Origin of the sequence: Streptomyces acidicola, from assembly GCF_009377235.1 — a bacterium.
GTDB classification, from domain to species: domain Bacteria; phylum Actinomycetota; class Actinomycetes; order Streptomycetales; family Streptomycetaceae; genus Streptomyces; species Streptomyces acidicola.
Map to the genome: position 1 here is coordinate 1 of NZ_VMNX01000023.1, position 57,671 is coordinate 57,671.

A 57,671-nucleotide genomic window follows, 5' to 3' on the forward strand; every position below is an offset into this window, starting at 1 on the left:
CCACAGCCCCCGCCCGTCCGCCCACACGTACCCAACCGATACCGCGACCCCTGTCGAGCCCCGGCCGGTCACGAGATATCTTGATGTCGAGCAATGTTGCAGACGTGGAGCGGAGCACCCGGTGACTGACTCGACCATCATCTACACCCACACTGACGAGGCGCCCGCCCTGGCGACCCATTCCTTCCTGCCGGTGATCCAGGCGTACGCCGCACAGGCCGGGGTCACCGTCGAGACCCGTGACATCTCGCTGGCCGGACGCATCATCGCCGGGTTCCCGGAGTACCTGGAGGAGGGCCAGCGCATCGCGGACGCCCTCGCGGAGCTGGGCGAACTCGCCAAGACCCCCGAGGCGAACATCATCAAGCTGCCGAACATCTCGGCCTCGATCCCGCAGCTGAAGGCCGCGGTCGCCGAGCTCCAGGGCCAGGGCTACGCACTGCCGGACTACCCGGACGACCCGAAGACCGACGAGGAGCGCGAGATCCGCGCCCGCTACGACAAGGTCAAGGGCTCCGCCGTGAACCCGGTCCTGCGCGAGGGCAACTCCGACCGCCGCGCCCCGGCCTCGGTGAAGAACTACGCCAAGACCCACCCGCACCGTATGGGCGCCTGGTCCGCCGAGTCCAAGACCGACGTCGCCACCATGGGCGTCGACGACTTCCGCTCCACGGAGAAGTCCGTGGTGATCTCCGAGGCCGGCACCCTCCGCATCGAGCTCAAGGGCGACGACGGCTCCACCACGGTCCTGCGCGAGTCCGTACCCGTGCTGGCCGGCGAGGTCGTCGACGCCTCCGTGATGCGTGTCGCCTCGCTGCGCGAGTTCCTGACCGCGCAGGTCGCCCGGGCGAAGGCCGACGGCGTGCTGTTCTCCGTGCACCTCAAGGCCACGATGATGAAGGTCTCCGACCCGATCGTCTTCGGTCACGTGGTGCGCGCCTTCTTCCCGAAGACGTTCGCCCAGTACGGTGGGGCGCTCGCCGCGGCCGGCCTGACTCCCAACGACGGCCTCGGCGGCATCTTCAAGGGCCTGGAGTCCCTCCCCGAGGGCGCCGAGATCAAGGCCTCCTTCGACGCCGAGCTCGCCGAGGGCCCGGAGCTCGCGATGGTCGACTCGGACAAGGGCATCACCAACCTGCACGTCCCGTCCGACGTCATCGTCGACGCGTCCATGCCGGCCATGATCCGCACCTCCGGCCACATGTGGGGTCCGGACGGCCAGGAACACGACACCCTCGCGGTCCTGCCGGACAGCAGCTACGCCGGTGTCTACCAGTCCGTGATCGACGACTGCCGTGAGAACGGCGCCTACGACCCGTCCACCATGGGCTCGGTGCCGAACGTCGGCCTGATGGCGCAGAAGGCCGAGGAGTACGGCAGCCACGACAAGACCTTCGAGATCCCCGTCACGGGCACGGTCCGCCTGGTCGACCAGTCCGGCAACGCCGTCATCGAGCAGACCGTCTCCGCCGGTGACATCTTCCGCGCCTGCCAGACCAAGGACGCCCCGATCAAGGACTGGGTGAAGCTGGCCGTCACCCGCGCCCGCGCCACCGGCGACCCGGCGGTGTTCTGGCTGGACAAGACCCGCGCCCACGACGCCAACCTGATCGCCAAGGTCAACCAGTACCTGGCGGAGCACGACACCGAGGGCCTGGAGATCAAGATCCTCTCCCCGGTCGAGGCGACCCAGCTGTCCGTGGAGCGCATCCGCCGCGGTGAGAACACCATCTCCGTCACGGGCAACGTGCTGCGCGACTACCTGACCGACCTGTTCCCGATCCTGGAGCTGGGCACCAGCGCCAAGATGCTGTCGGTCGTCCCGCTGATGGCGGGCGGCGGTCTCTTCGAGACGGGCGCCGGCGGCTCCGCCCCGAAGCACGTCCAGCAGCTGGTCAAGGAGAACTACCTGCGCTGGGACTCGCTGGGCGAGTTCTTCGCCCTGGTGCCGTCCTTCGAGCAGTACGCCAAGCTCACCGGCAACGGCCGCGCCCAGGTCCTCGCCGACACCCTCGACCGCGCCACGGCGACCTTCCTCAACGAGGACAAGTCCCCGACCCGTCGCGTCGGTGGCATCGACAACCGCGGCAGCCACTTCTACCTGTCCCTGTACTGGGCCCAGGAGCTGGCCGGGCAGACCGAGGACGCGGACCTGGCCAAGGCCTTCGCCCCGTTCGCCGAGACGCTCTCCGCGAACGAGCAGAAGATCATCGACGAGCTGATCGCCGCCCAGGGCCGACCGGCCGACATCGGCGGCTACTACCAGCCCGACCCGGCCAAGGCCTCGGCCGTCATGCGCCCGTCGGCGACCTGGAACGAGACGCTGACCTCGCTCGTCTGACCCACACCAGCACCACCAGCACCACCAGCGGGCCGAGAGTCCGCACCCCGCCGCCCCGGCCGGAAGCATTTCCGACCGGGGCGGCTTCTGCGTTGGGTGACCGACTTACGGCAAGCCGAGGAATCGGAACATCAACTCGACCCCGACATAACTCAATCAAATTCAGCAACGTTATTGGACACAACACGTACCGGCAACCACAAGAAACGACGCCATAACACCCCGGTCGCGGCTCACCAGTATCCTGGTCGGGCACAGTTCCGGCACTCCTCGGGCATTCCGGACCCGCACGGCACGGCCGAGGATGTTGCCAATGAGAGACGGGGGATTTTCTGTTGACGGACGTATTCCGAACTTCAAAGGTTTCCAAATTATCTCACGGTCGCGCGAGGAAACCTGTGGGACTCGGGGAACTCGACCGTAAAGTCGGTCGTGGAGCGGCGGCCACCGTATCCACGAGCACCGTCCGGGTGATCGTGTACGACCCCAACTTCCTGACCCTGGCTGGACTCGCCTCACTCTTTCGCAACGAGCCGAGCATCCAGTTGGTGGGGCAGTTCTTCGACCGGCAGGAATGCGTGAGGACCGTCCAGACCTGCACCGCGGACGTCATCACCGTATGCATCGACCACCTCTCGGCACCGGAGACCTCGGCACTCGTCGGCGACCTGATCGCGGCGGCAGCGGATGTCTCTCCGTATGTCGTGGCGATGTCCATGGCCGACACGGGAGCCTCCGCATACGAGGCGCTGCGGGCCGGTGCTCGGGGCGTGATCCTCAAGAACTGCCCCACACGCCGTCTGGTGAACGAGATCATGACCGTCGCGGACGGGGGAACCGCACTGCCGGAGAGCATGATGCAGGCCTTGCTCGACAGCAGCGCACCGAGCGATGCGGCATGGTTCTCCGCCAGGGCGGAAGGACAGACGAGGCTGACCTCCCGTCAGAGGGAGGTACTGGCGCTGGTGGCCCGGGGGTTGTCCAACTCCGAGATCGCCGGTTCTCTGGGCGTGAGCAGGTCCACGGTGAAGAGTCACGTCTCCGCCATGCTGCGCGTCCTGGACCTGCGGGACCGGACACAACTCATCGTCTACGCGCACCGAGTCCTGACATCGATCTGACATCGACTGACGGCGCGCGGGGCGGCCTGGCCGAGGGGCCGACGGGATCACACCGTCGGCCCGTGCCATCCGCCCCTCACCGGTGTCGTGGCCGCTTATGATTCCCGGACCACGACCCGGAGACGGCCGAAGGACACCGATGAATGTCGCGTTGACCGTGCTCGCCCCGGCACTCGGCCTCCTGTTCCTGTCGACCGGCGGCGTCAAGGTGCTGGGAATCCGGCAGTCGTTGGAGGTCCGCGACCAGTTGGGCCTCGTGCCCGCCCTGTGGCCCGTCATCGGTGGTCTGGAACTGGCCGGTGGCAGCGGCCTGATGCTCGGTCTGCTGGCCCCGCCGCTCGGGCTGGCGTCGTCGATCGGCCTTCTGGCGTTGATGATCGGCGCGCTCACCACTCGGCTGAGGGCGCGTGCGCCGTTCCCCACACTGCTCGTCGACGCGGCGGTACTGGTCTCCGTCGCGTCGACGGCAGCGCTGTTCGTGGCGGCCTGACGAGGGGCTCCTCGTCGCTCAGACCGTGGTCGTTTCGGACGCTGTGGCGGCCCGGCCCCGCGCGGCCGGGACTTCGGCGTTCTCTCTGATCCCGTACGTGGCGTAGAAGCGGCGCAACGGGCGCGGCGCCCACCAGTTGGCGTCACCGAGAATCCTCATCGTGGCCGGCACCAGGACCATCCGGACCAGTGTGGCGTCCACGAAGATGGCGACGGTCATTCCGATGCCGATGAGTTTGAGGAAGCTCACGCCTCCGGTGGTGAACGTCGCGACCACCACGATCAGCAGGAGCGCGGCAGCCGTGATGATCCCTCCGGTGCGCTGCATTCCGACCATGACGGACCTGGCGTTGTCACCGCTCACGTCCCACTCCTCCCGCACCCGGGAGAGCAGGAACACCTCGTAGTCGGTGGCCAGCCCGAAGAGCAGCACCAGGATCAGGACGAGATTGCTGGCTTCGACGGGCCGCGCGGTGAACCCCAGGATTCCCGCCAGGTGGCCGTCCTGGAAGCTCCACACCACCGCGCCGAATGCCGCACCGATCGACACCAGATTCATCAGGACGGCCTTGATGGGCATCAGGACCGATCCGAAGGCGAAGAAGAGCATCACCAGCGTCACGCCGACCACCGTGAGCGCCAGCCAGGGCAGCCCGTCGGCGATGGCGTCCATCTGGTCGTTGACCTGGGCGGCCAGGCCGGACACATGCAGTGAGGTGCCCTCGGGTGGTGCGAGTCGGTCAAGTTCCCGGGCCAGTGCGCGGGTTCCGGGCCCCTGTTCCCCGTCCGTTGCCTTCACCTGGAGGAGGGTCCCTCCGCCCTCGGTGGCGATCGGGGTCACCGAGGCCACGTGGTCCATGCGCTTGACGGCACCACTGACAGTTTCCGCCGCGGTACGCCCGCCTCCGTCGACCATCAGCAGGAGCGTCCCGTCGGCGCCGCCGGGGAACTCCGACTTCAGTGTCTCCGCGACCACACGGCTCTCCGTGCCCGCGGGCAGGACCCGCTCGTCCACGGTCTCGAAGGTGGCGTGGAGGAAGGGCGTGGCCGCAACGATCAGCACGGCCAGGACTCCGACCAGCCATGCCGCGGGCCTACGCATGACGGCGGAGCCGACCCTCGCCCACATGCCGAGGCCATCGCCTCCGCTCGTGTCGCCGCTCGTATCCCCGTTCGTGTCCTCGCTCGTGTCCCGGCGGCGGGGTCCGCGGCGGCCCCGAATGCTCAGAGCGTCGATGCGCCTGCCGAGGACGACCAGGACGGCCGGCAGCACCACCAGCGCGCTGACGATCGCCACCCCGATCGCGGCGCCGCCGCCCAGCGCGATGCCGTGCAGGAACGGCAACGGAACGATCAGCAGTCCGGCGAGGGCCAGGAGCACCGTCGCACCGGACACGACCACGGTCCGTCCCGCCGTGGCCATGGTGCGTACGACGGCTGTCCGTTCGTCGGCCCCGGCCGCGAGCTCCTCCCGGAATCTGCTGACGATGAACAGCGAGTAGTCGATGGCCAGACCCAGCCCGATGATGGTGATCACGTTGATGGCGAAGACCGAGATGTCGGTGACGTAGGTCAGTAGCCTGGTGATGGTGAAACCGCCGAGCACCGCGAGCACGCCCACGACGAGCGGCATGGAGGCCGCGACGACACCCCCGAAGATGATCAGCATGAGCACCGTGAGGATCGGTGTCGCGATGATCTCCGCAGTGAGGATTCCCTCTTCGGTCTTCTTGTTGAAGTCCCCGAGCGCCGCCTCCCGGCCGCCGACGAGCGTCGTCGTTCCGGGGACGGGGAGCAGTTCCTCGACCTTCTCGAACTGGTCGGCACGTGTCTCCTCGTCCGTGCCGACCAGGCTGATCACCGCGAAGGTGGAGTGTTCGTCCCGGGAAACGAATGCCGGAGCACGGGTGCCGAAGTAGGACCGTACGTCGGCGACCTCCCTGCGCTCCGCGATGGCGGAGAGCTTGTCCCGCACGGGGTCGGTGAAGGACGCGTCGTCGATCGTGGACCGGTCGGACGTGTAGACCACCACGACGTCGGCGTTCTGCCTGCCGAATTCCTTCTCGATACGCCGTTCCGCCTCGGCGCTCGGACCGTGCTCGGGGTAGAACCCGCCGTCGCTCAGCGAATCGACGACGCGTGTGCCCCAGACTCCTCCGACAGCGAGGACCCCGACGGCCAACGCGATGACCAGCCAGCGTGCTCGGACGACCAGGCCGCCCAGCCGTGCGAACATCAAACCGCACCTTTCACATGGGGACCAAGGCGGTGGGGACGGGAAACGCGGCCCGTCAAGGCCGGCTCAGCAGCGCGTCGAGCTGTCGGTCCTCTCCGGCCAGGCTCTGCTGGACATCCCCGATCTCCCTCGCGTAGTCGGCGATCCGCTCGGAGAGAAAGGCGGCGTCGAGCACCTCGAACTGCCGCTTTGTGTCGCCGGCTTGCTGAACACGGTCATGGAGCTGCCGGCCCGCCCAGAACGCGGTGTACCGGTCGAGTTCGGTACCGGTGCGGTGCTCGGTGTACTCCGTCATGGCGGACAACAGTCCCCAGCAGGCCAGCTCGCCCGTGATGCTGGCAAGAATGTGCTTGTCGCGGAGAGCGGCCCGCAGCCCCCGGTCCGCTGCGGGCAGTCCGGCCACCAGGCGGTCGTAGGTCTTTCCGAGCAGTTCCATGGTCCCCACGGCACGGTATCGGCCGGAAACGAGCTCGATGAGATTCCGTGGTTCCTTGGAGATGACGGACCCCATGTACACGGTGAGTGTCTCCGTGGCGCCCTCGAAGATGCGCAGCAGCCTGATGTCCCGGAAAAGCTGTCCGATGACGTTCGTGTCGAGGTATCCGCGCCCGCCGAGGAGTTGCACGGACCAGTCCGCGACCCGGAACGCCAGCTCGGTGGCCAGGATCTTGCAGGCCGAATACAGCTCCGGTGAGACCTCACGACCGGAGTCCAGGTCATGGGCGACCTGTTGGACGAGGATCTCGACCGCGCGGGTCGCCGCCACGCACTCGCTGAGGATCTGCTGGACGCGGCCGTTGTGGAGCAGTGTGCCCGTGGCCACGTGCCTGCGTGCGGCGAACCGGCCGGTGAGCTGCAGACAGCGCTTCATGACACCGACGCACGCACCGCCCAGCATGCCGCGTCCCCCGTAGAACGCGCTCTGGGCCACGGCCATCCCCTGGCCTTCGGCGCCGAGCAGCGCCTCGGACGGCAGTCGCAGGTTCGAGATGTCGATGCGGTTCTGCGGAAACGCCTTCATGCCGAGGGTGACGGCTTCCGGACCGGGCACGAACCCGTCGCTGTGTCCCTCCACGAGGAACGCCGACAGTCCCGTGGGCCGCCCCTGCTCGTCCGTGGTCTTCGCCACCAGGTTCACATGGCCGGCCCAGGCGCCCAGGCTGATCCAGCACTTCCGCCCGTTCACCACGTAGCCGCCGGGCACCGCGGTGGCCGTCGTCGTGATGCCCTGCACATTCGATCCGGCGCCGGGTTCACTGACCGCGAGGGTTGCCAGGCTCCTGCCCCGGGCGATCTCCGGCAGGACCATCGCCTTGGTCCTGTCGTCACCGAACACACGGATCGGCGTCACTCCGATCGCGTTGTGCACGCCCGCGATGAGCGCGAGATTGGTGTCCATGACCGCCGCCTGGGCTATGACGCGGTAGGCGTCGGCATGGGAGAGTTCCAGGCCTCCATACTTCTGAGCGACCTGGAGTCCGAACAGTCCGGCCTTTCCCAGATCGAGAATCGCGGCCGGTGTCACACTGCGCCGGTCGTCCATCAGCGCCGAATTGACGCGTCCCTCCGCGTATTTACGCAGAAATGACATCAGCCGTTCCGCACGGGCGGCGCTGCCCGTATCCGCGACGGCGGGCAGCGAATCGTGCTCTCCTTTCAGAGGAGACGGGGGCAACATCTGTTCGACGGTCATTCGTTCTCCACCGGTAGTTTCTCCTGAAGCGATTTCGCAGCTTTACGGAAAAGCTACCTGCGCGGGCAAAGGGGAATCTTCCACCGCCGGACGGAAATTCACGTAGTCCCGGCCACCGCGGAGTCGTTCGCGCGACCTCGTCCCAGAGGACAATGCGTGAGACCAGAGCACAACGCGTGAGAGCGGACGGGACCCCGGGCCATGGTCGGCCGCAGGGATACCCCGTCTCGTCCCCACGAACAACAAAGAGGCTGTTCCTGATTACTCAGAAACAGCCTCTACCGCGCATGTTCTTAAGTCGGGACGACAGGATTTGAACCTGCGACCCCTTGACCCCCAGTCAAGTGCGCTACCAAGCTGCGCCACGTCCCGATGCGCCACCGCGGGTTTCCCGCGCGATCACGTACGACGAGCGTACCTCACATGAACAGGAACTCTCGCCTCCGTCCCGCACGGGGGGGCACCCCCACCAACCGTCCGCGCCCTGGCGCTTCCGGCCGGTGAGGGGTGCCGTGTCCGGCCCGGCTGTCAGGCGTTGGGGTCGAACGAGATGCCCGACGGCTTGGCCGCCGCGAGGTGGGAGTTGAAGCTGCTGTCCTTCAGACCGAAGTTGGCGCTGCCGAAGTTGTACGCGCTCAACTTGTCGCGCAGCCCGGCGGGGTAACCGTTCCAGCCGACCAACGGCGGGTACTGCCAGGTGCCCTTGTGGTTCTCCGGCGGTTCGTCGTTCGAGTTCGCGGGGCGGAAGGCGTGCGTGCTGATGCCGTCCTTGTGGTACACGATCTTCGGGTGGTTGCCGTCCCAGCGGATCTGGTCGCGGGTGTATATGTTGAAGCTGCCGTGAGCCGAGGTGGCGACGTACTGGGCCTGGTTGTTCTGCACCCACACCACGACGTGCTCCCAGTCGTGGCGGTGGCCGCCGAGGCTGCTGCCGGCCACGGCCTGGTCCTTCTCGAAGTACAGGCCGTACATGACGGCGCACCAGCCGTTGTTGCACTTGTAGCGGGAGTAGCCGTTGGTGTTGTCGAGGTCCGAGGCGTCGCGGCACTGGCCGTTGAGGGCGCCCGTCGGGTTGAGGCCTCCGTTGACGGTTCCGTCGGGCCCGATGGCGGGCGTCGAGTAGCAGCCGTCGGTGTCGTAGTCGTACGCCGGCTGCCATGTCTGCTCGGTGGTGTCCGCGTTGGCAGGCAGGGCCGGGGGCGGGGCTGCGAGCGCGCTACCGGGGAAGGCGATCACCAGTGCAACAGCGCTGCCGGAAACGAGGGATGCTCTGCGGAGCCTCCGCGCACGCGTCTTCAATGCGTCCTCCTGGTCAATCCGTGGGGGTGGGGGCATTCAAGCAGGATTGACATGCCCAGAACAGTGTTGGTGAACCTCGTTGACGCATCGAAGATCTACGGGTGTCACGGCGATGAAGCGTCAACCAATAGGCCGGTAGACAAGTTGGACGCAGCTTCCGGATTTCACCCGGTGAGCGAATGGGCTGGGGAGGGCCCCGCCCATGACAGCACCCGTGGAGGAGGGGCGGCCGCCCCTGGTCCGGTGGCGTGCTCGCACTGGCGTGCCGACTCGGGCTCCCCCGTCGTGGTACCGCGGTTCGGGGCGGTGACCGTGAAACCCTGAGCGGAGCACCGAGCACGCGAGGAGGACGTATGACGACCCTGGCCGATCCAGTCCCCGGCGGTCGCCCGAAAGACGTCGGGCGGGCCAGGGCCCAGGCCAAGGACCTGTCCACGAAGGGTGTGCACGGTGTCGTCCTCGCCCATGTCGACACCGCGGGCATCTGCCGGGTGAAGACGATCCCGGTGTCGCGGCTCGCCTCGGCGTCGGCCTGGGGCGTCGGAATGTCGCCGGTGTTCGACACGTTCCTCGCGGACGACTCGATCGTGTCCACGGACGTGCTCGGCTCCCCTGACGGCGATCTGCGCCTCTACCCCGACCTCGACCAGGTCGTGGCCCTGTCCGCCCAGCCCGGCTGGGCGTGGGCCCCGGTCGACCGGATCACTCAGGAAGGGGCGCGGCACCCGGCGTGCAGCCGTACCTTCCTGCGCCGGATCGTCGCGGACGCGGCCCTGCGTCACAGCATCGAGTTCAAGGCGGCCGTCGAGGTCGAGTGGGCCGTCGGGCAGGCCGCTGCGCCCGACGACACGTTCGTCCCCGGCGTCACCGGCCCGGCCTACAGCGCCACCCGGCAGGTCGAACTCAGCGACTACACCCTGGAGTTGCTGACGGCGCTCGCGGCGCAGGGCGTGGAGGTCTACCAGATCCACCCCGAGTACGCGGCCGGTCAGTTCGAGATCTCCGTGGGCGCGCTGGACCCGGTGGCCGCCGCGGACCGCAGTGTGCTGGTGCGGCAGACCATCCGGGCGGTGTCGCGGCGCCACGGGCTGAGGGCGTCCTTCTCACCGGCTGTCCTCGCCGAGGGCGTCGGCAACGGCGGGCACATCCACCTCTCCGCATGGCGCAACGGGGTGAACCTGCACGCCGGGGGCGACCGTCGGTACGGCATGACGGCCGAGGCCGAGTCGTTCGTGGCCGGTCTGCTCACGCATCTCCCGGCACTGACGGCCGTCACCGCCCCGTCCCCGGCCAGCCATCTGCGGCTCAGGCCCTCGCAGTGGGCGGGGGTGTTCGCCGCCTGGGGTCGCGAGACCCGTGAGACCGCGGTGCGCGTCATCACCGGTATGACGGGACGCCAGAGCCAGGAGGCGAATCTGGAGGTCAAGCCCGTCGACCTGGCCGCCAATCCCTACCTCGCCCTCGGTTGCCTGATCGCCGCCGGGCTCGACGGCCTGGAGTCGGCCGCGCCCCTGCCCGAGGAGATCAGCGGGGACCCGGCGCGCCTCGGTGCCGAGGAAGCGGCGGCCCGGGGCGTGCACCGCCTGCCGACGTCGCTGGAGGCTTCCGTCGAGGAGTTCCGCCGGGACGAGGTGCTGCGCGCCGCGCTGGAGCCGGTCCTGGCCGACGCCGTGATCGCCGTGCGTCAGGGGGAGACCGCGGCCGTGGCCGAACTGGACGACGAGCTCGTGGCAGCGGCGTACCGGTGGAAGTACTGACCGGCGTGAGTCCCGCGTCCCCCGCCACCGGACCGGTCCACGAGGCCCTCGCCGGGCTGCCGCTCGTGGACCACCACTGCCACGGCGTGGTCACCGCCGATCCGGACGCGGAGAGGTTCGAGTCGCTGATCACCGAGGGCGCCGCGTGGCCGGACAGCGGAATCTCGCCCTTCGACACCCCTGTCGGTGTGGCGATCCGCCGGCACTGCGCTCCGGTACTGGACCTGCCACGGCACGCGCCCGCCGCGGAGTACCTGGCACGGCGGGTCGAGCTGGGCTGGCACGAGGTGAACCGGAGGTTCGTCACGGCCGCCGGAACCGGCGTGTTCTGCGTCGACACCGGGTACGCCCCGGACCGCATCACGACACCCACGGAACTCGCGGCGGCGGCCGGTGACGCCGTCGCGTACGAGGTCGTACGGCTGGAGAGCGTCGCCGAGGGCCTGGCGGCGGAGGGTGTGGAGCCCGGCGAGTACGCCACCGCGTTCCGCGCGGCCGTACGGGACACCGTCGAGCGGCGGGGCGCGGTGGCGGTGAAGTCGGTGGCCGCGTACCGCACGGGGTTCGACCTGGACCCGAACCGCCCGTCGGACGCGGACGTCACGGCGGCGGCCGCACGGTGGCTGGGCCCTGGGGGAACAGACGGCAGGCGCACAGATGGCTCGGGAACGGGCGGCAGGGGAACGGACGGCAGAGGAACAGGCGGCAGGGCGCCCGAGCGGCGCCCCCGGCTGGACGACCCGGTGCTCGTGCGCCACCTGCTGTGGACCGCCGCCGACCTGGGGCTGCCCCTCCAACTCCACGTCGGTTTCGGGGACAGCGACATCCGGATGCACCAGGTGGACCCCACCCGTCTGACCGACTGGCTGCATCGGACCTCCGGCACCGTCCCGGTGCTGCTGCTGCACTGCTGGCCCTATCAGCGGCAGGCCGCCTACCTGGCGGCGGTCTTCGAGCAGGTGTACCTCGATGTCGGGCTCACCCTGCACCACGTCGGCCCGGCCCGCGCGCGGGCGGTGCTGGAGGAGGCGCTGGAGATCACCCCGTTCCGCAAGCTGCTGCACAGCTCGGACGCCTACGGGGCCGCGGAGTTCTTCCACCTCGGTGCGCTGGCCTTCCGGCGGGGGCTGGCCGACCTGCTTCAGTCCCGGGTGGACTCCGACGAACTGAGCCTGCCCGACGCGCTCCGGATCGCTACGTGGACGGGCCGCGACAACGCGTACCGCGTCTACGGGCTCCCCCGGGACGGCCTCGCCTAGGGCCCTTCTCCGCGTCGAGCGGGATCAGTCCGTGCCGAGGCCGTCGATCAGGCGGTTGAGGAAGCGGCTGAACGTGGCGTCCGGGGTGAGGGGGCGGCCGGGTGCGGAGAGCACTTCGGCGAGTTCCGGGTGGTGGCCGTCGGCGGCGACAGCGGCCAGGTAGCGGGCTTCGGCCGCCGAGCGGTCGGGGGACCGTGCGACGGAGGCCTGCGTGATCTCGTGGGCGACGTGTCCGGCCACGAACGCGGTGAGCTGGGCGAACGCCTCCAGTCTCGCGGTGCCGTCGAGACCGGTGGGGCGCAGCGCGGCCAGTGCGCGTTCCAGGAAGGCAAGGGTGTTGGGGCCGGGGACGCGGCGGGTGGACAGGGCGGCGGGCAGCCACGGGTGTCGCAGCATGAGGTCACGCTGGACCTGGGCGATGGCCCTCAGGTCGGCGCGCCAGTCGCCGGTGTGGGCGGGCGTCGTCGGGAGTTCGCCGCTGACGTGGTCGACCATCAGCTCCAGCAGCGTCTCCTTGTCGGGGGCGTAGCTGTAGAGCGACATGACGCCGGCTCCGACCCGTTCGGCGACCCGTCGCATGGTGACCGCTTCGAGCCCCTCCGAGTCCGCCAGGACGACGGCCGTCGCTGTGATCGCCTCACGACTGAAGGCGGGCCTGCGGCCCCTGCGCGACTGGGCCGGGCCGAGCCAGAGCTGTTGGGGGTCGACGCCCGTGGCGCCGGTCCCGCCGTCACGGGTCACGGTCCTCGCGTCCTCTCCTCGCCACTGCGCCCCTTGTCGACGCCATCCAAGCATGCTCTATTCTCGTACAACGTACGAGAATAGAGGAGGGGCCATGACATCACGCGCCCATGACGCCGCTGACGCCGTGTCCAGGAGGGCCTGGACACCGCCCGCCGGTAAACCGCCGCTGTCCTCACGGCTGTTGCGGGCGACCTGGCGCGGTCTCCCGGTCAAGCGGTACGAAGTCGGCTGGGAGCCGGAGTTGACGGTCCCGGGCGCCGACGGCAGCCCGCTGGTCACGGACCACTACTTCCCGCGCGCCGAGGGCGACTTCCCCACTCTCCTGGTGCGTTCGCCCTACGGCAGGGGCCTGCCGTGGTCCCCGATGTACGGCGTGCTCTTCGCCGAGCAGGGCTTCCACGTGGTCCTGCAGAGCTGCCGCGGCACCGGCGGCTCGGGCGGTACGTTCGACCTGTGGCGCAACGAGGCCGCCGACGGCCGGGCCACGGTCTCCTGGCTGCGCTCCCAGCCCTGGTTCACCGGCACCCTGGGCACGATCGGCCCCAGCTATCTGGGGTACGTGCAGTGGGCGCTGGCCCTGGACCCGCCACCGGAGCTGAAGGCGATGGTCGTGCAGGTGGGTCTGCACGATCCCTACGCCCTGTTCCACACGAACGGTGTGCTCCAGCTGGAGAACGCCCTCGCTGTCGCCGCGGGTATGACGTACCAGCACCGGGGTTTCGTACCGTTCGTGAGAGCGACGCTGCGTCTGAGGCGCCGGCTGCGCGAGATCACCACCGCACGGCCGCTGCGCGGGGCGCACGCATCAGCCCTCGGCGGTGAAGTGCCCTGGCTGGACGATGTGATGGCGCATGCGGACGCCGAACACCCCTACTGGCACGGCGCGTCGCTGGGGGCAGCGGCAGAGGGGCTGAGCGTGCCCACCGGTCTGATCACGGGGTGGAGCGACGCGCTGGTCGACCAGACCTTCGAGCAGTACGGCCGGCTGCGCAAGGCCGGATGCGAGACCGCCCTGCTCGTCGGCCCCTGGACCCACACCTCCGCCCTGCAACAGGGCTGGCCCGACGTGTTCGCCGAGAGCCTCGCCTGGCTGCGTGCGCACCTGTGCGGCGACCGCTCAGGTCTGCGCCCCACCCCCGTGCGCGTACACGTCGGCGGCGACGACACCTGGAGGGATCTCGACGACTGGCCGCAGTCCCCGGGTGCCACCACGGCATGGTTCCCGGTTCCGGAGGGACACCTCATCCGGCAGGCCCCCACGGACCACGGTCCCGTGGCCTCCTTCCGCTACGATCCGGCCGACCCCACCCCGTCCCTCGGCGGCCCCCTGCTCTCCCCCGCCGCCGGACCCCGCGACAACGGCACCCTGGAGGCCCGGGCGGACGTCCTGACGTTCACCGGCCCTCCGCTGACGGAGCCCGTCGACGTCATCGGCCCGGTCTCCGCGCGGCTGAGCATCTCCACCGACACCGGACACGCCGACGTCTTCACCCGCCTCTGCGACGTGGACGCACAGGGCCGTTCCGTCAATGTCTGTGACGGGGTGGCCCCGGTGCGGACGACCGGCCAGGCCCCCTCCGAGGTCACCGTGCCGATGAGCGCCACCGCCCACCGGTTCGCCGCCGGTCACCGCATCCGCTGGCAGATCAGCGGAGGCGCCCATCCGCGCTACGCGCGCAACCCCGGCACCGGGGAGTCGCGGGTGGACGCCGTCGACTTCACACCGGTACACATCACGGTGCACGGGGACTCGGCCTTGACACTGCCGCACGCGTGAGGGCCCGGTCGGGGCCTGCGTAGTCGTGACGGGGGGCGGTGGGGAGACCGCGTGCCGGTACTCACCCGCCGCCTCACACGGGCCCTCGCCTACTCCGGCGGAGTCGGGGTGTCGTGGGTGCGGTACATCGCCTGGACGTCCAGCTCCAGTTGGACCGTCGGGCCGACCACCGCGATGCCGCGCGCCAGCATCGTGCGCCAGTTGAGGGTGTAGTCCTCGCGGTGCAGCTCCGCCTTGGCCAGGGCCGCGCAGCGCAACTCCTCGCCGTAGCCGCCGTTGACCATGCCCAGGTACGACGTGTCCAGCGCGACGGACCGGCTCACGCCGTGCATGGTCAGGGTGCCGTGCAGTGTCCACTTGCTGCCCCCGCGGTAGGCGAAGCGGGTGCTGTTGAACTCGATGTACGGGTAGCGTTCGACATCGAGGAAGTCGGCGGAGCGCAGGTGCGTGTCCCGGGTGTTGTTGCCCGTGGTGATGGACGACGCGTCGATGCGCACATGGACGCGGGACTCGGACACATCCTGCATGACCTGTATGCCGCCGTCGAAGCGTTCGAAACGGCCGTGCACATGCGCCATGCCGACGTGCTTGGCGATGAAGCGGATCGCCGTGTGCGGCGGGTCGAAGAGCCAGGTGCCGGGGACCGGGAGTTCGAGCTGCCGGGCCGTCTGGAGCCACACCCGCACCGGCGTCAGACTGCTGTCCGCGACGACCTCGACGGTCTCGCGGTGCGGCTCCAGGCCCTCCGCCACGATCAGCAGGCTGTAGCTGCCCGGCGGCAGGACCGCCGTGAAGAAGCCGTACGGGTCGGTGGCGCCGCGTGCCGCGACCCGGTGGCTGCGCAGTTCCGTCACCGTCACGTCGGCGGCGCCCATGGGCTGGTTCACGGGGTCGAGGACCTCGCGGACAATGGCACCCGCGCCGGCCGGGACCGGAAGCGTGCGGCCTGCGGCGCCTGCGGAGGCACCCATGAGTCGCCGCCGGAGCAGTCCGAGGGCCATGGAGTTCACCTTTCAGTTTTCATCTTTCAGGTCTCGCCAGGATGTCGGCGGGACCTCGGAGGAAGGTTCAGACTAGGTGGTCGGAGCGTCGGTGAGACGTCCCGGACCCAGGAGGAGTGGGCTCGGGCGGCCGGCCGCGGAAGCGGCGGTCACGACGGCTCCGGCGCCCGCCCCTCGTACGCCGCTCTCAGCAGGTCCAGTGCGCCGTCCACGGTGACCTTGCGGGGATTCGGGTAGGTCTGGCCCGCGGCCTGCCCTGCCGCCACCGCCAAGTCGGGCTCGGTCAGGCCGAGTTCGGCGAGGGAGCGGGGTGCGCCGAACCGGATGGAGAGGTTCCGCAGGGCGAGCGCGGGGTCCTCGGTGCCCAGGGCACGGGCCAGGGCGGCCATGGCCTCGGGGGCGGCGGACGCGTTGTGGGCCAGGACGTACGGCAGGACCACGGTGTGCGTCTCGGCGTGCGGCAGACCGAACGTACCGCCGAGGACATGGCACAGCTTGTGGTGCAGGCCCATGGTGGTGGCGCCCAGCGTTGCACCGCACAGCCAGGCCCCGTACAGGGCTCGCCCGCGCACCTGAAGGTCCCCGGGGTCGGCCGCCAGCCCGGGAAGGGCATGGGTCATCGCCCGTGCGCCCTCCTCTGCCATGAGCGCCACCAGCGGCGAGGCGTCCGGCGCGTACAGCGCCTCGGCGGCGTGCGCCACCGCGTTGATGCCGCTCGTGACGGACAGACCCACCGGCAGCGACAGGGTGAGCTCGGTGTCGTACACCACGCTGCGCGGCAGCACGGCCGGATCACGGCCCGTCCGCTTGACGCCCTGTTCGGTCAGGCCCCAGACCGGTGTCATCTCGGAGCCGGAGTACGTCGACGGCACGGCGATCAGGGGCAGTCCGGTGCGCAGTGCGATGGCCTTGCCGAGGCCGATCGCGGAGCCGCCGCCGACCGCCACGCAACCGTCGGCGCCCGCGGCACGCGCCACCTCGACGGCCCGGTCGGCCACCTCCACGGGCACATGCATACGGGCCTGAGCGTGCAGCCCGGCGCAGGTGTCACCGAGGGAGTCCACCACCGCCCGTGCGGTGGCCGCGCCCCGGGGACCGCACACGACCAGCACCCGCCGCAGCCCGAGCCGGCCCGCCTCGTCCGGCACCGCGGTCACCGAGGCTCCGGGCCGGAAGACGACCCGCATCGGCCGGGCCTCGTGGACGAACTCCATCACGACCGCTCCGGGTTCAGGACGAGATCGAAGCGTGCCTGCCGGAACGGGTTCGGAACGCCGAACTCCCGTGCCAGGGACGGGTCGTCGGTCTCGTCGAAGTCCTGGACGAGGCTCTTCTTGACCGCGAACACCGCGTCCGAGTCGAGGTGGTCGCTGCCCGCCACGAAGATGTGCGTGGTGACCGGCGCATGCCCCTCGGCCGAGACGATGAAGTGGATGTGAGCGGGACGGTAGGGGTGCCGTCCGGTCGCGCGAAGCAGGTCGCCCACGGGCCCGTCGGTGGGGATCGGGTACGGGCTCGGCACGCAGGTACGGAACCAGAAGCGGCCCTCGGCGTCCGCCGTGAACAGCCCCCGCCCGTTGCCCGGCGGCTGGACGCCGGGCTGCTGCACGTCGTAGTAGCCCTCGGCGCTCGCCTGCCAGACGTCGAGGACGGCGCCCGGCACTGGGGTGCCGTCCGCGGACCGTACCCGGCCGCTGACCACGCACGGCTCGCCGCTGCCGACCAGGTCGATGTCGGCGCCGAGCTCCCGGACCGGCGACTCGGTCAGGTGGAACGGGCCGAGAACCGTCGACTCCGTCGCCCCTGTCCCCGCGCGGTCGGCGTTCAGCGTCTCGACGAGCATCGAGACACCCAGCACGTCCGACAGGAGAATGAACTCCTGCCGGGTGTCCGTGCAGGTCTGCCCGGTCGCCGTCAGGAAGGCGATGGCGCTCTCCCACTCCGCCATGGTGGGCTCGGTCTCGCGGACGAAGTCGTGGAGATGGCGGACGAGGGCGCCGAGCACCTCGCGCAGCCGGGGGTCGGCCGTGCCCTCCAGGCTGTCGACGACCGCCCCGGTGATGTCGCTGGTGAATGCGGTGCTCATACGGCTCCCCTGGTCCCGCGGCTCATCCCGCCCGTTCCCGTCAGGCATGTCCGAGGATCCGTCGCACCGCCCCCGTAAGCAACCGCTCCGCGTCCTCGGGGGACGCGGCCGCCGTCGCGTGCCGGAAGGCGACGTAGCCGTCCGGGCGTACGAGCAGGGCTCCCCCGTCGGACACCTCGCTGAGTCGCGCCCAGTCCCCGTACGGGTCCTCGTACTCCTGCCCGGGCCCGATGACGACGGTGGCGATCTCCGGATCCTGGGCGGCGGCCGCCCGCGCCCAGTCCCCGCCGCCGATGCCGGTGATCAGGGTGAAGCGGCCCTGTCCGACGGTGTCGAGCGTCGACAGGGTGCGCGTGCCCGAGGTGATCCAGGCGTGCGGGAGTTTGGCGCCGGGGCGGGAGGTGGGCTGGTGGTACAGCTCGGGGTCGCGGTCGAAGCCGGGGTCGGGGGTGCCGTCGGGAACGATCGCGGCGGACGCGTACCGCTGGTTGAGGTCGACGCCGTGTGCGTTGAACTCGTACACCTTGAACGCTATGGCCTCGCGCAGCCTCGCCCGCTGCTTCTCCGCGGCCTGTGTGTCCTCCTTGCGGGCGGCGATGTTGGCCCACAGCTGCTCGGGGGTCTGCGGGGAGAGCCCGTCGAGCGCCTCGAAGACGGGGGCCGTCTCGCCGATGGACTTGTTGGCGCGGGTGACGATCTGCTTGCCGATCGGGGCTCGCTCGGCGGTGTAGGAGTCCAGCAGCTTCGGGGACGCCGTGCCGTCGAGGACGAGCCTGAGCTTCCAGGCCAGGTTGTAGGCGTCCTGGATGGAGGTGTTGGAGCCCAGGCCGTTGGACGGCGGGTGGCGGTGTGTGGCGTCCCCGGCGCAGAAGACGCGGCCGTTCGAGTACGTCTCCGCGTACATCTCATTGACGGTCCATGCCGAGGACGACTTGATGGTCACCGGGATCTCGTCGTCGCCGACGAGCCCCCGAACGACGGACTCGGCATACTCGGTGGTCAGGTCGGGGGCGCCCGCGGTGACGTCGTACCCCCACACGATCAGCCACTCGTTCCAGGGCCGGACGCAGCGCACCAGGCCCGCGCCGATGCCGCCGACGGTGGCGCCCGGGGCGAGCACCCAGTAGAGGGTGGACGGCCGGTGGGCGGTGTACTTCGACAGGTCCGCGTCGAAGACGATGTTGATGCTGCCGGCCACACCCATCTGGCCGCCCATCGGCAGCCCGGCGTCCTCGGCGACCTGCGAGCGGCCGCCGTCGGCGCCGATGAGGTACTTGGCGCGGATGGTGTACTCGTCGCCGCGCAGCCGGTCCTCGACGGTGACCGTCACACCGTCGGCGTCCTGGACGAACGACTTGTACACCGTGCTGAAGCGCAGCCGCGTGCCGCGGGCGACGGCCGCGTCCATGAGCACCGGCTCCATGAGGTGCTGGGGCATGTCGCACATGCGGGTGGGGCTGGCGAGCTCGTGCGCGCCCTGGACGAGCGGGTCGTTGCCCCAGGAGCGGACCCGGCCGAGTTCCTCGCCGGCGAGGCTGGTGCAGAAGGTCGTGTTGCCCATCAGGTGCTGCGGCGTGGCCTTCGCTACGACCTCCTGCTCGACGCCGAGGTCACGCAGCACTTCCATAGTGCGCTGGTTGGTGATGTGGGCCCGGGGCGTGTCGGCGAGGCTCGCGTAACGGGTGACGACGATGTTCGGTACGCCGTACGTGCTCAGGGCGAGCGCGGCGGAGGCACCCGCGGGGCCACTGCCGACGATCAGTACGTCGGTCACGACATCGGGCTCGACGGTGTGCACGGGAAACGCTCCAGGGACAGAGAACAGGCGCCGATCGTTCAAGATCATGGAGGGGGGCGCGGGAGCGTGGGTGTCTCAATTAGAGACAGTGCGGCGCCGGGGGCGGCACGGTGAACACGTACCCAGTGGGTACGGGACGGTGGGCGCGCTTGTTCAAGGTGGTGGGTACGGGGCGCGGACGACGAAGCGGACGGGGAAATCGCAGACGGTGGGTGCGGGGTGCGGACCGGGAAACCGCAGGCGGAGCGTGTGGGGCGTGAACGGGAAACCGCAGGCGGTTGTTGCTCGTTCAACCGCGCCCGGTACGGTGAGTGTCGTTGTGACCAGCACAGAACGCTTCTCCGTCCGCCCCTCCCTCGCTTCACTGCGCAGGGCCCGCGAGCTGTTCCTGACGGGGCATCAACTGCCGGACGACGTGCCGGACGACGTCGCCGCCGCGTGGAAGCGCGCCCGGTTCTTCGGCGTGCGGCACGATGTGACCGACTCGGCGCCCGAGGCGCCACGGCATCCGGTACGGCCGGCCGAATCCACCCTGCTCACCGCGGCCCTGCCCGTGCTCGAACGGCTCGCCCCGGCGCTCGGCACCGGGCAGGCGGCGCTCGTCCTCACCGACGAGCGGCTGCGGGTGCTGTGGGCGGCCGGCTGCGCTCCGGATGCCGCGTGCTGCCGTGACCTCTCCGAGCAGGAGGTCGGTCACAACAGCGCGGCCCTCGCGCTGCACACCCGCCGCCGCGCCGAGGTGCACGGCCCCGAGCACTTCCTCGACCTGTGGCAGGACGTCTCCGCGGTCAGTGTGCCGGTGCTGGCGCCGGAGACCGGTCGGACACTGGGCACGGTAACGGTGGCCTCCGGGCTCAGCCCCGAGTGCACGCCGCACCCGGGGGCCCCGCTCGCCGAGGCAGCGGCGAGCGCCGTCGAGGCGGAACTGCTCATACGGTCGCGGGCGGCGGAACGTGTGCTGCTGGACGCGTTTCTGCGGGCCACGCGGGAGCAGGGACGTGCGGTCGTCGCCCTCGACGGACGCAACCGGCTCGTCAACGAGGCCGCGGGGCAACTCCTTTCACCGGAAGGACTGGAAGCCCTGGAGCGGAACACGGTCGCACTGCTGCGGACCGTGGGCCGCGGCGCACAGCCGGAGTTCGAGGGCGACTCGGGCACGGCTGCGGAATCCGGAGACGAGGCGGAGACACGGGCGGCAACCGGAACCGGTCCTGCCGCCGGGCCCGGAGCGGCAGCCGACCCGGCGCCCTCGGCCTCGTACCGCATCCGGCTCCCGGACGGCGCAGACTGTTCCGCGACCGTCACCCCGGTACCGCACCTGGGCTCGGTCATCGGTGCGGTCGCCGTGCTTGAGCGGGTGGGACGTGCGCCTGTGGCCTCGGCCGGGCGGACCGTCGATTCGCTGGCCGGGCGGTCGGTGCCCTGGCGCCACGCGGTCGGCCGCGCGATGGAGTTGGCCCGGACCCCGGAGCCCCTGCTGCTCGTCGGCGAACGCGGCACCGGAAAGACCTCGCTCGCACGGGAGTTGGCCGCGAGGCCGTTGATCGTGGACGCGGCGGAAGGCGGGCTCCGCGGCGGGATCGGCGAACTGACGGACGGCCGTCCACTCCTCATCCGCCACGTCGAGCGTCTCGCGCAGTCCGACTCGGCGGCCCTCAACTCGCTGCTCGACGCCCGTCCCGGCGCCCCCCTGCTCGCCACCTACACCCCCGGAGCGCCTCCGGGCCCGTGCCTCCAGCGGCTCCTGGACACCCTGGCCGCACGCTCGGTGACGCTGCCCGCGCTGCACGAACGGCCGGAGGACATCAGGGAGTTGCTTCCCGCCCTGACTCCCAGGCCTGCACCGGGGCGACCCCCGCTCACCTGGACACTGGACGCGCTGCGCGCCCTGGAGCAGTACCCGTGGCCCGGCAATGTCACCGAACTCGCCCACCTTGTACGGGCGTTGGCCGAGAACCGTCGCGCAACGGGCCCCGTCAGGCGTGCCGAGCTGCCGGACCCCGTACGTGAGGGACCCGCCACCCGGCAGCTCAGCCCGATGGAGCATGCCGAGCGCACCGCCATCCTGGAGGCCCTCCGCCGCAACGGCGGCAACAAGGCCCGCGCGGCGGCGGCCCTGGGCATCGCCCGCGCCACGCTGTACCGGAAGCTGCGGGGCTATCGGGGCTGAACCCCGGCGGAAGCGGCTGACGGCGGCAACCCCGCAGCACCTGGCTTGACTCCTCCAGCGCTGATGCGACTCATCCAACCTTTCTCCCATGGCCCGAAACGACACAGCCAGTCCACCGCGTCCGGGCAGAGCACAGCGTCCTGGCCGGGACAGGCAGTGCGGAGTCGACCGAGCGACCGTCCCACCTCGATTTTTCTCAGTACAGCGACGCTCTGCGCGCTCCAGGTGACCCCTTGCGCGGAAGGTTGGAGCGGGCACGCCCGGACCGGTCCGCCATGGGAAAGTTTCGAAAGTCGCCCCCACCGTCGACAGAAGACATCCCATGAGTCGACGCTATTGGCCATGGATCGCAGACATTTCCTCGCAGTGTCCACCACCGCCGGAGCGAGCGTGGCGAGCCTCGCGTCGTCCGGGGCCGCGCATGCCGCCGACAGGGCGGACGCCGACCTGACGGTGCCGGAGGGTACGTCTGGGGCCGCCGCGGAACCCGGCGAGTTCGCGCTCTGGTACCCCCGGCCGGCCTCCACATGGCTGGAGGCACTGCCGATCGGCAACGGACGGCTGGGCGCCATGGTCTTCGGCGGCACCGACAGCGAACAACTCCAGTTGAACGAGGACACGGTGTGGGCAGGCGGGCCGTACGAGCCTGCCAGCCCGAGGGCACTGGCCGCCCTCCCCGAGATCCGCAGACTGGTGTTCGCCGGTGAGTGGGCCGCGGCGCAGTCCCTGATCGACTCGGACTTCCTCGGCATCCCCAAGGGCGAGTTGATGTACCAGACGGTCGGCAACCTGCGCCTGGCCTTCGCCGCCGAAGGCGAGGTCCACGACTACCGGCGCACGCTCGACCTGGACTCCGCCGTCACCTCCGTCCGCTGCACACTGGGCGGGGTGACGTACCGCCGGGAGGTCTTCGCCAGCCATCCCGATCAGGTGATTGTCATGCGCCTGTCTGCCGATGCCCCGGGGGCCGTCTCCTTCACCGCGGCCTTCGACAGCCCTCAGACCGTGACCGCGTCATCGCCCGACCGGATCACCGTCGCGATCGACGGAACGTCACAGACCCGTGAGGGCATCACCGGGCAGGTACGGTTCCGGGCCCTGGCCCGTGCCCGGGCCGACGGCGGAACGGTCAGCAGCGAGAACGGAACCCTCACGGTCACCGGTGCCGACTCCGTCACCCTGCTGGTCTCCATCGGCACCAGCTACACCGACTACCGGAACCCGACCGGCGACCACACCCAACGCGCCTCCGCTCCGCTCAACGCCGCCTCTGATGCCCCCTACGCGCGGCTCCGGGAACGCCATGTCGCCGACTACCAGCGCCTGTTCCGGCGGGTGGAACTCGACCTCGGCACGACCGACGCGGCGGCGCTGCCCACCGACGAACGCGTCGCGAACTTCGCCTCCGCCGCCGATCCCCACCTGGTCGCCCTGCACTTCCAGTACGGGCGCTATCTGCTGATCTCCTCGTCACGGCCCGGGACCCAGCCCGCCAACCTCCAGGGCATCTGGAACGAGTCGCTCAGCCCGCCCTGGGACTCGAAGTACACGATCAACATCAACACGGAGATGAACTACTGGCCGGCCGCCCTCACCAACCTCCTGGAGTGCTGGGAACCGGTCTTCGACATGCTCGCGGATCTGTCGGTCACCGGGGCGCGAACCGCCGAGGTGCAGTACGGGGCGGGCGGCTGGGTCACCCACCACAACACCGACGCCTGGCGCGGCACGGCGCCGGTGGACGGGGCGTTCTGGGGCATGTGGCAGACCGGCGGAGCCTGGCTGTCGACCGGCATCTGGGAGCACTATCTCTTCACGGGTGACAAGGAGGCTCTGCGCCGGCGCTATCCGGTGCTCCGGGGCGCCGTGAGGTTCTTCCTCGACACCCTCGTCACCGATCCGGCGAGCGGACACCTCGTCACCTGTCCCGCGGTCTCGCCGGAGAACGCCCACCACACGGACGTGTCCGTCTGCGCCGGGCCGACCATGGACAACCAGATCCTGCGTGATCTTCTCGACGGTTTCGTCAAGGCGTCCGAGCTGCTGGGCGAGGACGGAGACATGGACGGAGACACGGACGGAGATGGACACGGCGACGGACCAGGCGGCATGCGCGCCGAGGCGCGGGCCGCGCGCGGGAAGCTGCCGCCCATGAAGATCGGCGCCCAGGGCCAGTTGCAGGAGTGGCAGGAGGACTGGGACGCGATCGCTCCCGAGCAGAACCACCGGCATGTCTCTCACCTGTACGGTCTGCACCCCAGCAACCAGATCACCAGGCGCGGCACCCCCGAACTGTTCGCCGCGGCGCTCAAGACGCTCGAGCAGCGCGGTGACGCGGGCACCGGCTGGTCCCTCGCCTGGAAGATCAACTTCTGGGCGCGGCTGGAGGACGGCACACGCTCCTACAAGCTGCTGACCGACCTGCTCACCCCCGAGCGCACCGCGCCGAACCTCTTCGATCTGCATCCGCCCTTCCAGATCGATGGCAACTTCGGGGCGACGGCGGGGGTTTCTGAGTGGCTGCTCCAGTCCCACGCGGGTGAGCTGCATCTGCTGCCCGCGCTGCCTCCAACGCTGCCGGACGGCCGCGTACGCGGTCTGCTGGCGCGCGGTGGCTTCGAAGTGGACCTGGAGTGGGGCGGGGGCGCCTTGCTGACCGGCAGCCTGCGGTCCCGCTCCGGCAACCGGGCGGTCGTGCGGTCCACGACCGACCTGAAGGTGACCGCCCACGGCCGCCCCGTCGGGATACGGCGCCCGGAGCCGGGGCTGATCGTGTTCGCCACGGAGGCCGGGACGACGTACCGCCTGAGCACCGCCCGCTCAGCACATCCGTAGTGACTTGGCGTGACGTGGCTGCTTGCGGTCGACTCCGGCGACACCGTCGCCCCAGGGCCCGGCAACGGCCCGGGGCGACGGCGGTGAGCACGAAGGGGTGCTCGGGGGGGGACGCTCGGAGGGGTGCTCGGGGGACCTGCTCGTACGTTCCGCGGTCACACGGTGAAGCGGTGGCTTCCCGAGTCGACCTCGAACACCGCGCAGCCGTCCTCCGCGCGCACGAACGTCCCCCGTGTGTGCTTGACGCGCTCGGGGTCGTCCGTGGGAATCCACACCTCGGCGCTGGTGTTGGGCGGCACGACGCAGGACAGCACGAAGCCTCCGGAGCGGTGCTGCCACCGGGTGGACACCGGACCGTAGAGGGAGGCGAACGTGGCGTTGGCGGAGGTGACATCGCCGCCCGGGCGGGGGTGGATGACGATCCGTCGGTAGCCCGCCCGGCCCGGGGCGAGACCGGCGATGTTGGTGTACATCCACTCGCCCACCGAACCGTAGGCGTAGTGGTTGAAGGAGTTCATCGCCGGGCTCTGGAAGCCGCCGTCCGGCTGTATCGAGTCCCAGCGCTCCCACATGGTGGTCGCCCCCCGGTCGATCTGGTAGCCCCAGCTGGGGAAGGTGCGCTGGTGCAGCAGCCGGTAGGCGACATCGGTGTGACCGGTGTCGGTGAGGACGGGCAGCAGCCTCGGGGTGCCGAGGAAGCCGGTCGACAGGTGCCAGTCCTTCGCCTCGATGAGGGCGACGAGGCGGTCGGCTGCCGCCTTGCGCAGCTCGTCCGGCAGGAGATCCATGGACAGCGCGAGGACATAGGCCGTCTGCGTGTCGCCCTTCACCCTGCCGTCGGACGCGACGTAAGCCGTCCGGAACGCCGTGCGTATGCGGGCCAGGAGGTCGGCGTAGGGCGCGGATTCCTCGCCCAACTCTGTTGCGATGCGTACGGCGAGCTCGGCGCTGTGCGCGAAGTAGGCGGTCGCGATCACGTCCTTGGGTGTCTCGTCCGACACGTTGAGCCAGTCGCCGTAGCCGGCGGCCGGCCGCAGCAGCCCGTCGCTGTACTTCTCGAGATACCTCAGCCAGGCCTGGACGGACGGCCAGGCGTCGTTGAGCACCTGTCGGTCGCCGTACGCCTGGTACAGGGCCCAGGGGACCGTGACACCCGCGTCCCCCCAGCCCGCCGCGCCGCTGCCGAGGGGGCCGACGGTGGGCGCCACGTCGGTGAACGCGCCGTCCGGGGTCTGCGCGTCGCGGAGATCGACCAGCCACTTGCCGAGGAAGCGGGCCGACTCCATCGTGTACACGGCGGTGGGCGCGAAGACGTTGATGTCGCCCGTCCAGCCGAGCCGTTCGTCGCGGGCCGGGGTGTCCGTCGGGACGGAGAGGAAGTTGCCGCGCTGCCCCCGGACGATGTTGGCGTGCAACTGGTTGAGCATCGGTACGTCGGTCTCGAACTCGAACGTGAACGGCGCGGAGGTGTGCATGACCCGCCCGGTCACGGACCCCGCCGACGGCTTCCCCGGGAACCCCGTCACTTCGACGTAGCGGAACCCGTGGAACGTGAAACGCGGCTCGTAGATCTCCTCGCCGCGCCCCTTGAGGATGTACGTGTCCGTCGCGGCGGCCGACCGGAGGTTCGCGGTGTAGACCGTTCCGTCGGGATTGAGGACCTCCGCGTGCCGCAACCGCACCGTGGTTCCGGCGTCGCCCGATACGCGCAGCCGTACCGACCCGACCATGTTCTGGCCCAGGTCGACGACGAAGACGCCCGGCTCCGGCTCGGTGACCTCCTGGGCGCGGAGCTCCTGCGCGATACGCACGGGACCGTCGACCTGCGCGACGATCTTCTCCGGGACATCGTTGTCAGCACCGCGCACCGCGAGCCAGGACCGGTCGTCGAAACCGGGCGAGGTCCACCCGGCCGTCTCCTTCCGCGCGTCATAGGTCTCGCCCGACAACAGGTCGGCGGAGACGATCGGCCCCGCCGTGGCCCGCCACTGGGGCCCCGAGCTGATGCGTTCACTCGTCCCGTCGGCGTACTCGACCTCCAACTGGACCAGGAGCGCCGGACGTTCGCCGTAGTGGCGCGGACCGAAACTGGCGATGTTGCCCGCGTACCAGCCGGGGGCCAGGAAGACGCCGAGCGCGTTGACGCCCGGGCGGACGGAGCCGGTGACGTCGTAGGTCTGGTACTGCACACGCTTGCGGTAGTCGGTCCAGCCCGGGGCGAGTCGATCGCGTCCCACGCGCCGGCCGTTGAGGTGCGCCTCGTACACGCCGAGCGCCGTGGCGTAGAGACGGGCGCGGCTCACCTTCTTGCCCGGCAGCCGGAACTCGTGGCGCAGCTGGTGTGCGGCGAACGAGACCGGTACGACCCGGCCCCATGGCCCCGCTCCCCATACGGCGGCCACCTTCGCCGCCTGCCAGGCGCTGTCGTCGAAGTCCGGTGCGCGCCAGTTCCCGGCCGGTTCCTGGTTCGTGGCCTTCCAGGAGGCGTCGGTGTAGATCATCTGCTCGCCGGAGGACGTGGTCAGGGCCAGCACGCAGATCAGTCCGGCGGGCCCGGCCGTGGCGTTGGCCGCGGAGACCGCCAGGGTGTTCCGGCCGGGACGTACCTGGTCGAGAACGTCGATGACGGCCGGGCGACGCCAGCCCTCGTTGTCCGTGTCCAGGTCGGTGTGTGCCAGCTCGGTGCCGTTGAGGGAGACGGCGTAGACGTTGTCCGCGCTGATGACCAGCGTGGCCGCCCTGATGTCGTCGGGAAGGCCGACGCTGCGGCGGAACCACCGGGTGGCCGCCGGAGCGCTGCTCGCCGGGTCGCCCTCCGGGTACCAGATCCACGAGCTGCCCTCCAGGGACGGGACGTCCGTGAGGGCCGCCGGAGCGGAGATCCACTCCGCCGACCACTGCGACTCGTCCATCAGGCCGGTCTCCCACCACGACGGCGCACTCCACTCCGAGACACCGCCGTCGGCGTCCCACACCCGCACCGACCAGAAGTAGCGCGTACGGGGCTCGAGTCGGGGACCGTCGTACGGGACGAGGACGGACTCACCCGAGACGACCTTGCCGCTGTCCCACACGTCCGGGTGGGACAGACCGGCGGCGCTGGAGGCGACACGCACCTGGTAGGCGCTCTGCCGCTGCCCCGGTCTGGCCGATGCCATCGGCCAGCTCAGCCGCGGACGGGCCGCGTCGAGCCCCAGCGGTCGCTGCACGTACTCGACGGTCGGAGAGACAACCCGTAAAGCACTCTCTCCGGCAGGTCCTGCGGCAGGCCCTGCGGACTGTCCTGCGGGAGGCGTGGGCGCGGCCACGGCCGGCCCGGTTCCGGCGGCCACGGCGCCCACCGTGGCTGCGGCGCCCGCGAGGATGTTCCTTCTACTGATCACGGCGGCCCCTGAGGTAGGTAGAAGTTGAATCGATTCATCGCGGGTGAACGTAGGGGCGCATGAGGCGCGCGTCAATGACACGCGCAGGTTCTTCTCAGCCATGGTCGACAGCCGCCTTCCCCGGCCGGCCTGGGCGGCGCGGACAGCTCGCGGTGCGGGGAAGCGGCGGTCGTACGGGCCGGCATGACGCCGACCGAAGCAGGTCAATAACGCGGCCCGGCGGCGGGCCACCACCACTGGTCCCGAAGGCGAATCCGGTGGCGGCCGGCGCGTTCGGCAGCGTGAGGGTGACCGCCGTGAAGTTGCCCAGGTGCAGATCAGCGGTGCGGTGCAGTCGGCGTCGGCCCCTGCCGCTCAACGACCAGCACGAGCCCCCTGACGGGCTTGCGGACGGGCTTCCGGACGGGCTTCCGGCCAGGCAGGAAGCCCGTCCCGTCGACCGAACCGGCGCGCCCTCGCGTTACCAGTTCTCGGGTTCGGCCGAGCTGTACGAGTTCGCGATGCGTGCCGGGTCGTGGAAGACGGAGAGCTCCCAAGGGGTCGGACAGGCGGGCCCGATGCCGCGGCTCGATCCGGCGATCAGGGCCACCCGGCCGGTGTGATCGAAAGCGGAAGTCAACTGCACCTGCGTGGTGGTCTTCCTGATCAATAGAACTCGACGGTGTTCACACGGTTGAGGAGGTCGTGCCCGTCGAGGAGCCGCGTGGCGTTCGCTGCGAAGAGTTCGGCGATACGGCGGTCCTCGCCCGGATCCAGCGCGGCCGTGTGCGGGCTCACCAGGACCCGGTCGTGATCCCACAGAGGGCTGTGGGCCGGCAGCGGTTCGGTCTCGAAGACGTCCAGTACGGCCAGACCGACACGCCCTGCGTCGAGGGCGTCCACCAGGGCGGACTCGTCGACAACCGTTCCGCGGCCCACGTTGACGAGAGTGGCGCCGGGCCGTAGGGCGTCGAAGAAGCGCTTGCCGAGCAGGTGCTCGGTGGTGGCCGTGCCGGGGAGCGTGTTCACGACGGCGTCGAGGAGGGGGGCCGCCACGACGATGCGGTCGGGGTGGATCACGGCGGAGACCCCGGGCACGGTGACGTCCCGTCTGCTCGTGCCGATCACCTTCGCGCCCAGCGCGTGCAGCGCCGCGGCGACGACCCGGCCGATTCCTCCGAGGCCCAGCACGAGGACGGTCTGCTGGTTCACCTGCCCCATCGGCCAGCGGCCGCTCCATTCGCGGTCGCGCTGCTGCCGGGTGAGACGGGGCAGGTCCTTGGCTCCCGCGAGCACGCCGAAGACGGCGAACTCGGCGAGCGGACGTCCATGCACGCCGGCCGAGGTGGTGAACACGACCCGGTCGAGTTCCTCGTCACTCAGTCCGGCGGCCTTGACCTGGCCTCCTCCGCCCGCGGCCATCGTGTGCACCCAGCGCAGCCGCGGGTTGGCCCGCACCGCCCGGGTCAGGGCCTTCGGGTCCACGTCGGGAATGCCGTACAGGGCGTCGGCCGAGTCGAGCGCCTCCTCGTAGGCGCGCTGCTGCGCGGGGGTACGCCGCCAGGCCGGATCCCCCGCGAAGTCGGCGGGCCAGCGCATGGGCGGGAGCAGAGAGGGGTCCACGACGAGGTCGATGCGCGGTTCCGACTCCTGGAGGCGGGCGCGGTTCTCGTCGGAGAGCGGGGCGGCCACGGCGACACGGAGGCGGCCGGACTCGCGGATACGGTCGTTCATCGGGCCGCCGCGTTGCGCAGCGCCTCGGCCTCGGCGTCCAGCGCGGCCTCGCGGGCGACGATCTCCTCGACCGAGGTGAGCGCCTCCTGGGCCCGGTGGGGCGGGATGACGATAACGCCGTCGCCGTCGGCGGCGACGATGTCACCTGGGTTCACCACGACACCGCCGATGGCCACCGGTTCGCCGATGGCGCCCGGCCCGTTCTTGAAGGGGCCCGCTGGGGTGAGCCCGCGGGCGAAGACCGGAACGCCGAGTTCTGCGATGATCGCGGCGTCGCGTACGTACCCGTCGACGACCGCGCCGACGGCCCCGTACGCGGCGAAGCGCTGGGCGAGGTTGTCGCCGATGACGGCGCGTCCGTCGTAGCCGAAGGCGTTGATGACGACGATGTCACCGGGGCGGATGTGCTCCAGTGCGGCGATCACCGCCTTGTTGTCGCCCGCCACGGTCATGATCGGAAGCGCGGTGCCGACGGCCTTGGCCCCGTGCCAGATGGGCGCGATGCCGCCGTCGACGATGTTCAGGCGGTCCAGCGCATCACCGAGATTGGCCACGGAGTGGCGGCGGAACCGGTCGAGCACCTGCCCGTCGGCGCGTTCCCACGCGCCGGTCACGCGCACGTTGTCCTGGGTCATCGCAGGCTCCTTCGATTGCTGCGGTTGGGGGGAGCGGGGGCACGGCGGACATCGCCGGCGCCGCGCACACCGCCGACGTCCGCGGGTGGCCGGGTTTCCCCCGCACCCTCGGCCTTCTCAAGCTGGGCCAGCGGGGCATGGGTTGACCGCCTCCCGACCAGAAAATGCGAAACGTTTCGCGTTTCGCGAGAGTCAGTGTGCATCCATCCGCGGCGCAAAACAAGAGGCGTTGGGCAAGACCGCGGCAGGATGGGGGGGTGACGGGGGTGACGGGGGGCGACCCGCCGGATAGGCGCTCACGAAGAGAGGGCGACCGCATCGACCTGGGCATCGGGGGTTTCACCCAGGACTGAAAGCGACCGCCCGAGACGCCCGCAGGCCATGGAATCCCACGCCATCCGCGCTGCACAAGGGCGGAGCCGAAGGCCGAATCGCGATGGAAGCGCAAGGTTAACGTGAGGGCAACACACATCCTTGACCGCCCCAGAATGCGAATCTATTCTCATTCGCGATTCAAGCCTCGCCTCGGCTCCGCAATGGTTCCGCGGCTTCTACCGCGCCGCCCACCCCCGGCCGGACACAGCGAGCCGAGCTGGCGGTGAGCCCGGCCGGGCCACCACAAGCCCTCGACGGACGGGGTCCTGAACAGCACCCATGTCGCCCCCTCCCTCGTGTTCCGCCACCACCCCTTCCGGAACACGCGACGAACAGAGTGCGGCTCGGAACAAGAACAGCCGTTGGCAGCAGCCACGTTGAGCACACGTTTCTCAGGACACCGTTCCGGAGTCCGCGACACCGAAAGCGAACGCGTATGACAACGTCAGACCGGCTCGGCACCACACCAGATCGCCATGACGCGGAGTCGGAGCGCCCCGACGCCCCAGCGGCCGGCGTGGTCACCGCCGACGAGAAGGTCGTCCGCAAGGCCACGGTCGCGGGCGCGATCGGGTCCTTCGTCGAGTGGTACGACTACGGCATCTACGGCCTGCTCGTCACCTATCTCGCGATCAACATCATGGGCGACGCCGACTCCGGCGGCCTGTTCCTCACCAACGTCGGCTTCCTGGTCAGCTTCGTCGCCCGCCCGTTCGGCAGCGTCATCTGCGGGTACCTCGGGGACAAGATCGGGCGCAAGTCGCTTCTGGCCACGCTGCTCGTCCTCATCTCCGTCGCCACCGCGGCCATCGGCCTGATCCCCTCCTCCTCGGTCATCGGCGTCGCCGCACCCGGCCTCCTTCTCCTTCTGCGGATCCTGCAGGGCTTCTCCGCGGGCGGCGAGGTGGCCGGCGCCATGTCCTTCGTCGGCGAGTACGCCCCGGACGCGCGCCGCAACTACATGATGAGCTTCATCGCCGTCGGCTCGTTCATCGCCCTGATGTTCGGCAGCGCCTTCTCCGCCGTCCTCATCACGGTGCTCGGCGACGACACGATGACCTCGTGGGCCTGGCGCCTGCCGTTCCTCCTGGCCGTCCCGCTCGGATACGTCGGCTTCTACATCCGCCGGCGGCTGGAGGAGACCCCCCACTTCGAGGCCCTGCGCGAGCAGAACACCGTGGCGCGCAATCCCCTGCGGGAGGCCTTGACCTCTCCTCGCCACCTGAAGGCGATCGCCCTCACGATCTTCCTTCCCGCGCTCAACGGCCCCGGCTACTACCTGCTCTTCGTCTACATGCCGACCTACCTGAAGACCTCGCTCGGAGAGCACAACTTCTCGATGCTGAGGGCGCTCACCGTCACGGCGTTCAGTCTGGTCGCGATCGCCGTCTGCATCCCGCTCATGGCCCGCCTCTCGGACCGTATCGGCCGCAAACCGGTGCTCGCCGGCTCCGCCGTCGCGATGGCGGCGGTCTCCTACCCGATGTTCCGGCTCATCACCACGGGCGAGTTCGGGCTGGCCTGTATCGGCACCATCGTGCTGGCCATCGCCTTCTCGGGTCACGCAGCGGTCGTCCACACCGTGCTCGCCGAGATGTTCCCGACAACCGTGCGGTACTCCGCCTACAGCATCGGCTTCAGCATCTCGACGGTCATCTTCGGCGGCAGCGCCCCGCTCCTGATGACCGAGCTCATCAAGTCGACCGGCTCCAACCTGATTCCGGCGTACGCCTCGATCCTCACCGCCCTGATCACGCTGGTCACCGTCGCCTTCCTGCGCGAGACCAAGGGCCGTCCTCTCGCCGCCAGGTGAACCACTCCTTCACGCCGGGAGCCGTCATGGGCGCACGTCCCGAAGCAGTCACCGATCCCGGCCCGAGAACCGACGAACGCTTCGGCGGCACGGCCCCGCTCGTTCTCGTCACCTCCTCGAACATCGCCCACGGCTACCACGTAGGTGACCCGCGCATCATGGACCGCACCGTCGCCGCCCACGCGGAGCGCGGCATCGAACAAGGAGCCCACCCCGTAACCCTGGTCACCGCGGCTTTCCTGCACGGGATCGAAAGCCTCGCTGTCCGTTGAGTCATCCTCCCCACTCCAGGAGCACATCATGGGAATCAACTCCGTAGCTGTCGTCGCCGATCTCGGTGAGAGCTTCGGCAACTACACGATCGGCGACGACGCGGCCCTGCTCGGCCTCGTCACCTCCTCGAACATCGCCTGCGGCTTCCACGCAGGTGACCCACGCATCATGGACCGCACCGTCGCCGACTGCGTGGAGCGCGGCATCGAACTCGGGGCCCACCCCGGCTACCCCGACCTGGTCGGCTTCGGCCGTCGCCTGATCGAGGCGACCGAGGAGGAGATCCGCACCGACGTCCTCTACCAGCTCGGCGCCCTCGACGCCTTCGCGCGGGTGCACGGCGGCACCATCAGCCATGTCGCGCCGCACGGCCGGATGGGCTCGATCGCGCAGACCGACGCCAAGCACGCCCGGGCCATCACCGACGCGATCGCCGCCTACAACACTGACTACATCGTGATCTGTCAGCGCGGTCTGCTCGCCGAGGAGTCCCGCAAGCGCGGCCTTGAGGTCGGCTACGTCTTCCTGGCCGACCGCGGCTACGGCGACGACGGGATGCCGGTCCCCCGCTCGCACGAGGGCGGCCTGATCCACGACCCCGAGCTGATCGGCCGGCGCTGCGTCCAGGTCGTGCAGGAGGGAACCGTGCGCTCGGTGAACGGCAACGTGGTGCCGCTCGGCCACGACGCCGACATCCTTCTCCTGCACGGCGACCACCCGTCCGTCCTCGCGAACGGCACCGCACTGCGGGCCGAGCTCGACAAGGCGGACATCCGCGTCGCCGGACTGCGCGACGTCCTGGCGGAGAAGGCTCGGAAGACGGAGGCCGCGCTCGCCCGCTGAGGGACCGGACGCGGGATCAGCAGATGACCACAGCACAGTACGGCGTCATCACCGTCGAGCCTTTCGGGGACTCGGCGGTGATGGTGACCATCCCCCACACCGACCAGGCGATCCGCAGAGCCGGCATCGTCGCCTTCCGCGACCGGTTCCTGGCTCACCGCCCGCACGGCGTGCTCGACGTCGTCTCCGGTCTCGAATCCCTGCTCATCGAGTTCGACCCGTTGCAGACCGCGCTCCCGCACGTGGAGTACGCGGCCCGCCTGGTGGCGCAGTGGGCACCGTCACCCCAGGACGACGGAGCCGGCGCACGGGCGGTGCGGACGTTCGCCATCCCCGTCGTCTTCGACGACGAGCACGGTCCCGACCTGGCGTCCGTGGCCGGGGAACTGGGGATGGCGTCCTCCGAGGTCGTCGAGGCCATCGCCGGGTCCACCTTCACGATCTGCCTTCTCGGTGCGGCGATGGCGCCGATGATGGACGGTCTCAAGGTGCCCCGGCCGGTGCGCCGGCGCGCCGAGCCCCGGACGGACGTCGTCCCCGGGTCGATCATGATCGCCGGGACCAACGCGATCATCCAGCCGTTTCCCGGCCCGACCGGATGGCGGGTGGTCGGACGCACCCCGCACACCATCGTCGACATCTCCCGCCCCGACCCCGTCTCGTTCGCCGCCGGCGACATCGTGCGCTTCGTCCCCGTCGCCCCGGACGAGGCCGGAGCGGTGGACGGCCGTTTCCTGCTGCCGGTGGAGGAACCTGCATGACGACCGTGGCACTCGACATCACGAGCACCGGATGGGTCACCACGTTCCAGGACCTCGGGCGGCGCGACACGGAACAGCGCGGTGTGCCCACCGGCGGGGCGGCCGACCAGCACTCGGCGGCCGTCGCGAACCTCCTCGTGGGCAACCCCCGGGGCGCGACGCTGATCGAGAACCTCGGCGGCGAACTGGCCCTGGTGCCCGACGCCGATGTCCTGCTGGCCGTGACCGGTGCCCCCGCCGAGGTCACCGTCGGCGGTGGGCCCGTCGACGGCTGGACGCCTCTGGTGGTGCCGGCGGGCGAGGAGATCCGGGTCCGCGCGGACATGAGCCGCGGGACGCGCACCTACCTGGCCGTGAACGGCATGCTCACCGCGCCGACCCTGTTGGGGAGCGCGGCCCCGGACGCCAGAATGGGTTTCGGGCAGCTCCTCGCGCCGGGTGCGCGTGTCCTGGTGGAGACGGAGTTCCGGGGGTTCGGCCGCCGTGTCTTCGAACCGCCGCTGTTCCGGCTGGCCGTGCCCGTGCCGCGCTTCGAAGAGGACCCCTGGGTGGTCGACGTGGTCGCGAGCCACAGCATCCACACGATTCCCGGCATCCGCGAGCTGATCGAGGACTCGGTGTACGTCGTCACCCCGCGGTCCAACCATGTGGGACTGCGGCTCGCGGGGCCGGTCATGCACCCGGACAGCGACGCCGAGATCGTGTCGCACGGGGTGCCCATCGGGGCCCTGCAGATCCCGCACGCGGACGAACTGATCGTGCTCGGTCGCTACCGGAGCCTGACTGCGGGCTATCCGATCGTCGGCGTCGCCTCACGGGCCGCCCTCCCCCTGCTCGGACAGGCCGGTCCAGGACGGGAACTGCGGTTCCGCTGGACCGGGCGCGAGACCTCGCTCCGGCGGTTCGCGCGGCGCGAGGCGCAGGTGCACGCCCTGGGACACGCGGCGGCCGAGGCGTTCGGAGCCCTCGGCTTCACAGCGCCCTTGTCGCACGCAATCTGAGAATATATTCTCAGTTGCAATTGAATTCTCGAATCTGTCCAGAAAGGACGGTCCTCCAATGAGCACGTCGCCCGGCAGAACCGCGCTGATCACGGGAGCGGGCAGCGGGATGGGACTCGAGATCGCGCGTCTGCTCGCCCTGGACGGTTTCTCCGTCGTCCTGGTCGGCCGCAGGCAGGAGGCGCTCGACAAGGCCGCGGCGACGATCCGCGCCGAGGGCGGCACCGCCCTCGCCCTCGCGGCCGACATCACCCGCGTCGACGACATGGCCCGTGTCCTCGACCGGGTCCGCACCGGACTCGGCCCCGTCGACGTGCTGGTCAACAACGCGGGCAGCTCGTCGTCGGTGCTCAACCCCCAGTGGCTCCCGCACGACGAGTGGCGCCAGGTCCTGGAGGTGAACCTCACGGCGGTCTTCCAGCTCACCCAGGCCGTGCTGCCCGACATGCTCGGCCGCGGCACGGGCACGATCGTCACCGTCTCCTCGCTCGCCGCCGTCAACCCCAACCTGCTCGGCGGCGCCGCCTACGGCGCGGCCAAGGCCGGGGTCCGGAACTTCATGACGTTCCTGCACAACACCTTCCGCAACCAGGGGCTGCGCGCGATCACCGTGCTGCCCGGCGAGGCGGACACCCCCATCCTCGACAACCGCGCCCGCCCGCCGGCCCCGGAGGAGCGCGCCGGAATGGTGCAGCCCGAGGACGTGGCCGAAGCGGTCCGGCTCGCTGTGACGCTCCCCCAGCGGGTCGTCCTCCAGGAGATCGTCGTCGCTCCCACCCGACAGCGCGACACCTCCACCGACCTTGAGGTCAGCCGCTGGGCGGGCGCACCCGCCGGCACCGCACCGCAGGCCTGACCACCCCCACTGACAGGAGAAGCAGCGCATGCCGCCCACCATCACCTCGCAGCCGGCCCGGTTCGCCACCGCCGAGGCGGTCGCCCGGATCGCGGCCGCCTCGCGCCGGACGCAGCAGCCGCAGTCCCGGGGCGACCTCGTCTCCCTGGCCATGGGTGAGCCCGACTTCGACACTCCCGAACCGGTCACCGAGGCGGCCTTCGCCTCGCTGCGCGCCGGACGCACCCACTACTCGCCCCTGCTCGGCGAACCGCCCCTGCGCGAGGCACTCGCCGAGAAGCTCAACCTCACCGCGAGGACAGCGGTCTCCGCTGCCGACATCCTGATCACCCAGGGCGGAACCGCCGGCCTGTCCGCCTCGATCCTCGGCATCGTCAACCCCGGCGACAAGGTGGTCGTCCCCGACCCCACCTACTCCCTGTACGCCGACCTGGTGGCCATGGCGGGAGGCGTCGTGGTGCCCGTTCCCCTCGCCCCGGACCTGCACTGGGACCTCGACCGCCTTGCCGACGCCCTCACGGACGCAAGGCTCTTCGTCTTCTGCAACCCCGTGAACCCGACCGGCATCGTCCACAGCCGTGAGGAACTGGGGGCGCTCGCCGACCTGTTGGACGGCACCTCGACGATCGTGATCTCCGACGAGGCGTACTCCGACCTCGACTTCACCGGCCGCCCGTTCACCTCGGCGATCTCGGTCGAGGGCCTGCGCGACCGTACGATCTACTGCCAGACCTTCTCCAAGAGCTACGCGATGACCGGCTGGCGCGTCGGCTACCTCTGGGGACCTTCGGCGCTCATCCAGGCCGCGGCCCGCGTCCACAACACGTTCAACGGCTCGGTCAACACCTTCATCCAGGACGCCGCACTGGTGGCGGTGCAGAGCTGCGCCGACGACGTCACCCGGATGCGCGCCGCCTACGAGGAACGCGGCGAGCTCATGCGCAAGGAACTGGCCGCGATCCCCGGCCTCACCCTCAGCGCACCCGAGGGCGCCTTCTACCAGTTCCCGCGCTACGACATCGACTTGCCCTCCGTCGACGTCGTGGCGGCGCTGCGCGCGCAGGGCGTGGCGGTCCGGCCGGGAAGCGAATTCGGGTCGCGGGGCGAGGGACACCTGCGGCTGTCGTACGCTGCGAGCCCGCAGTCCATCATCGAGGGCGTCCGCCGGCTCGCCGACGGCCTGCTGACACTGCGATGAGCGCCGCCCCGTACACAGCGAGGAGTCGACCCATGCGCAGTGACACCGAGCGCAACCGCAGGCAGCTGATCAAGGCCGCCGCGCGACTGTTCGAGAACTCGCCCACACCGGTCAGCCTGGCCGAGATCGCCAGGCACGCCGAGGTGTCCACCGCGACGGCCTACCGCCACTTCTCCTCCGTCCAGGAGGTCCTGCACGCCTTCCGCGCCCAAGTCGGTTCCGAACTAAGGGACTTCAGCGAACAGCAGACCACGCGCGGTATGGCTCGACTCGACGCGGTGTCGCGGTACTGGGTGTCACTCGTCCTTGAACACGGCGGTGCGATGGCACAGATGCGCTCGCACCGCGGCTACCTGGAACGACTCCGCGAGGACACCGGCTATCTCAAGCCACAGGCCGAGGCACTGGCCGAACCGCTGCGGCAGGCAGCCGAGGATCTCGGCCTCGGGGATCTCGGGGACGAAGCCCTCTACCTGTGGAACGCGCTGTTCGACCCTCGGGACATCCTCGACCTCATCAAGAGCGGCCACACCGAGGACGACGCCGCCACACACCTCATCGCGGCACTGCGGGGCGCCCTGATCGGCTGGTCCACGGCGGACCGGCATCAAGCCGGATAAGCCGGACAGCGCCTCCGCGCCCGTTCCCGCCGCCGGTGCCGACGCACCGCGCTCTCCACGGCCGCCCGGCGGCTCGGTGACAACCGGGCTCGGGCGGGCCTCGCCCTACCTCACCTCATTCCCTCCGGCCGTTCCCGCTTCGCCGCCGGCGGAGACCGTACCGGCCGTCGGTACGTCCGGGCGGCCAGGTACCCGAACAGAAAGACAGCACACATGGACGTCAGCGCCCACATCGAGGCCGTCTACGCGGACATCTGCCGACGGGACCCCGGGGAGGTGGAGTTCCACCAGGCGGCACAGGAGGTCCTGCACGCGATGGTCCCCGTACTCCGGGCCCACCCGGAGTACGTCGAAGCCCGGATCCTGGAGCGGCTGTGTGAGCCCGAGCGGCAGATCCTGTTCCGTGTCCCGTGGGTGGACGACCGGGGAACGGTGCGGGTCAACCGCGGGTTCCGGGTGGAGTTCAACGGAGCCCTCGGCCCGTACAAGGGCGGTCTGCGGTTCCACCCCAGCGTCAACCTCGGCATCGTCAAGTTTCTCGGCTTCGAGCAGATCTTCAAGAACGCGCTGACCGGCATGGCGATCGGCGGTGGCAAGGGTGGAGCGGACTTCGACCCGAAGGGCCGCTCGGACGCCGAGGTCATGCGCTTCTGCCAGGCCTTCATGACGGAGCTGTACAGGCATCTCGGCGAGCACACCGACGTGCCCGCCGGGGACATCGGGGTGGGGGGCCGGGAGATCGGCTACCTTTTCGGCCAGTACAAGCGGATCACCAACCGTTACGAGTCCGGTGTCCTGACCGGCAAGCCGGTCGGCTGGGGCGGCTCGCACGCCCGTACCGAGGCCACCGGCTACGGTGCGGTGTACTTCGCCCAGGAGATGCTCGCCACGCGTGGCCTCGACCTCGGCGAACGGCGGGTCGTGGTCTCCGGATCGGGCAACGTCGCCGTCTACGCCGTCGAGAAGGTCCACGCCCTCGGCGGACGCGTGGTGGCCTGCTCCGACTCCTCCGGCTACCTGGTCGACGAGGACGGCATCGACCTCGGCCTGCTCAAGGACGTCAAGGAGGTGCGCCGCGAGCGGATCTCCGCCTACGCCGACGCGAAGCCGACCGCCCGGTTCTCCGCGCGGGGGTCGGTGTTCGACGTGCCGTGCGAGATCGCCCTGCCGTGCGCGACCCAGAACGAGTTGCGGCAGCAGGACGCGGTGGCGCTGGTGAAGAACGGTGTACTCGCCGTCGCCGAGGGCGCGAACATGCCCTGCACACCCGAGGCGGTCGAGGTGTTCCGGGATGCGCGGGTGCTCTTCGGCCCCGGCAAGGCGGCCAACGCCGGCGGCGTCGCGACCTCCGCCCTGGAGATGCAGCAGAACGCCTCCCGCGACAGCTGGACCTTCGAGCGGACGGAGGACCAACTCGCCGCGATCATGCGCCAGGTCCACGCCCAGTGCCGCACCACCGCCGAGGCCTACGGCGCTGACGCCGACGACTACGTGCTCGGCGCCAACGCGGCGGGCTTCCTGCGCGTCGCCGAGGCGATGACGGCCCAGGGCGTCGTCTGAGGGGCATGGGGGGGGCGCGCTCGCTCAATATCGGGGGCGGCTCCGCCACCCAGCGTCCCGGTTGCCAGCCGGTGCCGTCGATCGAGGAGCACGCCCGTCCGATCTGTGCGCCCATCCTCTCGGCGGTCGAAGAGATGGGCATCGCAACGCCCGCACTGATCTGTGAACCGGGGAGGTGTCGACGATGTTGATCCGGCCGGACAGCACCCGGTCGATCGCCATCGACGTCGAGCCCTCGCGGCTCGGCGGTCGGTGCTGCCCTCCGTCCATTGCCCGACGAGCCCGTTGAACGCCGGCAGCAGGGCCTTCTTCATGTTCTTGGTGTCCGGGCGTGCGGCGGTGTAGCGGAGGGAGCCGATGACGTCTCGGTACCTTCCGCGTCCGGGACCACCCCCGGCAATCTCCCCTTCGTACGCGGCGGTCGCGGAACCCACCGATACCGGCCGCCAAGCCCGCGGCCGCGCTCCGGAAGGATCTGCCCGGACTGGTCCGCACGGAGCAGGCCAAGCGCGTCGCGACGCGCGTGCGCCGGCCGGCCGAGCAATCGGATTGCCCTATCCGGTTTCCGTGCTACGGTGGTCGCAGTGAATCGGAAAGGCTTATCCGGATCAAGACTGGATAGACCTATCCAAATTTCCCTCCCTCACCAGGTTTCGCGAAGGGATCGTTATGCCCGCCATCGCCATCGTCGGAGCCGGCCCCCAGATGGGCCTGGCCATCGCCCGTACCTTCGGTACTCAGGGCTTCGATGTCGCCCTGATCTCCCGTAACCCCGAGAAGCTCGAAGCAAGCGTCGGCAAGCTCGCCGCCGAGGGCATCACCGCCGCCGCGTTCCCTGCGAACGTGCTCGACCGCGCCGGCCTCACGCACGCGCTCAAGGAGGCAGCCACGAGGTTCGGCGGTATCGACGTCCTGGAGTACTCCCCGGTGGGGACCTTCGGCATCACCGCACTGACCTCCCCGTCCGGGACCCAACCGTCCGATGTCGAATTCGAGATGAACTTCCAGCTGTACGGAGCCATAGCCGCCACGAACGCGGTACTGCCGGCCATGCGTGAGGCCGGCTCGGGCACCCTCCTCTACACCACTGGCGCCGGTTCGATCTGGCCCGACCCGCGGGTCGCCAACGTCAACGCCGCCGCCGCGGCACTGCGCAACTGGGTGATGAACCTGCACAAGGAGCTGGCCGACGCCAACACCGGTATCCAGGCCGCCCACGTCGGCATCGACGCATCCATCGGCGTCTCCGTCATCCCCGGTGTCGACCCGGTCCAGCCCGAGCAGCTCACCCCCATGTACTGGGACCTGCACACCACCAGGCGCGACGAGGCCGAACTCGTCTTCCGCGTCGGGGACCAGGGCGTCCCCCGCGGCTGACACCGCACCAACGCCCTCGTCGAACCATGATGGCGGCGCAGCCTGCCGCGCCGCGGCGCGATCACCGGACGCGCCCGCACGTCTTCCGCGTCGACTTCGACGCCGTCGGCGTCGGCGTCGGCGTCGGCGTCGGCGTCGGCGTCGGCGTCCCATACGGAGCGAAGTGGCCGGTAACCCCAGGAGATTGCCGACACGACCCTGACCGAGCAAACGCCGGCAGGGCCGACGGCAACCCAGCAGACCGGCGTCCCGGCTTCACGCACGTTCCCGACCCCCCGACTTCCGTGGCCCGCTGACGCCCGATCAGCCGGGCTCGCCTTCGAGGAGCAGACCGCAATGACCACGACCACCGATCCGTCCTACGTCGACCCGGCGCTGATCAACCCCCGCGCCGTACGTCTCGTCGCGGCCTTCAAGGACGCCCTGGCCCGTATGCGCGACGAGGAGGGACTGACCTTCGACGACCTCAACGCGGCCGCCACCCTGATCCAGAAGATCCACACAGCCACCGGCGTCCCGCTGGCGCTGGCCGCCATGCCCCTGTACAGCGAGGTCTTCCAGGGCGGCCGCGACGGCTACACCCCGTCCGAGGACGTCAACAGCCCCACCTACAGGGCCGGTTCCCGTCGTATCGACAACCCCGGCACCCTTCCGATGCGGCCGGACGAGCCCGGTACTCCGCTGATCGTCTCCGGCAGGGTCCTGGACGGACACGGCCAGCCGCTCTCGGGCGCCAGGCTGGAGATCTACCACGCGGCCAACAACGGCAACTACTCCGGGATGTTCGACGACGGAGTGCCCGAGGACAACCTGCGTGGGCATCTGTTCACCGACGACCACGGCCGCTACACGTTCACCACCATCACCCCGGTCGCCTACGCCGACTCCCACACGATGGAGATCGACGGCGTCCCCGAGGCCGTGGCAGCTCTCGGACGCAGCCTTTACCGCCCGGCCCACATCCACTACGAGATCCACCACCCCGACCTGATCACCTCCTGGCGCGGCGAGATCTACTTCAAGGGAGACCCCGTCATCCCCGTCGACTTCGTCGGCGGAACGCTGGCCCCTCCCGCACTGCAAGCCGACACCGTCCTGCACGAGGACACCGACGCCGTCACCCCACACGGCCTCCAGGTCCCCTTCAGGACCATGGAGTTCGACTTCCTCCTCAAGACCCGCACCAGCCCCGACACCATCACCCCGAAGGCCAGGCCGGCATGAACCCCGAGGACACGACGGCCTGAGCGCCGGCCCCGCTCAACACCGCCCTGTACCACCACCTAGGACCGTCTTGAGTACGAAGCGGTGCTCGAGTTCTTCGCTCCCGGCGCCGCGTACGAGCTGCGAGGACAGAGGCTGCGCGGCCACGCCTAGATCCTCGGGTACGGCGGCCCCACACCCACCGAACCTCCCCGACTGACGTTCACGCGCCAGACCGCCCCATGGCAGGCGCTTCCCGCCGTCGTGGGTGCCACGGTTCAACCACGCAAACCACGCCTTGAAGGGTCACCGTCATGGACAAACTCAGCGGCAGGACCGCTCTCGTCACCGGCTCCAGCCGGGGCATCGGCCGGGCCACGGCCGTCGGCCTGGCCCGCGAGGGCGCCCTGGTCGCCGTGCACTACGCGCACAACAAGCAGGGCGCCCAGGAGACAGTCGAGCTCATCGAGAAGGACGGCGGCCGGGCCTTCACGGTCGGCGCCGAACTCGGCGTGCCCGGCGACATCGACCAGTTGTTCCGCGGTCTGGAGGCCGGCCTGAAGCAGCACACCGGGAAGACCACCCTTGACATCCTGGTGAACAACGCCGGCGAGACCCTGCCCGGCGGGGCCGCCCCCGAGGCGGTCTCGGCCGAGCAGTTCGACAAGCTGTTCGCGGTCAACGCCAAGGCGCCCTTCTTCATCGCCCAGCGTGCCCTCGGGCTGATCCCCGACGGAGGACGCGTCATCAACATCTCCTCCGGCCTGACCCGGGTCGCCAACCCCTCGCAGATGGTCTACGCGATGACAAAGGGCGCCGTCGAACAACTCTCACGGCACTTCGCCCGCCACCTCGCCCCCCGGGGGATCACCGTCAACACGGTGGCTCCCGGCATCACGGACAACGGGAACGCGATCTTCAAGATTCCCGAGGTCCGGGAGCAGATGTCCCAGCTGTCGGCGTTCAAACGCATCGGCGAGCCGGAAGACGTAGCCGACGCCGTGGTCTTCCTCGCGACCGACGAAGCACGCTGGATCACCGGCGCGTTCCTCGACGCCACCGGCGGCAGCCTCCTCGGCTAGGCGACGCATGGTTCAACTCCACTGCTGTCGTCGAGCGTTCCCATGCAGCCTGCAACCGCCCCCGGCTGTTGCGGGCTGCCGGCCATCTGGTGGCCGAACACGGCGCCGAGCACGTCACCATGGAGGCCACGCGAAGGAGACCGGAGTGGGAGAGGGCACCCTTTTCCGCCGGTTCGGCGACCGAGGCGGACCTCTCCTCGCTCTCCTCTCCGAGGCCGACTTCCAGGAAGCGTGCACGTCCGGGCCGCCTCCCCTCGGTCCCGGGGCTCCGATGGGAGAACGGCTCACGGCATTCGGCTGTGCACTCATCGAGCGCACGGCGACCGACACAGATCTGCGTACCGCGTTGGCACGCCAATGGTCCGGCGAACGTGGATACATCTCCAGGACTGCGGCTGCCTATCACCGCCATGTGTCAGCGCTCATGTGTGAAGCGGGAGTAGACGGCGACCCTGAAATGCTCGCCCACCCCTGCTCACCTTCCTGAACATCAATGCAGTGGACCATCTGCGCCACGAGGGCCACGTTCCCGTTACCCGCCTCCAGGTCACCTGGGCAGATCTGGTGCGACATGCCAACTCCGCCCCGTGGACGGCGGCCTGACCGGCTCGGGTGCCGACGGCGCGGTGATGCTCGGCGACCGCGCGGAACCAGTAGTGCCAGGTGACCTGCTCGGGGTTCTCGCGGACGGCGAGCAGCAGGCCCGGTTTCTCCGTGAGCACTCTCGGGGGTGCGGCGCCCGGCGTCGTGCATAGTTCCCGCGGCCGGGTCGGTCTGCAGGTCGGGCAGGGAGTGAAGGTCGAGTTCCACCGTCAACTGCGGTGCTCGGTAGGGCAGATGGACTGGAAGGAGCAGACAGGGGACGGGTTCAGAAGGCGCGGGGGCCTGCAACGGCCCGACAGGGCCATCGCGTGAGCACGGTCGCGGTGTCCAGTTGTCCGCCCTGACAGAGGCAGCACTGCTCGCGGGGCTAGGGGGCTTCTGATGGATCTCCGTGGAATCGGAGCGGAAACCGGTTCCTTGATCGCACCGCGGCGCAGCACACCACGGCGCGATCAAGGGCCGACATGGGAGCCGAGGCGGCCTCAGCCCTTGACGACGATTTCGCCCTGGTCGCGCTTGGCGGTGTGCAGCTCCCAGTAGACGGGGGCGACGTCCTCGGCCGTGGCCGACTTGAGCGTGGGGTCGATGGAGACTCCGCCGAGCGCCACGTCGATGGCCACGTGGGCGGCCTGGACGCCGGTGCCGTCCAGTTCCTTGTGCAGGTTGACCACCCAGTTCCGCAGCGCCGCGGCGGCCGCGTTGACGTTCCCGACCACCGGCAGCGGGTCGAGGGAGCCGGCGCCGGTGGTGTAGAGCAGGGTGCCCGCACCGGCCTCGCGCATCGCGGGCAGTACGGCCTTGGTGGCGGCCATGGCCCCGTAGAGCTGGAACTCGATCTGGTCCTGGATGTGGGAGGGGTCGCTCTCGGCCGGAGTGGCCAGCGCGGTCGATTCGATGGCGAGCGGGGAGTACTCCAGGACGTCGATCCCGCCGAACCGGTCTGCGGCGTCCTTGAGGGCCTGAGTGAGGGCGTCGTGGTCGAGCACGCTCGCAGGGAACGCGGCGGCGGTGATGCCCTCGGCGGCGAGCTGGGCGACGAGCCCGTCGAGCTTCTCGCGGCTGCGGGAGATCAGGGCGACGTCGAAGCCCTGCTTGCCGAAGGTACGGGCGATGGCCTGGCCCATCTGGGGGCCGGCTCCGACAATGGCGATGCTGGTCACAGCGATCCTTTCGAAATCTCAGTGGCACGTGGATGAATTCGGATAGGACTATCCAATTCAAGAGCCGGATAGGCCTATCCGGTTCACCGCGACCAGAGTACCATTGAAACTGGATAGGGCAATCCGATTGGTAGGGTGACCGGCATGACGCCCGGCTCACAGCATCCCGACGGCCCCGCCCCCCAGCCGCTGCGCAGCGACGCGGAGCGCAACCGGGAGCGGATCATCGCCGCCGCACGCAAGGTCTTCGCGCGCGATGGGCTGGGCGCCTCCATGGCGTCCGTGGCCCGCGAGGCCGGGGTCGGAATCGCCACGATGTTCCGTCGCTTCCCCACCAAGGAGGAACTGGTCGCCGCCGTCTTCGCCGACCGCATGGACGCCTACGCCGACGCGGTCGCCGTCGCCCTCGACGACCCCGACCCCTGGCACGGCTTCATCGGCTACCTCGAGGCCGCCTGCGCGATGCAGGCCGCCGACTACGGCTTCGCCGACGTACTCACCACGTCCTTCCCCACCGCCAAGGCCATGGAGGAGCGCCGCAACGAGGCGTACACGGGCATGGTGCGACTCATCGACCGCGCCAAGGCCGCAGGCCGACTACGCGAGGACTTCGACCCCTCGGACCTGGTCCTGATCCACATGGCCAACGCCGGCGTCGTCAACGCCACCGGTGACGCCGCCCCCGACGCCTGGCGCCGCGTCGTCGCCCTGTTCATCCAGTCCTTCGAGGCCCCCGCCCGCGGCCCCCTCCCCGCCTCGCCCGAGCACGACGCCCTTCACAGGGCCATGCTCCGCACCAGCCCGGCCAGCCTCACCACACCGGAACCGGACACGACCAGCTGACACCCAGGTCGGTGACACCGCGCCCGGACGAGCAGTGGTACGACTCCACGACTCCACATCCAGAACGCGGCCTTGCCAACACTGCCCGCCCGGCGAGCCCGGGTCGCCGCAGTTCCACGGTCCAGCAGAGACTGGGAAGCCCAACGAGAAGCCCAACGAGCCACGGTGACAGCGGCGCATACTCGCGGGGACAGTCGTCAGCCCCTGAAGATGCGTTCGGCCTTGTCGCGATCGGTGGTGTGCAGCTCCCAGTAGAGGGGGGAGAGCTGATCGGCTGTGGCCTTCGGCTGTCCGTAGAACGTAGAGGTGCCGATCGTCACATCGAGGGCGACGTGAGCCGCCTGGACACCCGTCCCGGCCAGCTCCTTGTGCAGGTTGACCGCCCAGTTGCGCAGGGCCGCCGCAGCGGTGCTGACGTTGGCGGCCTTCGGCACGGGGCCGGTCGAACGGGCATCCGTGGTGTAGAGCAGGGTGCCCGCGCCGGTTTCCCGCATCGCGGGCAGCACCGACCTGGTGGCGGTGCTGGCCCCATAGAACTGGAAGTCCAGCTCATGCTGCACGTGAGACGGGTCGGTCTCGGCCGGAGTGGTCACGACGGTTGAGCCGGGACTCTCGGCCGGGGAGTACTCCAGGACATCGATCCCGCCGAAATGCGTGGCGGCGCTCTCGAGCGCCTGGGTGAGTGTGCCGTGGTCGAGCACGTCCGCCGGGAACGCGGCGGCGGTGACGCCCTCCGCGGTGAGTCGGCCGACGAGACCGTAGAGCTTCGTACGATTACGTGAGATCAGGGCGACGTCGAAGCCCTGGGAGCCGAAGGTACGGGCGATGGCCAGACCCAGCTGGGGGCCGGCTCCGACGATGGCGATGCTGGGCACAGCGATCCTTTCGCAAAACCTCACGGGAAGACGGCGTCGGGCGACGCGGCGAACGACCTCGCCGAGGGCGCCGACGCCGAACGCCTCGGCTGCGTTCCATGCAGCCGTACGCAGCCTGGACACCCACACCACCCGAGATCCGGATAGACCTTTCCGGTTCACCGTGACTACCGTACCATCAACCGGAAAGGGCAATCCGATTACCCGTCGGAGAGCATGGCCACGCTGGTAAGGAAGCACGCCGAGGACGGCCCGCTCACCCCCGAGGGCCAACGTGGCGTCGGACCCGTACACGTTCCGCAAGGGGTTCGTCGAGTGCGGCTCGGTGCAGCGGCAGGCCGGTCGGCAGCCGGTGGATCTGTTCGGGCCGTACCGGGACGGGCTCGGCGAATCCGCAGTGGATGTGCGGGTTGGTGGAGGCGCTGCCCATCTACGTGCCACCCGGCAGCCGGCTCAGCCCGGTGCTCACCGTCGTGCCGACCGACCGCGGCGGCCGTGCGGGGTGTACGACGACCGGCTCACCGGGCCGGAAATCCCCCTCGACCGCCCAGCCGATCCCGTCGATGAGCCCGGATCCCTGTCTCGCTGATGTGCGAGGTGGACAGGTCATCGACCCTCAGATCGCACGCCCCGTGTGCGATCCACGCTTTCATGTCCTGCCCCTACCACTCGGTCAGTGATCCGTCGGTGTTGCGCCACAGGGGATTGCGCCAGCGCTGGCCCACCTCGGCGGCCTTGCGTACGGCGGTCTCGTCGATCTCAATGCCGAGCCCCGGCGCGGTCGGCCGGCTGATGTGGCTGTCGGCGAAGTCGAAGACGCTTTTGTCGACCAGATAGTCGAGGAGATCCGAGCCTCCCCCGGTGTTGTAGTGGATGCCCAGGCTGGTCTCCTGGATCAGCGCGTTGGGGCTGGCGAAGTCGATCTGGAGGCTGGCGGCGAAGGCAATCGGGCCGAGTGGGCAGTGCGGGGCGAGGGCCACACCGTACGCTTCCGCCATCGCGGCGATCCGGCGGACCTCGGAGATGCCGCCGGCGTGGGACAGGTCCGGCTGCGCGACCGCGATCCCCGAGCCGAGCAGATCGCGGAAGTCCCACCGCGAGTAGAGCCGCTCCCCGGTGGCGATCGGCACGGTCGTGGAGGAGCAGATCCGCCCGAAGTCCGCGGTCAGTTCGGGCACGATCGGCTCTTCGACGAACAGCGGGTGCAGCGGTTCGAGCAGGCGCAGCGCCTCGCGGGCGACGGCGGGGGAAACGCGCCCGTGGAAGTCGATGGCGATGTCGGCGGTGTCGCCGATGGCCTCGCGTACGGCGGCGACGCGCCCCACCAGCAGGTCGAGTTCGGCCTTGGACTCCAGTGCGCGGGCCCTGCCGGTCCCGTTCATCTTGACCGCGTCGAAGCCCTGCTGCATGCGTTCCAGCGCGTGCTCGGCGACGCCGTCCGGCTCGTCACCGGCGATCCACGAGTAGGTGCGTACCCGGTCGCGTACCGCACCGCCGAGCAGTTCGTACACGGGGACGCCGAGGGCCTTGCCCTTGATGTCCCACAGGGCCTGGTCGATGCCGGCCACCGCGCTGGAGAGGATGGGACCGCCCCTGTAGAAGCCGCCCTTCGTCATGACCTGCCAGTGGTCCTCGATACGGAACGGGTCCTGGCCGATGAGGTAGTCGGAGAGTTCCTCGACGGCCGCGGCGACCGTCGCCGTACGTCCCTCGACGACCGGCTCGCCCCACCCGGTGACGCCCTCGTCGGTGCGTACGGCCAGGAACAGCCAGCGGGGTGCCACGGAGAAGGTCTCCAGAGCCACGATCTTCATCGTTCCACCTTTCCTGTGATCGCCTCGATGAGCTCGGGCAGGCGTGCGAACTGGTCAGGGTCGGCCAGGGCCGACCCGAGTGACACGGCTGCGGCCCCGGCGTCGAGGAATTCCACGGCATTGGCGAGATTCACGCCGCCGGTCGCGACGAAACGCGCCTCCGGGAACGGCCCGTGCATCGAAGTGATCCAGCTCGGACCGAGGTCGGCCGCGGGGAACGCCTTGAGCCAGGTGAGCCCGAGAGCCTCGGCCTGCTGGATCTCCGACGCGGTCGCGACACCCGGCAGGTGCGGCAGGCCCGCCGCGAGCGACGCCTCGGCGACGTCGCGGGAGAATCCGGGAGCCACGGTGAAACGCGCGCCCGCCTCCACCGCCCGCTCGACCCGCTCGACGGTGGTCACCGTGCCGGCGCCCACCACGGCTCCGCGCTCCTCGCCGGCCTCGACCGCCGCACGCAGCGCGGCCTCCGCGGTCTTGCTCTGTATGGGCACTTCGACGAGCCGGATACCCACGTCCCATGCCCGTCGGCTCACCTCCATCGTGCGTGCGACGTCGAAGCCTCGCAGGATCGCCATGAGCGGCAGCGTGTCGAATGCGTCCTGGAACAGTTGTCCGGATGCGGTGTTCATTGGGTCCACCCGAGTGTGCGAGAGATGGCCTGTGCGGTGTGCCTGATGGCCGGCAGATGCGTGTGCAGGACGGTGAGGTCGGTCTGTGCCTTCAGCGCCGTCACCGAGATGGCCGTGCGTACGGTTCCGGTGCCGTCCCGGACGGGAACGGCCACGCAGTTGACGAACGGCTCGTACTCCCCGTCGTCCTCGGCCCAGCCGCGCGCCCGCACCTCGCGCAGCCGGGCGGCGAACGCTTCGGCCGTGGTCACTGTGGTGTCGGTGAACCGCTCGTAGACGTAGCCGTCCAGCAGTCGATCGCGTTCACCGTCGGGCATGAAGGCCAGGATGGCCTTGCCGACACCGGAACTGTGCAGCACGACCGGCTTTCCGATCTCCGAGTACAGCCGTACGGTTCCCTGCGGTTCGATCTTGTCGACGTAGATCACCCGGTCGTTCTCGACGGTGGCGATGTGCACCGTGAGCCGGAGCTTGTGACCGAGCTCGGCGAGGAACGGGTGTGCGCTCGCGCGCAGATCGAACTGTTCCAGGGCGGCCACCGCCAGTCCGGCGAGGCGGTAGCCGACGGCGAAGGTGCCGTCTTCCCGTTTACGGGCGAGACCTCCCTGGCAGAGGTCCTGGAGCAGGCGCAGTGCGGTGGTCCGGTGCACGCCGAACCGTTCGGCGATCGCGGCCGGGTGCTGCGGACCTTTGCTGAGCATCTCCAGGATCTGGATGGCTCGCTCGACGGCCTGGCTCACCGGGCCGTTCCGTCCAGGTCGAGTGCCGGGCGGCGCAGGGACGTGGCGTCGGCGTGGTCCTCGACCGAGCCGAGCGCGAACGCGGCGACGCGGTGCCCCAGGCGCAGTCTCTCGGCCGGGGCGTCGTCGCGCAGCCAGGCCGACAGGTAGCCCGCCGCGAAGGCGTCTCCCGCTCCGACCGGCTCGACCACCTCGACCGCTTCGGCGGGGACGAACGTGCCCGGGCCCGCGCCGGGCTCGAACAGGACCGCGCCGACCTCGGCGTTCTTCACCACCACGCTCACCGACGGCCCGATCAGGTCGCGTACGTCCTCGGCGGTGGTGGTGCCCCAGACCTCCGCCGCCTCGTCGAGCCCGACGAACACGATGTCGGCCTGCCGGGCCAGGGCGAGCAGCGGCGCGGACGCGTCCTGCGTGCTCCACAGCGCCGGGCGGTAGTTGACGTCGAACGAGCGGAGGACCCCGGCCTCGCGGGCACGGCCGAACAGGGCCGTGGCCGTCTCCGCACAGCTCGCCGACAGCGCGGCGGTGATTCCCGACAGGTGCACCAGACGTGCCGAGGCGATCGGGAGGGTGTCCAGGTACGCGGGGGTGATCCGGGACGCCGCGGATCCGGTCCGGTAGTAGTGCACCCGGGTGCCGTCCTCGCGCGAGGGGTCCTTGAAGTACACGGCCGTGGGGGCGGACGGGTCCCGCTCGACGTGGCGCACGTCCACCCCGGGCCGGGCGACCGCGGTGAGCACCCTGTCACCGAGCGGACCGCTGCCCACGCGGCTCGCCCAGGCCACCCGGTGTCCCAGATCGGCGAGGTACTGCGCCACGTTCGACTCGGCACCCGCGACCGAGAGGGTCGCGTCGCGGGCGGTGGCGAGCGGCTGCGCCTGCCGGGGCGTCACCAGGACCATGGCCTCGCCGAGGCACAGGACTTCGTGATCCGACACTTCTTCTACACCTCTGCGTATTCGACGTCGATCGGAGTGCTGCCGTCACTGGCCCCGGAGTTGATCGCCTTGCGGCGCAGCGCGCGGGGCGCGGTTTCCGGTAGCAGCAGCACCGAAATGGCGGTGATCACACCCGAGAGTGCCATGTAGCCGGCGAGCAGCCACGGGCTGCCCCCACCAGCGTGGACCAGAAGGGTGGCGATGAACGGAGCGGTGCCGGAGAACAGCACGGCCGTGGTCTCGCGGGCGAGCACCAGACCGCTGAACCGCACCTCGGTCGGCAGCAGTTCGGAGAAGAAGGAGCCTGCGGGACCGAAGATCATCGAGTTGAGTATCACGGCGAACGCGAGGCTGACCGCCATGGAGATCATCGGCAGCGACTTCGCCCCGACGAGGAGCCAGAACGGCACGGCGAACAGAGCTATCGCGATCCCGCCGCCCATCATCAGGGGCCGCCGCCCGACCCGGTCGGAGAGCCAGCCGCCGAGCGGAATGCTGAAGACGGAGACGGCCGCGGCGATGGTGATCGCGATGACCGCCACATTCGCCGGCATCCCCAACTGCTGTGTGGTGTAGGCCGGGAGATAACCCTGGATGGAGTACGAAGCGACGGCCGTGGCACTGCCCGCGCCGATCATCAGCAGAATGGTCCTGCCATGGCCGCGGACGGCCGCGGTCAGCGGCGCCTTCTCCTTCTTGCCCTCCGCGACGGCTTCCTTGAACGTCTCGCTCTCGTCGGCCATGTGGCGCAGCACGAAGCCGGCGATCACCACGACGACCGAGGCGAGGTAGGGAAGGCGCCAGCCCCAGCTGAGGAACTTCTCCTCGTCCATCGACGACACGATCGCCATCGCGCCGGACGCGCACACCACACCCAGGAACTCGCCGCCGCCGGGCAGCGCCGCGTAGAAACCGCGCTGGGTGGGCTTGGCGCTCTCGGTGGTCCACACATACGCGCCACCGAGCTCCGCGCCGACGCCGAGCCCCTGGAGGATGCGGCAGAACACCAGCAGGACAGGTGCCCAGATGCCGATCTGCTCATACGTAGGCAGCAGCCCGATGGCGAGCGTGCCCACCCCCATCAGCACCAGCGTGATCTGGAGGACCGGCTTTCGGCCCCACCGGTCGCCCAGGTGGGCCAGGATCAGCCCACCGATCGGTCTGGCCGCGAACCCCACCGCGAACGTGGCGAACGACGCCAGCGTCGCCACGTACTCCGACTCACCGGAAAAGAAAATCTTGTTGAAGACCAGCGCCGCGGACGTGCTGAAGAGGAAGAAGTCGTACCACTCCAGTACGGATCCCACTACGGCTGCCAGGGCATTGCGCTTGCGGGAGGCCGCCTGGGGATCGGCGTCAGGCGCAGTGGTTGGTCGGAGGTCTGCCATGCGTGCTCCTTTGCACGGGACGGGGCATGGCCGCTCGTACGGCGCTATGGCGCCGCAAGGGCCTGTGCCGCCCAAGAAGTTTCGGCCACATTAACCTCACCCAAAGCGCTCTACGCACACCCTGTGCGCATGTTGCACAGGCGCGAGATCGCCGAGCGCACCCGCCCATCCATCGCACTCGTCGACCACCGGTTCGCCGAGGACATGTACGCCCTGCGGGACTCCGTCCTGCCGTCGCTGACTCTCCTGGTTTCCACGGAATGCCTTCGGCTCGGGCGATCACGTGTCTCGGGCAAGCCTCAACCCGATGTGCGTCGTGGCGGAGTCCTCGCTCTGGGCCGACCGGGCGGCGGGGCGGTAACGCAGGCAGTACTCGGGTGAGCAGAGGTGGGATCCACCCTTGAGTACGCGGTTGACGGACTGCCCCGCCGACCCGTGGCACCGGCTCTCTGCGATGGTGTCCCGCTGCGGGGCGCAGCAGTGTCCGTCCGAGGTGCCGCGGCGTTGACGGCCGGCGGGCTCAGTCGGCGGACGGTGCCTGTCGACCTGGTGACGGTTGCTCCACGGCGTCGATGTCCATTCCCACGTGTTGCCGGTCATCTCGTGGAGGCCGTAGCCGTTGGGCGGGAAAGAGCCGACAGGGGCTGTGTACACCCATCCTCGTGCGCCTCTGTTCAGGTACGGGAACCGGCCCTGCCAAGTGTTCGCGCGACTGCCGTCGTTCGGTTCCTCGCCCCAGACGTAGGTCGCTCCGCCCATGCCGCCGCGCGCGGCGAACTCCCACTCGACCTCCGTCGGCAGCCGGGAGTCCGACCACTCGGCGAATGCGAGGGCGTCGGCGTACGCGATCTGCACGACAGGGTGATCTTCGCGTCCTTCGAGGTCGCCGGCCGCGCCGCGCGGGTGCCGCCATGAGGCGCCGGGGACCCAGCGCCACCACTGGCGCCAGTCGCGCAGGTCGACCGGCCTCTGCGTGGGCGTGAAGACCAGCGAGCCCGGTTCGACGTCCCCGGCGCCGGGGAACGCCGCCGGGTCGATCGGGCGCTCCGCGACGGTGACGTACCCGGTCGCCTCGACGAAGGCCGCGAACTCCCTGTTCGTGACGGCATGTCGCGCGATCTCGAACGGACCGGTCCAAGCATCGTGCTCAGGTCCCTCTTCCGGATAGAACTGATCGGCCCCCATCCGGAAGTGGCCTCCTCGGAGTCGGACGAACTCGCTCATCCCATCGCCCCGAAGAGCAGGTGGGCGGCGCCCCCGACGCCGAGTACAGGGGCCGGGCCGTAGGCGAGCGGCAGGCTGCCCCGCCCGCTGGTGTCCGACTGCGGATTCGGAGTGACGGGCGTATCGAGCGAGCTCATACGGCCGTTCCCGTCATGACGAGGGCGACGCCGGTGGTCATTCCCACGACGAGGACTCCGCCGGCGTGGGTGTCGTCCATCCGCCGCCCCCGTTCCGACCGGGCCGCTGCCTGGGGTCGGCTACCGCGGCGTCCTCCAGTTCCAGCAGGTGGCTGCCGGCCGGAAGGAGGCGTCGTTCACCATGCAGTGGGACGAAGGCCACGGGTACCGGGCTCGTGACCTCCACCAGGCCGTCTTCGACCGTGAGCGCGAGAACACCGTGCGGGGTGGGCGTGCGACCCGTGATCCGTCCCAGACCGTACGGGCGGGGCGCGACTCTGGCGACGGTGAATCCCGGAGCGTCCGGGGTGACGCCGAGGACGTACCGCGTGAGGTCTTTCGTCGGTGTGGCGCTCCACCCGTGACAGGGTGTGCCCCATCCCCACGCCTCACCGAAGGTGTCGAAGCCGTCGTGGAGGAACACCGTCCAGTCCCGTACCGACGCGAGCAACGCGTCGGTGCGTTCGGCGAGCGCGTAGGCGTCGTGCACGACGTAGCTGAAGAACGGCTCGGCCCGCACGATCCGGGTGTGCGTGTCCCAGTCGATCTCCCATGGGCCCGCCGAGACCCGGTTCCACTTGGCCGTGTCGAGCCCGCCGCCCACGGCGCCGAGCCAGGATCGGACCACGAGCCGCTCGGGGTCACTGATCCGGTCGATGATCCCGTTCCAGCGCGCCTTCGGTGCGATGCCGGAGACGATCGCGGCGGCGTTCGTGGCCTGGGACGCGGGAGACAGCGGCCGGCCGTCGGCGACGCAGTCGACGTAGAGTCCACGCCCCGCGTCCCAGAAGTCGGCGAATCCGCCTGCGGCGTTCGCGTAGAGGTCGTTCGCCCAACGTGCCGAGTCGGTGTCGCCGACGTGGGTGCAGACCTCGGCGTACTCGCGCAGCGCCCGGCACCACAGCGCGGTGATCGCGGCACAGCGTCCTTCCGTTATGACGCTGGACCAGTCGATGAGATTCCAGTGGGGCACGTCGTCGAGTGTGCCTCGGTCATCGACGTAGTCCGTGAACCATTCGAGCACGCCCCGCGCGGTCGCCAGGCCGCGTCGCACCTCGGGCACGAGACCCGCGTACCGGAACAGCGTGTGCAGTCCGTGGATCCAGTGCAGGGACCACGACGGAATGGTGCTGCCGCCCGCCTGCTCGAGGTCCCCGGCGACGCTCATCGGCAGGAGACCGTCGGGCCGGGGCGAGCGTGCCAGGTCGACGTAGGCGCGGGCGGCACGCCAGTCGTGGTTGGCGACGAGGTGTACGGCCTGGTGTACGACGCCGTCGCCGACCCACGCTCGCTGTTCCCGGCTCGGGCAGTCGGTGAAGGCATCGCTGGAGTTGGCGTGAACGGTACGTACGCCCGCCTGCCAGAGCGCGTCGAGTTCGGGGTCGTCCGACGAGAAGGACGCGTCGCCGGCGATGGGCTGGAGGCGTTCGGCCAGGTGTGTCCCGGCGATCGAGACCGGGCCCGGCCGAACGGGCCGTACCCGGATCGTCGCCGAGCGCATCCCACCGGTGTCGGGTGACCGGTACGTGTCCGCCGATCCCCGGGCGATGTAGCGGAAGCCGGAGCGTGGCGTGAGTGCGTCGGTGGTGTGCGCGAAGCGTTCGTGGAACGCGACGTCCACGACCGTGCCTTCGGGTACGTCGAGTGTGTAGGCGAACGCGCCGACGACCACGCGGCCGAAGTCGACGGCCACCACGAGGTCCTCGCCGGCGTCCACGTGGATGGCCACCGTTCCGTCGGCGTCGGGGGAGACCGACTTCCGCCACCGTTCGCCGTCAGTGGCCGTCTGCGCCGATGCGGCCGAGACAGCGGGGTGCGTGGTGTCGTCCGGTTCGCCGGTCACGGCGCGTGGAACCGTGAACGCCGAGACGGTGACCGGGCGGACCGTCTCGCCGCCGAGCGGCGGGATGCTCCTGGGCAACGGCCGGAAGTACGGCGCCACCGGTGGCACCCACCGGCCCGCCGCGCCACGATGGGCCGCCGCGAGGGGCGCTGCGGGCGGCCACTCCGCGTCGGGGAAATCCGTCCTCGTCCAGTCCGCCGGGAGCCTGCGCGCATCGCAGCACGTCGCCGGGACACCTTCGACGCCCTGCGGGGAGAAGGGCACCCACGCGTCGCACCGGACGGCCCGCCAGGCCGGTCCGGAGTCGACCGGGACACCGCCGATGGTTCCGGCGACGAGAAGCGCGGGCGCCGCGCCGAGACGCCCGCTCGCGACGGGACGCTGCCAGATGGCGTTCGACTCGCCGAAATACGTGACGAGCACGGCGAGCGTGTTGCGTCCCTCCGTCAACTGCTCGGCGACGTCCCATTCGTCGTAGTGGATGCGGTGCGGCTGGGACCGCTGCGGCCCTCGGGCCATCTCCGTGCCGTTGACGAAGAGGATGTACCGCGAGTCGCCGGTGATCCGGACGACCGCATCCGGCGGTGTCCCGGTGAGGTCGAACGTCCGGCGGAACAGCACCCGGCCGAACCGTCCGTCCGCCTCCCCCGCGGCCGGCCCGATCCAGCCGCCGGGCCACTCCCCTCTCTCCGGCGGTTGCGCACGTGTCCCGTCCGGGACGCGGCCCTTCGCGGGGATCGACCAGACGGTGCCGTCGCGGTGCCGTGCGCTCACGGGACCGGGACCATCATCGACTGCCACGCCCCGTCGGGGCCCTTGCTGCTGCCCACCGGGGTGTTCACCTCGGAGTAGTGCTCCAGCCCGTCGCGTCGCAGGTACTCCTCGGCCGGGAGGAACTCGTCGCCGAGTTCGGCCAGCCGGCGGTCGAGTTCGCCGTCCAGTTCCTCCACCAGCGTGGCGTATGCCGGATCCGCGCAGAGGTTGTTCAGCTGCAGCGGGTCGTCGACGTTGTCATAGAGCAGCCACGGGCCCTGGAGGGAGCGGATGTAGGTGTGCCGGGTCGTGCGCAGCCCGCGGTACTCGCCGATCCCGTAGGTCCGTGCCCACAGGATGGGCACCGGCATCCCGATGAACGCCGATCCCGGCGGGGTCGCGCCGAGGACGTCCGTGCCCCGTACCGTCCCGGGAACGGGGATGCCGCAGAGGCCGAGCAGCGTCGGCATCAGGTCGGGGGTGTTGACGGGAACGGGGTTCCTGCTGCCCGTCGCTCCGAAACGCGCGGGGTAGCGCAGCAGAAGAGGCACACGCACCGACTCGTCCCACGGGCAGACCTTGACGTCGTGCCGGATGCCCTGCGATCCCATCATGTCGCCGTGGTCCGAGGTGAAGACGACGATCGTGTCCTCGGCGGACCCGCTGCGCTCAACCGCCTCCAGCAGACGCTCGACACATTGGTCCAGTGCGGCGATGTGCGCGTAGTAACCGCGCAGGGCCTCGGTCGAGGCATCGGCGAGCTCGTCCGGGACATTGCCCCGCAGCTCGATCGGCGCGTCCTCGTAGAGGCTGCGAAAGCGCTCGGGCGCGGTGTGCAGGGGGAAGTGCGGTGGCCCGTAGGAGACCACGAGCATGTACGGCCGCTCGTCATCGCTGTCGGCGATGAACGCGCAGGCGTCCGTCGTCTGGTCCTCCGCGTCGTACCCCTCCCAGAACTTCCGCTCCGTACTCGCGCCCTCGAAGTAGAACGAATCGTTGTAGTCGTGCGTGCACTCCGCGGCCTTCCAGTGCTCGAAGCCGAACTGCTTCTCGACCGGTACCGGATCGGTGCGCCGCCCGTAGCGACCGTCGGGGCTGCCGTAGAGGTGCCACTTGCCTATGTAGCCGGTGCGGTATCCCGCGTCGCGGTACGCCTCGCCGAGCGTCGTCCCGTGCGGCCGCAGTTCCACGTCGTTCATGTAGACGCCGTGCTCCAGCGGGTACTGGCCGGTGAGCAGGCTCGCGCGCGCCGGGCAGCACACGGGGGCGCCCGAGATCGCGTTCTCGAAGTCGACCGACTCCGCCGCGAGTTCGTCGATGCGCGGCGTCCTCGCATTGGGGTCGCCCGCGTATCCCACGGACTGGGCGCGCCACTGGTCGGTG

Annotated in this window: 44 protein-coding genes and 1 tRNA gene (1 of these 45 running past the window's edge); 21 read left to right on the plus strand and 24 right to left on the minus strand. The window is 70.0% G+C overall.

Going from position 1 to position 57,671, the window contains the following annotated elements:
- The first annotated feature begins 121 nt into the window (after window positions 1–121).
- From FPZ41_RS09555 to FPZ41_RS09565, 3 genes are all read left to right on the plus strand, one after another.
- A complete protein-coding gene (locus FPZ41_RS09555; RefSeq protein WP_322620017.1) occupies window positions 122–2,341 on the plus strand; it encodes an NADP-dependent isocitrate dehydrogenase in 2,220 nt (739 codons plus the stop codon).
- A 398-nt stretch (window positions 2,342–2,739) separates the two neighbouring features.
- Entirely contained in the window at window positions 2,740–3,462 is a 723-nt protein-coding gene (locus FPZ41_RS49820; protein ID WP_152861006.1) for a response regulator transcription factor, read from the plus strand.
- A 139-nt stretch (window positions 3,463–3,601) separates the two neighbouring features.
- A complete protein-coding gene (locus FPZ41_RS09565; protein ID WP_131569651.1) occupies window positions 3,602–3,952 on the plus strand; it encodes a DoxX family protein in 351 nt (116 codons plus the stop codon).
- 18 nt (window positions 3,953–3,970) lie between these two features.
- Here FPZ41_RS09565 and FPZ41_RS09570 read toward each other — a convergent pair whose 3' ends face one another.
- The 4 genes from FPZ41_RS09570 to FPZ41_RS09585 all read right to left on the minus strand — a co-directional run bounded on the left by FPZ41_RS09570 (window position 3,971) and on the right by FPZ41_RS09585 (window position 9,215).
- On the minus strand, window positions 3,971–6,187 hold the full coding sequence (locus FPZ41_RS09570; RefSeq protein WP_152861008.1) for an MMPL family transporter: 2,217 nt from the start codon (window positions 6,185–6,187) through the stop codon (window positions 3,971–3,973).
- A gap of 55 nt (window positions 6,188–6,242) precedes the next feature.
- Entirely contained in the window at window positions 6,243–7,778 is a 1,536-nt protein-coding gene (locus FPZ41_RS09575; protein ID WP_194236040.1) for an acyl-CoA dehydrogenase family protein, read from the minus strand.
- A 400-nt stretch (window positions 7,779–8,178) separates the two neighbouring features.
- Window positions 8,179–8,252: transfer RNA gene (locus FPZ41_RS09580), tRNA-Pro, on the minus strand.
- 156 nt (window positions 8,253–8,408) lie between these two features.
- On the minus strand, window positions 8,409–9,215 hold the full coding sequence (locus FPZ41_RS09585; protein WP_152861012.1) for an NPP1 family protein: 807 nt from the start codon (window positions 9,213–9,215) through the stop codon (window positions 8,409–8,411).
- Window positions 9,216–9,532: 317 nt separating this feature from the next.
- On the opposite strand from FPZ41_RS09585, the gene FPZ41_RS09595 reads away from it, so the two are divergent.
- The gene (locus FPZ41_RS09595) at window positions 9,533–10,936 is read left to right on the plus strand and encodes a type I glutamate--ammonia ligase (RefSeq protein WP_152861014.1); all 1,404 of its coding nucleotides are present in this window, start codon (window positions 9,533–9,535) and stop codon (window positions 10,934–10,936) included.
- Between the two features lie 5 nt (window positions 10,937–10,941).
- Window positions 10,942–12,195: an amidohydrolase family protein gene (locus tag FPZ41_RS09600; protein ID WP_322620018.1), complete on the plus strand. Its 1,254-nt coding sequence runs from the start codon at window positions 10,942–10,944 to the stop codon at window positions 12,193–12,195.
- Window positions 12,196–12,219: 24 nt separating this feature from the next.
- On the opposite strand, the gene FPZ41_RS09605 is transcribed toward FPZ41_RS09600, so the two are convergent.
- Window positions 12,220–12,936 carry a TetR/AcrR family transcriptional regulator gene (locus FPZ41_RS09605; protein WP_322620019.1) on the minus strand — a complete coding sequence of 239 codons (717 nt, stop codon included), beginning with the start codon at window positions 12,934–12,936 and terminating at the stop codon, window positions 12,220–12,222.
- Window positions 12,937–13,030: 94 nt separating this feature from the next.
- Here FPZ41_RS09605 and FPZ41_RS09610 point away from each other — a divergent pair, with 94 nt between their 5' ends.
- Complete coding sequence (locus FPZ41_RS09610; RefSeq protein WP_152861018.1) at window positions 13,031–14,716, plus strand: CocE/NonD family hydrolase; 1,686 nt, start codon at window positions 13,031–13,033, stop codon at window positions 14,714–14,716.
- Window positions 14,717–14,805: 89 nt separating this feature from the next.
- Here FPZ41_RS09610 and FPZ41_RS09615 read toward each other — a convergent pair whose 3' ends face one another.
- The 4 genes from FPZ41_RS09615 to FPZ41_RS09630 form a co-directional block, all read right to left on the minus strand.
- On the minus strand, window positions 14,806–15,717 hold the full coding sequence (locus FPZ41_RS09615; protein ID WP_131563737.1) for a YceI family protein: 912 nt from the start codon (window positions 15,715–15,717) through the stop codon (window positions 14,806–14,808).
- 149 nt (window positions 15,718–15,866) lie between these two features.
- Window positions 15,867–16,931, minus strand: coding sequence for a maleylacetate reductase (locus tag FPZ41_RS09620; protein WP_152861020.1), 1,065 nt, complete (start codon window positions 16,929–16,931; stop codon window positions 15,867–15,869).
- Complete coding sequence (locus FPZ41_RS09625; RefSeq protein ID WP_152861022.1) at window positions 16,931–17,803, minus strand: intradiol ring-cleavage dioxygenase; 873 nt, start codon at window positions 17,801–17,803, stop codon at window positions 16,931–16,933. Before FPZ41_RS09625 ends, FPZ41_RS09620 begins: the two co-directional genes overlap by 1 nt.
- Window positions 17,804–17,843: 40 nt before the next feature.
- A complete protein-coding gene (locus tag FPZ41_RS09630) occupies window positions 17,844–19,601 on the minus strand; it encodes an FAD-dependent oxidoreductase (protein ID WP_322620020.1) in 1,758 nt (585 codons plus the stop codon).
- Window positions 19,602–19,920: 319 nt separating this feature from the next.
- On the opposite strand from FPZ41_RS09630, the gene FPZ41_RS09635 reads away from it, so the two are divergent.
- Together FPZ41_RS09635 and FPZ41_RS09640 are read left to right on the plus strand one after the other, a co-directional pair.
- On the plus strand, window positions 19,921–21,771 hold the full coding sequence (locus FPZ41_RS09635; protein WP_322620021.1) for a helix-turn-helix domain-containing protein: 1,851 nt from the start codon (window positions 19,921–19,923) through the stop codon (window positions 21,769–21,771).
- A gap of 342 nt (window positions 21,772–22,113) precedes the next feature.
- Window positions 22,114–24,606, plus strand: a complete 2,493-nt coding sequence (locus tag FPZ41_RS09640) for a glycoside hydrolase family 95 protein (RefSeq protein WP_152861028.1) — start codon at window positions 22,114–22,116, stop codon at window positions 24,604–24,606.
- 155 nt (window positions 24,607–24,761) lie between these two features.
- Here FPZ41_RS09640 and FPZ41_RS09645 read toward each other — a convergent pair whose 3' ends face one another.
- The 4 genes from FPZ41_RS09645 to FPZ41_RS09655 all read right to left on the minus strand — a co-directional run bounded on the left by FPZ41_RS09645 (window position 24,762) and on the right by FPZ41_RS09655 (window position 30,337).
- Window positions 24,762–27,989 carry an alpha-L-rhamnosidase gene (locus tag FPZ41_RS09645; RefSeq protein ID WP_322620022.1) on the minus strand — a complete coding sequence of 1,076 codons (3,228 nt, stop codon included), beginning with the start codon at window positions 27,987–27,989 and terminating at the stop codon, window positions 24,762–24,764.
- Window positions 27,990–28,449: 460 nt separating this feature from the next.
- The gene (locus FPZ41_RS46970) at window positions 28,450–28,608 is read right to left on the minus strand and encodes a hypothetical protein (RefSeq protein WP_194236041.1); all 159 of its coding nucleotides are present in this window, start codon (window positions 28,606–28,608) and stop codon (window positions 28,450–28,452) included.
- Between the two features lie 26 nt (window positions 28,609–28,634).
- Complete coding sequence (locus tag FPZ41_RS09650; protein WP_152861031.1) at window positions 28,635–29,702, minus strand: D-2-hydroxyacid dehydrogenase; 1,068 nt, start codon at window positions 29,700–29,702, stop codon at window positions 28,635–28,637.
- On the minus strand, window positions 29,699–30,337 hold the full coding sequence (locus tag FPZ41_RS09655; protein WP_152861033.1) for an RraA family protein: 639 nt from the start codon (window positions 30,335–30,337) through the stop codon (window positions 29,699–29,701). The genes FPZ41_RS09650 and FPZ41_RS09655 overlap by 4 nt, the downstream gene beginning before the upstream one ends.
- An 811-nt stretch (window positions 30,338–31,148) precedes the next feature.
- On the opposite strand from FPZ41_RS09655, the gene FPZ41_RS09660 reads away from it, so the two are divergent.
- The 12 genes from FPZ41_RS09660 to FPZ41_RS09720 all read left to right on the plus strand — a co-directional run bounded on the left by FPZ41_RS09660 (window position 31,149) and on the right by FPZ41_RS09720 (window position 43,299).
- Window positions 31,149–32,525, plus strand: coding sequence for an MFS transporter (locus FPZ41_RS09660; RefSeq protein ID WP_152861036.1), 1,377 nt, complete (start codon window positions 31,149–31,151; stop codon window positions 32,523–32,525).
- 26 nt (window positions 32,526–32,551) lie between these two features.
- A complete protein-coding gene (locus tag FPZ41_RS49825) occupies window positions 32,552–32,797 on the plus strand; it encodes a LamB/YcsF family protein (protein ID WP_152861038.1) in 246 nt (81 codons plus the stop codon).
- 28 nt (window positions 32,798–32,825) lie between these two features.
- Complete coding sequence (locus tag FPZ41_RS09670) at window positions 32,826–33,641, plus strand: LamB/YcsF family protein (RefSeq protein WP_152861040.1); 816 nt, start codon at window positions 32,826–32,828, stop codon at window positions 33,639–33,641.
- 23 nt (window positions 33,642–33,664) lie between these two features.
- Window positions 33,665–34,402 carry a 5-oxoprolinase subunit B family protein gene (locus FPZ41_RS09675; protein ID WP_152861042.1) on the plus strand — a complete coding sequence of 246 codons (738 nt, stop codon included), beginning with the start codon at window positions 33,665–33,667 and terminating at the stop codon, window positions 34,400–34,402.
- The gene (locus FPZ41_RS09680) at window positions 34,399–35,403 is read left to right on the plus strand and encodes a 5-oxoprolinase subunit C family protein (RefSeq protein WP_152861044.1); all 1,005 of its coding nucleotides are present in this window, start codon (window positions 34,399–34,401) and stop codon (window positions 35,401–35,403) included. Before FPZ41_RS09675 ends, FPZ41_RS09680 begins: the two co-directional genes overlap by 4 nt.
- A 58-nt stretch (window positions 35,404–35,461) precedes the next feature.
- On the plus strand, window positions 35,462–36,259 hold the full coding sequence (locus tag FPZ41_RS09685) for an SDR family oxidoreductase (RefSeq protein ID WP_152861046.1): 798 nt from the start codon (window positions 35,462–35,464) through the stop codon (window positions 36,257–36,259).
- Between the two features lie 28 nt (window positions 36,260–36,287).
- Window positions 36,288–37,457: a pyridoxal phosphate-dependent aminotransferase gene (locus FPZ41_RS09690; protein WP_152861048.1), complete on the plus strand. Its 1,170-nt coding sequence runs from the start codon at window positions 36,288–36,290 to the stop codon at window positions 37,455–37,457.
- Window positions 37,458–37,489: 32 nt separating this feature from the next.
- Window positions 37,490–38,077 (plus strand): TetR/AcrR family transcriptional regulator, encoded by a 588-nt coding sequence (locus tag FPZ41_RS09695; RefSeq protein ID WP_152861050.1) that lies wholly within the window; start codon window positions 37,490–37,492, stop codon window positions 38,075–38,077.
- Between the two features lie 213 nt (window positions 38,078–38,290).
- Window positions 38,291–39,637 carry an NADP-specific glutamate dehydrogenase gene (gdhA, locus tag FPZ41_RS09700; RefSeq protein ID WP_152861052.1) on the plus strand — a complete coding sequence of 449 codons (1,347 nt, stop codon included), beginning with the start codon at window positions 38,291–38,293 and terminating at the stop codon, window positions 39,635–39,637.
- Between the two features lie 669 nt (window positions 39,638–40,306).
- Window positions 40,307–41,014 carry an SDR family NAD(P)-dependent oxidoreductase gene (locus FPZ41_RS09710; RefSeq protein ID WP_152861056.1) on the plus strand — a complete coding sequence of 236 codons (708 nt, stop codon included), beginning with the start codon at window positions 40,307–40,309 and terminating at the stop codon, window positions 41,012–41,014.
- Between the two features lie 336 nt (window positions 41,015–41,350).
- Entirely contained in the window at window positions 41,351–42,238 is an 888-nt protein-coding gene (locus FPZ41_RS09715; RefSeq protein WP_152861058.1) for a dioxygenase family protein, read from the plus strand.
- Between the two features lie 293 nt (window positions 42,239–42,531).
- Window positions 42,532–43,299, plus strand: a complete 768-nt coding sequence (locus tag FPZ41_RS09720) for an SDR family NAD(P)-dependent oxidoreductase (RefSeq protein WP_152861060.1) — start codon at window positions 42,532–42,534, stop codon at window positions 43,297–43,299.
- Window positions 43,300–44,384: 1,085 nt separating this feature from the next.
- Here FPZ41_RS09720 and FPZ41_RS09730 read toward each other — a convergent pair.
- Window positions 44,385–45,062 carry an SDR family NAD(P)-dependent oxidoreductase gene (locus FPZ41_RS09730; protein WP_322620023.1) on the minus strand — a complete coding sequence of 226 codons (678 nt, stop codon included), beginning with the start codon at window positions 45,060–45,062 and terminating at the stop codon, window positions 44,385–44,387.
- A gap of 144 nt (window positions 45,063–45,206) precedes the next feature.
- Here FPZ41_RS09730 and FPZ41_RS09735 point away from each other — a divergent pair, with 144 nt between their 5' ends.
- Window positions 45,207–45,905, plus strand: coding sequence for a TetR/AcrR family transcriptional regulator (locus tag FPZ41_RS09735; RefSeq protein WP_152861062.1), 699 nt, complete (start codon window positions 45,207–45,209; stop codon window positions 45,903–45,905).
- Between the two features lie 197 nt (window positions 45,906–46,102).
- On the opposite strand, the gene FPZ41_RS09740 is transcribed toward FPZ41_RS09735, so the two are convergent.
- The 10 genes from FPZ41_RS09740 to FPZ41_RS09785 form a co-directional block, all read right to left on the minus strand.
- Window positions 46,103–46,780, minus strand: coding sequence for an SDR family NAD(P)-dependent oxidoreductase (locus FPZ41_RS09740; protein WP_322620024.1), 678 nt, complete (start codon window positions 46,778–46,780; stop codon window positions 46,103–46,105).
- 662 nt (window positions 46,781–47,442) lie between these two features.
- Entirely contained in the window at window positions 47,443–48,594 is a 1,152-nt protein-coding gene (gene dgoD, locus FPZ41_RS09745; RefSeq protein ID WP_152861064.1) for a galactonate dehydratase, read from the minus strand.
- Entirely contained in the window at window positions 48,591–49,223 is a 633-nt protein-coding gene (locus FPZ41_RS09750; RefSeq protein ID WP_152861066.1) for a bifunctional 4-hydroxy-2-oxoglutarate aldolase/2-dehydro-3-deoxy-phosphogluconate aldolase, read from the minus strand. Before FPZ41_RS09750 ends, dgoD begins: the two co-directional genes overlap by 4 nt.
- Entirely contained in the window at window positions 49,220–49,963 is a 744-nt protein-coding gene (locus FPZ41_RS09755) for an IclR family transcriptional regulator (protein ID WP_322620025.1), read from the minus strand. Before FPZ41_RS09755 ends, FPZ41_RS09750 begins: the two co-directional genes overlap by 4 nt.
- Window positions 49,960–50,904, minus strand: coding sequence for a sugar kinase (locus FPZ41_RS09760; protein ID WP_322620026.1), 945 nt, complete (start codon window positions 50,902–50,904; stop codon window positions 49,960–49,962). Before FPZ41_RS09760 ends, FPZ41_RS09755 begins: the two co-directional genes overlap by 4 nt.
- Before the next feature lie 5 nt (window positions 50,905–50,909).
- Window positions 50,910–52,292 carry an MFS transporter gene (locus tag FPZ41_RS09765; RefSeq protein WP_152861068.1) on the minus strand — a complete coding sequence of 461 codons (1,383 nt, stop codon included), beginning with the start codon at window positions 52,290–52,292 and terminating at the stop codon, window positions 50,910–50,912.
- 279 nt (window positions 52,293–52,571) lie between these two features.
- Window positions 52,572–53,516 (minus strand): formylglycine-generating enzyme family protein, encoded by a 945-nt coding sequence (locus tag FPZ41_RS09775; protein ID WP_152861073.1) that lies wholly within the window; start codon window positions 53,514–53,516, stop codon window positions 52,572–52,574.
- Complete coding sequence (locus FPZ41_RS46975; protein WP_194236042.1) at window positions 53,513–53,653, minus strand: hypothetical protein; 141 nt, start codon at window positions 53,651–53,653, stop codon at window positions 53,513–53,515. The genes FPZ41_RS09775 and FPZ41_RS46975 overlap by 4 nt, the downstream gene beginning before the upstream one ends.
- A 37-nt stretch (window positions 53,654–53,690) precedes the next feature.
- Window positions 53,691–56,309 (minus strand): alpha-L-rhamnosidase-related protein, encoded by a 2,619-nt coding sequence (locus FPZ41_RS49830; protein WP_152861075.1) that lies wholly within the window; start codon window positions 56,307–56,309, stop codon window positions 53,691–53,693.
- On the minus strand, window positions 56,306–57,671 hold the 3' portion of the coding sequence (locus FPZ41_RS09785; protein WP_152861077.1) for a sulfatase family protein. 35 nt of this gene lie beyond the right edge of the window; 1,366 of the gene's 1,401 nt are visible here — the last part of the coding sequence; its start codon lies beyond the right edge, outside the window — the gene reads right to left on this strand; its stop codon occupies window positions 56,306–56,308. Before FPZ41_RS09785 ends, FPZ41_RS49830 begins: the two co-directional genes overlap by 4 nt.

Bases quoted from the DNA above. Each gene is read 5' to 3' on its own strand.
- FPZ41_RS09565 (WP_131569651.1), top strand. From the start codon at position 3,602: ATGAATGTCGCGTTGACCGTGCTCGCCCCGGCACTCGGCCTCCTGTTC.
- FPZ41_RS09570 (WP_152861008.1), bottom strand. From the start codon at position 6,187: ATGTTCGCACGGCTGGGCGGCCTGGTCGTCCGAGCACGCTGGCTGGTC.
- FPZ41_RS09575 (WP_194236040.1), bottom strand. From the start codon at position 7,778: ATGTCATTTCTGCGTAAATACGCGGAGGGACGCGTCAATTCGGCGCTG.
- FPZ41_RS09585 (WP_152861012.1), bottom strand. From the start codon at position 9,215: ATGCCCCCACCCCCACGGATTGACCAGGAGGACGCATTGAAGACGCGT.
- FPZ41_RS09595 (WP_152861014.1), top strand. From the start codon at position 9,533: ATGACGACCCTGGCCGATCCAGTCCCCGGCGGTCGCCCGAAAGACGTC.
- FPZ41_RS09610 (WP_152861018.1), top strand. From the start codon at position 13,031: ATGACATCACGCGCCCATGACGCCGCTGACGCCGTGTCCAGGAGGGCC.
- FPZ41_RS09615 (WP_131563737.1), bottom strand. From the start codon at position 15,717: ATGGCCCTCGGACTGCTCCGGCGGCGACTCATGGGTGCCTCCGCAGGC.
- FPZ41_RS09620 (WP_152861020.1), bottom strand. From the start codon at position 16,931: ATGGAGTTCGTCCACGAGGCCCGGCCGATGCGGGTCGTCTTCCGGCCC.
- FPZ41_RS09625 (WP_152861022.1), bottom strand. From the start codon at position 17,803: ATGAGCACCGCATTCACCAGCGACATCACCGGGGCGGTCGTCGACAGC.
- FPZ41_RS09640 (WP_152861028.1), top strand. From the start codon at position 22,114: ATGGATCGCAGACATTTCCTCGCAGTGTCCACCACCGCCGGAGCGAGC.
- FPZ41_RS09650 (WP_152861031.1), bottom strand. From the start codon at position 29,702: ATGAACGACCGTATCCGCGAGTCCGGCCGCCTCCGTGTCGCCGTGGCC.
- FPZ41_RS09655 (WP_152861033.1), bottom strand. From the start codon at position 30,337: ATGACCCAGGACAACGTGCGCGTGACCGGCGCGTGGGAACGCGCCGAC.
- FPZ41_RS09660 (WP_152861036.1), top strand. From the start codon at position 31,149: ATGACAACGTCAGACCGGCTCGGCACCACACCAGATCGCCATGACGCG.
- FPZ41_RS49825 (WP_152861038.1), top strand. From the start codon at position 32,552: ATGGGCGCACGTCCCGAAGCAGTCACCGATCCCGGCCCGAGAACCGAC.
- FPZ41_RS09670 (WP_152861040.1), top strand. From the start codon at position 32,826: ATGGGAATCAACTCCGTAGCTGTCGTCGCCGATCTCGGTGAGAGCTTC.
- FPZ41_RS09675 (WP_152861042.1), top strand. From the start codon at position 33,665: ATGACCACAGCACAGTACGGCGTCATCACCGTCGAGCCTTTCGGGGAC.
- FPZ41_RS09680 (WP_152861044.1), top strand. From the start codon at position 34,399: ATGACGACCGTGGCACTCGACATCACGAGCACCGGATGGGTCACCACG.
- FPZ41_RS09685 (WP_152861046.1), top strand. From the start codon at position 35,462: ATGAGCACGTCGCCCGGCAGAACCGCGCTGATCACGGGAGCGGGCAGC.
- FPZ41_RS09690 (WP_152861048.1), top strand. From the start codon at position 36,288: ATGCCGCCCACCATCACCTCGCAGCCGGCCCGGTTCGCCACCGCCGAG.
- FPZ41_RS09695 (WP_152861050.1), top strand. From the start codon at position 37,490: ATGCGCAGTGACACCGAGCGCAACCGCAGGCAGCTGATCAAGGCCGCC.
- gdhA (WP_152861052.1), top strand. From the start codon at position 38,291: ATGGACGTCAGCGCCCACATCGAGGCCGTCTACGCGGACATCTGCCGA.
- FPZ41_RS09710 (WP_152861056.1), top strand. From the start codon at position 40,307: ATGCCCGCCATCGCCATCGTCGGAGCCGGCCCCCAGATGGGCCTGGCC.
- FPZ41_RS09715 (WP_152861058.1), top strand. From the start codon at position 41,351: ATGACCACGACCACCGATCCGTCCTACGTCGACCCGGCGCTGATCAAC.
- FPZ41_RS09720 (WP_152861060.1), top strand. From the start codon at position 42,532: ATGGACAAACTCAGCGGCAGGACCGCTCTCGTCACCGGCTCCAGCCGG.
- FPZ41_RS09735 (WP_152861062.1), top strand. From the start codon at position 45,207: ATGACGCCCGGCTCACAGCATCCCGACGGCCCCGCCCCCCAGCCGCTG.
- dgoD (WP_152861064.1), bottom strand. From the start codon at position 48,594: ATGAAGATCGTGGCTCTGGAGACCTTCTCCGTGGCACCCCGCTGGCTG.
- FPZ41_RS09750 (WP_152861066.1), bottom strand. From the start codon at position 49,223: ATGAACACCGCATCCGGACAACTGTTCCAGGACGCATTCGACACGCTG.
- FPZ41_RS09765 (WP_152861068.1), bottom strand. From the start codon at position 52,292: ATGGCAGACCTCCGACCAACCACTGCGCCTGACGCCGATCCCCAGGCG.
- FPZ41_RS09775 (WP_152861073.1), bottom strand. From the start codon at position 53,516: ATGAGCGAGTTCGTCCGACTCCGAGGAGGCCACTTCCGGATGGGGGCC.
- FPZ41_RS46975 (WP_194236042.1), bottom strand. From the start codon at position 53,653: ATGAGCTCGCTCGATACGCCCGTCACTCCGAATCCGCAGTCGGACACC.